The following is a 40,657-nucleotide window of genomic DNA, read 5'->3' on the forward strand; positions in this document are numbered from 1 at the left end:
GCACGGCCCGGTCAAGCTGAAGGTCACCTCGAACCCCACCACCGACTACCTCTACGACGTGGTGCACCACTGGACCGGCGCCGTCCCGGCGGACCCGACCTGGCGCGTCACGCAGCGCGAGCTGGGCAAGGTGGACGTCTCGTTCCGCAACCACCGACAGGGCAAGGCGATGGAGTTCCGCCCCGACGTCTGGCGCGGCTGGGTGGTCGGCAACCAGCTCACCGCTCCCGCCCAGGGCGACCGGACCGACTGGGTCACCGCCGACGCCAGTTGGCTGGACGACGCCTTCATCCTGAGCGAGACGGGGCAGCACGCGATGGACGTGCTGCGCTACCCGGCCGGGAAGACCGCCGAGGTCAGCTGGTTCGGGCCGATCCAGCGCCCCCGGATGGGCCCCATCGGCTACCAGCCGGTGCGCTACCTCGACGGGGTCTACATCCCGGCACCCGGCTGGGGCGACTCCGGCTCCGGCCACGTCGGAGAGGCCTACGGCAACTACGACGTCAAGGACTGGATGTCGCTCTACCAGGGCGACCGGCAGCTCAACTGGGGCAACGCCGAGTACCTGCCGATCACCGGACTCGCCCCAGAGCGGCTGCCCTACCGGCTGGTCGTCGACAACGACCGGGCGGCCTGGACCCACCCGTACTCGACGCACACCCTGACGGAGTGGAACTTCACCTCCGCGGCCACCGGGCCCGAGTCGGCGGTGTCCCTGCCGCTGATCCAGCTCGACTACGGCGTGGACACCGACAGGGCCGGCCGGGCGGACCGGCACGCCAAGCTGACGGTGACCGCCTCGCACCTGCCCGGTACGACCGCCGCCATCGGGAAGCCCTCGCTGGAGGTCTCCTACGACGACGGGAAGACCTGGCAGCGGGCCGACCTGGACCGCAGCGGCAGCGGCTGGCGGGCGGGCCTGCGCGCCCCGAAGTCCGCGGGCTTCGCCACGCTCCGGGTCACCGCCCGGGACGACGCGGGCAACACCGTCTCGCAGACGATCACCCGGGCCTTCGGCCTGCGCTGACGCCCGGCAATACACCCGGCGGGCGGGACCGCGGCCAGCGGCCCCGCCCGCCGGCGTTCCCGGGCGCTCCGCTCCGCTCACGTCGAGCGTCGACCCCGCTCGTCCCCGCTCGTCCCCGGTCAGCCGCCGGCCGGTGCCGCGGGGGCCAGTCGCGCCGCCGGCGGGAGCGGTGCGTGCCGGGGGCAGGCTTCGAACGCCTGGATCACCAGCCCCGCGAAGCGTCGGGAGGCCGTGACCTGGGTGGCGGTCGATGCGGTGTGGATCCCCTTGTTGGCCATCAGGACGAGGATGAGGTCGTCCAGGACGAAGTCGGCCCGCAGGCGCCCCGCGTCCTTGGCCCGCCGGGCCAGTCCGGCGACCGCCTTCACCGTGTACTCACGTCCCCCGGCATCCGGCGTCCCCGGGAAGGCCGACAGGAACGCTTCGGTGAAGCCCCGATCGCGTGCGTGCAGCTCGCAGATCTTCTCGATCACCAGGCACAGGCCACGCCACGGATCGGGGTCCGCGCACCCCTCGTCGACGATGGCCCGGCATGCGTGCAACTGGTCCGCGAAGGCCTCGGCGACCAGCATCTGCTTGGTCGGGAAGCGCCGGTACAAGGTGGCAGGTCCCACCCCGGCGCGCCGCGCGATCTCCCGCATCGGCACCTCCAGGCCGCCGGCCGAGAACAGCGCCCGGGCCGCGTCGAGGATGCGGTCGCGGTTGTCCATCGCGTCGGACCGCAGCTTCTGAGGCACTTGGTCGGTCACGCGTCTCACTTTACCCAAACGGACGGGGGCGTCCGGTTACCGTCCACGGCGTGGAGCCCGCCGGAAGGCGGTCCGAGAACAGGGAGACGACAGTGAAGGCGATCGTGATCCGGACGTTCGGAGGTCCTGAGGGTCTGGCGGTGGTCGACCTGCCGGTACCCGCGCCTGCTGCAGGGCAGGTGCTGATCGCCACCGAGGCGGTGGGTGTCGGTGGTGTCGACACCGTGATCCGGAGCGGGGCTCTGGCCGCCTACGGATTCACGGAGGGCTTCATCCCGGGCAGCGAGGTGGCGGGCACCGTGACGGCGGTCGGCGACGGCGTCGACGCCTCGTGGATCGGCCGGCGGGTGTGGGGCTCCACCGGCACCGGCGGCGGCTACGTCGAACAGGCCGTCGTACCGGTCGAGCAGATCCTTCCGCTGCCCGGTGGCCTGTCCGTCGTCGACGCGGTGACGCTCGGCAGTGCCGGCGCGGTGGCGCACTTCGGGCTTCGCCACGCCCATCTCGCCCCCGGGGAGACCGTCTTGGTGCGGGGCGCGGCCGGCAGCATCGGGATCATGGCCGTGCAGCTCGCGGCCCGCGGTGGTGCCTCCGCGGTGGCGGTCACGACTTCGTCGGCCGGGCGTGGCGAGCGGCTGCGCCGTCTCGGCGCGACCCACGTGCTGGACCGCTCCGGCGACGGAGGGGAAGAGGCTCCTGCGGGCTATGACGTCATCATCGACGTCGTGGCCGGCGAGGACATGCCGTCGTTCCTCGACAGGCTCACCCCGAACGGCCGCATGGTGGCCGTCGGTGCCGTCGCGGGTCAGCCGCCCGCGGACTTCGGCACCAAGCTCATGGCGGCGTTCCAGAAGTCGTTGTCCTTCGCCACTTTCAGCGCGGCCACCGTCGCCCCGGCGGACCTGCGTGCGGTGCGCGGCGAGCAGTTCGCCGCGGCCGGTCGCGGCGAGATCGCAGCGGTGGTGCACGAGGTGCTGCCATTGGACGAAGCCGTGCCGGCGCACCGGAAGATGGACGCGGGCGAGGTCTTCGGCAGGATCGTGCTGACGCCGTAGTCGAAGGTCCCGACGCCGGGACGGCCATGCGTCCCGGCGAGGGCACGAGGTCAACGTCCCTCGGGCGGCGGGCCGGCGCCGAACGCGGCGACGGCGTCGAAGAAGTGGAGCGCCTGGTCGACGAAGTCCTCGCGGGAGAAGGCGAGGCCGCCGTCCACCCAGTTGAGCAGGATCTGGTTGACCCCGCCGACCACGGCCATGGCCATGGCGGTCACGTCGGTGCCGGGGGCGGCCCAGTCCTCGCGGAGCAAGGACTCCACCAGCGAGGCGAGCCGGCGCAGGCCGCGGCGTCGTTCGGCCGCGGCGAGCGGTCCGCCCGCGAGTGACTCGACCAGTTTGATGCGTCCCTTGCGCGGGTCGTCGACCACGCCGCCGGCCAGCACGTCGAGCATGCCGCGTGCCCGGTCGTGGCGCGTTCCGCCCGTGGCGAGGGCCGCCCGGCACCTCGCGGCCTCGTCCTGCTGGATCTCCTCGAGGATCGCGGCGAACAGTTCGTCGAGGGAGGCGAAGCTCTCCGTGAAGTAGCGGTCGGGCAGCCGGCAGTGGCGGAGCACCGCGCGCATCGAGGTCCCGCCGTAGCCCTGGGCGGAGAACAGCTCGATCGCCGCGTCCATGATGCGGCGCCGCCGCGCCGCGACGCGCTCCTCGGCGGTCATTCCGCCGTACTTCCTCATACGGTCACCCCGATTCCACATCTGAGGGCAGATGCCATCAGATAGGAGTATTCTCGGCCATCAGTAGCGAAAAGAACGCTTCCCACGCGGCGGAAGCCGCCACCGGCCGCCCGACGGCCGGCTGGACGGACGCACGCCGGCTTCCCGCCGCGCCGAATCATCCGAAGCCGGGTGAAGACGGCCCGGCCGCAGCCGGAAGAAGTACCCATCATGGATGTGAAACGCCTGTTCATCGGGGGGCAGTGGACGACACCAGCCGGTAGCCGGACGATCACCGCCGCGTCCGCCAGCACCGGCGTGTACCTGGGCTCGGTGCCCGAGGCCGTGGACGCGGACGTGGACGACGCCGTGCGGGCGGCCCGTGCCGCCTTCGACGCCCCCGGCGGGTGGCCGCGGTGGGAGCCCGAGCGCCGCGCTTCGGTCATGCTGCGGCTCGCCGACGCGCTCGAGGCCCGGAGCCGCCTGACGGCGAGCACGGTCAGCGCGCAGAACGGCATGCCGATCTCCACGGCCGAGCCCTTCGAGGGGACGGTCCCGGCCGCCCTGCTGCGCTACTACGCGGGCCTCGTCACCGGGGCGCCCCTCGAGGAACGCCGCGCCGGGCTGCCCGGCGGCAGCACCCTGGTCCGCAGGGAACCCGTGGGGGTGGTCGCCGCGATCATGACCTGGAACTTCCCGCAGACCATCGCCTTCTTCAAGATCGCGCCCGCGCTGGCCGCCGGCTGCACCCTGGTGCTCAAGCCGGCGCCGGAGACCGTGCTCGACTCGATGGTCCTGGCGGACGCGATCGAGGAGGCGGGCCTCCCCGACGGGGTCGTCAACATCGTGCCCGGCGGTCCCGGCGTGGGCGCGCACCTGGTCTCCCACCCCGGGGTCGACAAGGTGTCGTTCACGGGGTCGACCGCGGCGGGACGGCAGGTCGCGGTCGCGTGCGCGTCGCTGATGCGCCCGGTGACGCTGGAACTGGGCGGCAAGTCCGCCGCGGTCGTCCTCGACGACGCCGACCTGGGCTCGCTGACCGAGCCGTTCTTCATGGCCGGCCTGCTGAACAACGGCCAGACCTGCTTCGCCAGTACGAGGATCCTGGCCCCCGCCGACCGTTACGGCGAGGTGGTCGAGTTCTGCACGGCGATGGCGGGCGGCGCGGTCGTGGGCGACGCCCTGGACCGCACCACGCAGATCGGACCGCTCGTCAGCGCCCGGCAGCGCGACCGCGTGGAGGGCTACATCGCCAGGGGACTGCGCGAGGGCGCCCGGCTGACGACGGGCGGCGGGCGGCCGGCCGATCTCGACCGGGGATGGTTCGTCCAGCCGACCGTCTTCGCCGACGTCGACAACGCCTCGGTCATCGCCCAGGAGGAGATCTTCGGGCCGGTCCTGTCGATCACGCCGTACGACGGCGAGGACGAGGCCGTCGGGCTCGCCAACGACTCCGCGTACGGCCTCGCGGGCACGGTCTGGACCGCCGATCCCGAGCACGGCACGCGCGTCGCCCGGCGGATCCGCAGCGGCACGGTGGGGATCAACGGTTACGTGCCCGACCTCGCCTCCCCGTACGGGGGCGTGAAGGCCAGCGGCCTCGGCCGGGAGCTGGGCCCGGAGGGGCTCCAGGCGTACCAGGAGTTGCACTCCGTCTACCAGCCGTAATGCCCGCGCCATGGCGCGGTGGACCTTACAGGCCCGGCAATCGTCACCTCCTTGACAGGTGACGATTGCCTGTGCGACCGTCGGCAGCAGCCGCGGTGGTGCCCGACTCCGCCGATCCCCCACCGGAGGGTTCCGTGAAAGTGCTCAGCGTCATGAAAGTGGCCACGGTGGCCGTGGCCGTCGTCACCATCGCCTGCGGGTGTTTCCTCCAGGTCTTCTGAGGACGACACCGCGAGAGAGAGGACCGGCATGCCGAACACGCAGAAGGCCGTCAAGGTCGTCAAGGTCGTGAAGGTGGCCAAGGCCGCGGACACCGGCGCGGTGACGCGCCAGGCCCGCTTCGGCGCCCTGCCCGAACGCGTCCGGCCCGAGGACACCACCGAGGTGGTGCCCATCGTGGAGCGGTACCCGTCGCAGGACCACTACGACCACGAGAAGTGGCTCACCTGCAGGTGGGTCTAGCAGACACGCGCCGCGACCCCGGACGGACTCCGGTCCGTCCGGGGTCGCGGCGATGAGGCCTACGGGGTGCGCCCCTTCATGACGTGCAGGGACACCGGGACCGGCGGCAGCCAGTACGGTGTGTCGCTGCGCATCACCAGGGACGCCGTCCGGTCTTCCGGCCCGCGGATCCCACGGGCGTCCGCCGTGACGGTGAACGTCGCCCGCTCGCCGGGCCGCAGGGTCAGACGGACCGGGCTCTCCGACAGCCAGCCCACGTCCGTCTCGGTCCCGTCCCAGCCCGGCAGTTCCTCCACGGTGGCCACCGGCACGGGGAAGCGGCTCTGGTCGCTGCCGCCCACCCGGTACATGCCGGGCGCGCCGCCGCCGCGGTACACGGCGGTCGTGGTGCGGGGCAGCGCGGACCAGGTGTCGCTGCCGGGGTCGTAGGCGTAGCCCTCCGGGGTCAGGACCCTGTTGACGCCGACCCGCTTGAAGCCGCCGGACACCAGGAGCCGCCCGTCGGCGGCTGCGTAGGCGGCGGTGGCCAGGCCCACGGGCATGTCCGCGAGGGGCTGCCAGGCGTCGGAGGCAGGGTCGTAGACGTACGCCGCGGCCGTCTCCACGTATTCGTGGGTGCCGCCCGCGCAGTAGAGCTTGCCGCTGATGGCACCGCACGAGGCCCAGCTGACCGACTGCGGGTAGTCCGCGGCCCTGGCCCACCTGCCGGAGGCCGGGTCGAAGACGTACACGGTGCTCGCGCACTCGGTGTTGGTGCAGCCGCCGACGACGTACAGCCGCCCGTCGAGGACGGCGCCCGCCGCGCCGTAGTGGCCCTGGGGAACGCCAGGGCCCAGCGCCCAGGTGTTCCGCGCCGTGTCGTAGACCTGCAGGGTGCTGCTGACCGTCTCCTGCGGGCCCCAGCCGCCGACCGCGTAGAGGCGGCCGTCGATGATCCCGTGGGCGGTGGCCTGCCGGGGCTCGGGCGCGGTGGCGCCGCGGGTCCAGGTGCCCGCCGACGGGTCGAAGACGTACAGGTCGGCGGTGGGCGTGGAGCCGTCGGAGCCGAGGGCGGAGTAGAGCCTGCCGCCGTAGGTCTCCACCGCGTTGTCCATCACCGGGGCGGGGAGGTCCGGCAGGGTGCGCCAGCCCGTGGCCGGGGGCCCGGAGTCCGGGCCGGAGCCGGTGCGTTCGCCGATGCGGAGCGTGGCGGTGGCGGTTCCGGTGTTGCGCACGGTCACCTTCCGGGCCGCCTTGCCACCGGGTGCGGTGGTGGTGTCGATCCGGGTGGTGCCGACCGACAGCCGCCCCGCCGTGAGGGAGAAGGAGGCCTTGACGGCCCGGTCCGGCCGGACGGTCACGGTACGGGACGCCGTCCGGTACGCGGGCTTGGCGACGGTGACGGCGCGGCTGCCGCCACCGGGGACGAACAGCCGGTAGAGGCCGTCACCGGTGCGCGGGTCGCCGGTGGTGGCGGTGGTCGGCGCCGAAGGGCCGTGGGCCCCGCCGTGCACCACCGCGCCGACGAGTCCCCGTCCGGTGTTGGCGTCGGTGACCGTGCCGGTGACCACTCCCCCGCGGACGGGGGTGAGGACCCGCCGGCTGACCGCCACGTCGTCGACGGCCCACAGCATGCCGGGCCCGGTGAAGTGGAAGCGCAGCCGCACCGCGCGCTCGCCGGCGTAGGCGGTCAGCGGGACGTCGACGCGGCCGCTGCTCCACAGCTGGTCCTGGTGCCACACCGTCGTCCAGGTCCTGCCGCCGTCGTCGCTGACGTCGACGTCGCCGCTCTGTTCCGCGGAACCCTGGTAGTCGGTGGCGAAGGCCAGCGCGGGATCGCCCGTACCGCTGAAGTCGTAGGCGGGGCTGATCAGCTGGGTGTCCAGTGCGGTGTCCCAGCCGGCGTGGTCGTTGTCCGCGACGGCGAAGGCTCCGGAGCCGCCCGTGGTGTTGCCGCGGCCGCCCGGATCGTCGAACGCCCAGCCGTGGGCGGTGCCGGGGGCGTCGACCACGCTCCAGCCCCCGGGTGCCCCGGCCGTGGAGTCGAAAGGCTGCGTGTCGAGGGTGCGCACCGTCAGACGGTAGGCGGGGTTGCCGGTCGCCCAGGTGTCCGCGGGCAGCGCCAGGCGCAGGCCGCGGTCGGCAGAGCCCACCGTCACCTGCCGTACCAGGGACCGGTAGTGGGAGTCGTCGCTGACGACCCGGAGGGTGTAGGTGTGGTTCCCCGGGAGGTCGAGGCGGTACGCGCCGGTGGAGGCGTCGGACCAGACCGGGGCGCCCGGGACGCCGTCCACGGTGATCTTCGCGTGGAGCGGCCAGCCGTGCCCGGACCCGTCGATGACGGTGCCTGAGACCCGATAGGTAGGCAGTTTACGCAGGCCGACGTCCCGGGGCAGCGCGGCGCCGTCGGTGACGTCGACGGCCGCGGCCTGCCCGGGCGCGTAGCCGTACGCCTCGACCCGGACGTCGTGCCGGCCCGCGGGCAGCGGCAGGCGGTAGCGGCCGCGGGCGTCGGTGGTGGCGCGGAAGATGCCCGCGGTCACCACCGCCGCGGGCACGGGCGCGCCGCTGCGCCGGTCGGTGACGGTGCCGGTCACGGTGCCGTGCGGCCCCATCCGGAAGGCCCCCGTGCCGCCGGGGGTGCCCAGGCCGGTGGGCCCGTCGTAGCCGGGGCCCGCGGTGCACAGGTACGCCGGGGAACACCGGCCGTTGGCGCCGGAGGTGACGTCGTGCAGTCCGGCGCCGCCGGAGGCGTACGGGTAGGTGTTGGGGTAGGTTCCGGCGACCGGGGCGTCGGCGGTGGCGTAGACGCCGGCGATGATGGGCGCGGAGGCGCTGGTGCCGCCCGCCACGCCCCAGCCGCCGCCGCTGTAGCTGTCGTAGACGGCGACACCGGTGGCCGGGTCGGCCACGGCCGAGACGTCGGCGACCGTGCGCCCCGGGCAGCCGGTGTCCTTCTGGAAGGCGGGCTTGGCCTCGTAGCGGGAGCAACCGGAGCCGGTTCCGGCCCCGTCGTGGCTCCACACCGACTCCGCCCAGCCGCGGGCGGTGCCGGCGTCCCGGGTGAGGGTGGTGCCGCCGACCGCGGTCACGTGGGGGGACGCGGCCGGGTAGGCGACGCCGTAGCGGGAGTCCCCGGACGATGCGACGACGGCGACACCGGGGTGGTCGTAGTGGACGTCGGCCGCGGACTCAGCCGGGTCCTCGGGGAAGAACGCGTAGTTGGAGCCGTAGGAGTTGGAGACGTATCCCGCGCCGAGCGCCACGGCCTGGTCGACGGCGGCACCGAGGTCGTCGATGCCGGCGGAGTCGGCCTCGACGAGCAGGATCCGGGCGTTCGGGGCGACGGCGGAGACCATGTCCAGGTCGAGGGAGATCTCCCCGGCCCAGCCGGGGTCGGGGTCCGGGTAGTCGGTGCCGCCGCGCTGGTCGACCTTGGTGAAGCAACCGTCGGCGGTGGTGCAGGCGGGCAGCCCGTACTGCGCCCGGTAGAGGGCGAGGTCGGCCTCGGCGTTCGGGTTGTCGAAGGCGTCGACGACGGCGATGGTCCGGCCCGCCCCGCCGTCGGCGGGCAGGCCGTAGGCGCTGCGCAGGTCGGCGGGCCCGAAGCCCTCCGGGTCCTGCCCGGCCGCCCGCGCGCCCTTGCGCGCGGGAACGTCGGTGCGGCGCAGTCCGAAGCAGGTGAACTCGTGCGGCTTGGGCTTACCGCAGAGCGGCTCGACGTGGCCCCCCGGCGTCTGCGCGGACGTGGGCGGCGCCGTGGTCCGTCCGCCCTCTGCGGCCAGGGCCTGGGCGGGGACGCCGAGCGCGGCGAGGACGGCGGCGCTCAGCAGCCCGGCGCCGAGGGACAGCCGTCTGCGCCGCTGGGGCGGACGGCTCGGGAACATGGACAAATCGCAACTCCTGTCGGCATCCTCGGGCGGCGGCACACACCGCCCCCGGATGGGTGAGTTGCACGAAGTCCGGCGGAAGTTCCGGGTCCGGCGGGGGAATTTCCCGCGAACCGCGGTCGCCGGCGTGTCAGGCCGTGTCCACCAGCCACTGCCGGACCTGTCTGCGCGCCTTGTGCAGCCGCGACTTGACCGTCCCGAGCGGGATGCCGAGGCGCTCCTCGATCTCGCGGTACTCCATCTGGCAGATGTCGCGGTACACCAGCGGCGCGACCAGTTCGGGGCCGGTGGCCTCCAGCCGCTCGAGGGCCTCCAGCAGGTCGAGCCGGGTCCCGGCGACCACGCTGGTCCTGCGCGGGTCGGGCGTGTCGGCCTCGGCCGCGGAGAGGGGCTGCTCGGCGCGTCGCCGTTTGAGTTCGCGGTACTTCTGGCGCGAGCAGTTGGCGACGACCGTGTACAGCCACGTGTGGAAGAGGCTCCGTCCCTCGAAGGAGCCGATGCTGCGGGCGACTTGGAACAGCACGTCCTGGGCGGCCTCCTCGGCGTCCTCGCGGTGGGGCAGGAAGCGCCCGCAGCGGCGCAGGACCTCGGGCCGGATCCGCGCGAGGAGCAGTTCCAGGGCCGCGGCGTCCCCGGCCGCCGCCCGCGCGGCGAGCTCCTCCGTCTCCTGGGCGGGCGTCACAGGGGTCCTCCTCGGTCCTTCTCGGGGTCGGTGCATGATAGGCACATGCCCCCACCTCAGCAGATCGGCCGCTACCGGCTGGTGCGACCCGTCGGTTCGGGGGCGTTCGCGATGGTGTGGCTGGCCCATGACGACTCGCTCGACGCGCCCGTCGCCGTCAAGGTGATGGCCGAGAACTGGGCGTACCGACTGGACCTGCGCGAGCGCTTCCTCTCCGAGGCCCGCCTGCTGCGCAAGGCCGCGTCCAGCCGGCTCGTGCAGGTCTTCGACATCGGGGAACTGCCCGACGAGCGGCCGTACTTCGTGATGGAGTACGCCGACGGGGGCACCCTGGACGACCTCCTCGGCCAGGGACGGCCGGTCCTGGCCGAGGCGCTGCGGCTGACGGCGGAGGCCGCCCGCGGTGTCGCGGCGCTGCACGAGGCGGGTGTCGTGCACCGCGACATCAAGCCGTCCAACGTACTGATCACCGGGGCGCGGGAGGGTCAGGAGCGGGTGCTCGTGGCCGACCTCGGCCTGGCGAAGGCGCTTGCCCAGGCCTCCGGTCTGACGATGGCCGCCGGTTCGGCCGGCTACATGGCGCCCGAACAGGCCCGCCCGGACGGGGGCATCGACGTGCGCGCCGATGTGTACGGCCTGGGGGCCCTGCTGTACCACCTGGTCACCGGCTCGGTGCCCGGCCCCGCGGGCAAGGTCGTACGGCCCGGCCGCTTGCGCCCGGACCTCCCGGCGGCCGTGGAGCGGGCGGTGCTGCGCGCCCTGGAGCCGGACCGGCGCAAGCGCTGGCCCAGCGCGTCGCGCTTCGCCGACGAACTGGACGCGCTGGCCGCCCGGTCCGCGGGCCACGAGGAAGGACGGCCGCGCCGGCGGCGTGGGCGGACCCTGGTGATCGCCCTGTGCGCCGCGGCGCTCGCGGCCGCCGGCGCGGGTCTCGCCGCCTCGCGTTCCGGGGCCCCGCAGAAAGTGCCGCCGGTGTCGGTCAGCGACGCCACCGGCCGGATCCGGGTGCAGGTCCCCGCGGGCTGGGGCCGCGAACTCGTCCGCGGCGGCTGGAGCCCCGGGGTGCTGGGCCTTCCCGACGCCCATGAACCGGCCCTCCTGGTCGCCGGCGACGTGAGGAGCTGGCAGGACCTGGGCTCCGGCGTCGACGGCGTGTTCGTCGGGCTGAGCGAGCGGGGCGACCTCACCACCCGGGTGGACGCCGTCCGGCACGGCGGCTGCCGCTACCGGGGCAGCCGCGGCTACGGGACCGAAGGGTCGCCGGGATGGAGCGGGCGGGTCCGCCACTGGACCGGCTGCGGCGCGGAGGGCGGCTCGATCGACGAGATCAGCCTCACCCGGGCGGGTGCCGCGCAGCCCCAGGTGTACGTGCAGATCCGGCAGGACGGCGGCCCCGGCCTGACCGACGATGTCCTCGGCGGCCTGCGGATCACCGGTTGAGCGGTGCCACGGATCGCCGAGAACTTCCGCCGCCCGCGGTGCATCTCACCAGGAGTACAGGATGCGGACCCGGCACAGGGCACCCGGCGGCGCCCTGCCGAGGAGGAAAGAGACATGCGCGTGGCCCAGCACGAGGCAAGGCCCATCGAGCGGCTCGACCGGAGCGCGACGCCGTCCGGCCGGCTCACCGGCCGCGGCGGAGTCGTCCCGCTGCTCGCGGGCGGGCTCGTCCTGGCCGCGGCCCTGACCGGCTGTGGGGCCGGCGGGAATGGCACCGCGAGCGCCCCGCACACCCTCCCCGGCTCGGCCGGTCCGGCGAGCGGGGATCCGGCGAGCAGTGAGCCGCCGACCTCCACCACGCCCTCCGAGGACACCGCCGGCTCCGCCCCCGCGGCGCACCCGCCGTCCCCCACCGCCTCCACGCCGCCGCAGGCCGGCGGGCGCTGCCGCACCTCGGACCTCAGCGCGTCGATCGGCCGCAACGACCCCGGCGCGGGCCAGGAGAACTTCCCGGTCGTCCTCACCAACCGCTCCGCTCGCACTTGCACGGTCCACGGCTTCCCGGGCGTCGCCTTCGTCAACGCCGCCGGGGAACAGGTGACCGTGGACCCGGAGCGCGCCACGGGTCAGCCGGCACGGCGGGTCTCGCTCGCGCCGGGAGCCAGTGCCTGGTCGGCGATGTCCTTCTCCAACCCGGCCGTCACGGGCGTGACCACGGTGACCCCGGCGGCGGTGCTGGTCACCCCGCCGGACGAGACGACGTCCCTGAAGGTGCCGTGGACCGGCGGCAAGGTCTCCAACACCGGCAAGGCGTCCGTGCCCCGCCTGGGGCCCTTCCAGCCGGGCAGCGGACCCGCGTGACGGGTGCGGCGCGGCTCATCGCCGCCGGGCGGCCCCGAGGAGCCGGCCCAGGGGGCCTTCGTGGAGGCCCTCGCTGGTGAGGGCGTGGTAGAGGATCACCACGGCGATGCACACCAGCCCCACGACGGGGGCGATGAACCAGCCTCCGATGCCGCAGACCACGTACAGGACGAGACCGGTCAGCGGGCGGGTCCGCTGCGAGCGGAGGTAGCCGGGCGACACACCGGGCTCGAGCAGTTCCGGGTGGTCGCACAGATAACCGAACACCCCCCACCACGGCGCCGACATGACGGCCGCGACCAGCGCGTACAGGACGACCGCGACGCGCTGGTCGTGAGGGGTCCCCGCATCGCCGAACGCATCACCGAGGACCGCGGTGGGGAACGGCACGATGACGGCGCTGAACAGGATGGCGAGATTGATCCACAGCAGGCCGACGTCCATCCGGCGGATCAGGCGGAAGAGCCCGTGGTGGTTGAGCCAGATGACGCCGACGTAGACGAACGAGACGAGGAACGCCACGTACGCCGGCCACTTGCCGGCGAGCCCCGGCACGAGTTCGCCGGGCCCGTGGTCCGGATCGTAGAGGTCGAGGACGAGCAGCGTGATCACGATGGCGAAGACGGCGTCGCTGAAGCCCTCGACCCGGCTGGTGTCCGCCAGGCGCATGCCGTCGTCGGCGGCCGGGCCTGACGGAACATCACGATCCGGTCGGTTTGCCATGGTGTGATCCTAGGCGCCGGGGTACGGGGGCGACGGAGGCCGAAGAGCATGTCGGTCGCGGGGGCGCCGGCGCGGGATTCTCGCTTTCTTCGCTGGCCATTCGAGCTGCGCATGCCCGATCGGTGGCGATGTGCCGCAGCGTTGATCAAAGATGGACTGATGGATTACAGCTTCGAGGTCGTCATCCTTCCGGTGAGCGACGTCGACCGGTCATTGGTCTTCTACACGGAGCGCGCCGGCTTCACCCTCGACGTCGACTACGCGCCCGGCGACGACTTCCGCGTCGTGCAGCTGACGCCGCCGGGATCGGCGTGCTCGGTGCAGATCGGGATCGGTCTCACCGATGCCGTCCCGGGTTCGCTGCGCAACCTCCACCTGGTCGTCGCTGACGTCGAGCGGGCCCGCCGGGATCTCGCCGGGCGCGGCGTGGCGGTCGGCGAGGTCCGGCACAAGTGGCCCCTCGACGGGTGGAGGGGCGGTTTCCGGCCCGGGCCTGACCCCGAGCGCCGTGACTACGCCAGTTTCGTCGACTTCGCCGACCCGGACGGCAACACCTGGGTGGTGCAGGAGCGCGGTTTCCACCGGGCGGAGTGAAGCCGGCGCGCACCGCCGCAGAGAGAGCCGGGCGATTTTCGGCTTATGGACGTTTCGAACAGTTCGGATAGATTTTAGACATGGCGACACTGCGGGCGCTGGAGTGCCTGGTGGCCCTGGTCGACGAGGGTTCGGTCACACGGGCCGCGGCCTCCCTGCACATGTCCCAGCCGGCGCTCTCCCACCAGATCGCGGCGCTGGAACGGGAACTGGGCACCTCCGTGGTCGAGCGGCTGGCCCGCGGTGTGCGGGTGACGGCGGCCGGCCGTGCCGCGGCCGAGGAGGCCCGGATCGCACTGGCGGCCGCGACCCGGGCCGTCCGGATCGGACGGCAGGTCGGCGCGGGCAGCGGCGGGCGGCTGCGGATCGCCTGCGCGGAGACCATGACCGCGTGGCTCCTCGTACCGGTACTGCGCCGCTGGCGCTCGCGCCGGCCCGAGGTCCGACTGGAACTGGCGGAGTTCAGCAGCGCCGACCGCATGGTGGAGCACCTGATGAACGGCGCCACCGACCTGGTGGTGGGACCGGAACCCACCGCGACCACGGCCCACGCGGAGGTGCTGGGGCGGGAGGAGATGGTGGTGGTCACCTTCCCCGGCCATCCCTTCGCCTCGCGGGCGTCGGTCGCGGTCAAGGAGCTCGCCGACGAGCCCTTCGTCCACTACGACCCGGACAACGGGATGGCGGTCTGGGTGGACCGGTTCGTCACCTCGCACCAGGTGACCCTGAGTCCCGTGCTGCGCACGCGCAGTCCGCGCACCGCCGCTCAGCTCGCGGGAGCGGGCATGGGGGTGAGCCTGGTCCCGGTGTCGGCCCTGGCCGGCCGTCCCGCGGCGGTGGTCCGGCGGCTGGAGCCCCGCGTCCACCGCGACATCGTGGCCCTGACGATGACGCCCTCGGACGCCCTGGTCCGGCGGTTCATCGCCGACCTGCGCAGCCGGGGGCTCCCGAACGTGGACACGGCCGCGGCGCTCCCGACCGCCTAGCCGCGCCCGGCCCCGCCGTCGTCGGTGCCCGCCCCCACAACAGCAACCGATCACAGCGCCCAGGAGGTCAGAGATGACCCGCACCGTCCACTACCGCACCACCGAGGTCAACGGCCTGGAGGTCTTCCACCGGGAGGCCGGTGACCCCGGGGCACCCGTCCTGGTGCTGCTCCACGGGTTCCCGACGAGCTCGCACATGTTCCGGAACCTGATCCCCGCCCTCGCCGACCGCCACCGCGTGATCGCCCCCGACCACATCGGCTTCGGCCAGTCGGCCATGCCGGCGGTGACGGACTTCCCGTACACCTTCGACGCCCTCACCGAGGTCACCTCCGGGCTGCTCGAACAGCTCGGCGTGGACCGCTTCGCCGTGTACGTCCAGGACTACGGCGCCCCCCTCGGATGGCGGCTGGCGCTGGCGGACCCGCGGCGGATCACCGCGATCGTCAGCCAGAGCGGCAACGCGTACACGGAGGGGTTCGTCATGCCCTTCTGGGACGGGCTGTTCGCCTACTCCAAGGACCCGAACCCCGAGACGGAGGCGCCGGTGCGCGGCGTGCTGACCCTGGAGGCCACCCGCTGGCAGTACCTGAACGGGGTGGCCGACCCCAGCCTGGTCAGTCCCGACAACTGGGTCCACGACCAGGCGCTCCTGGACCGGCCGGGCAACGCCGAGATCCAGCTGAGCCTGTTCCGCGACTACCCGCGCAACGTCGACATGTACCCGGCGGTCCACCAGTACTTCAGGGACTCCCAGGTCCCGCTGCTGGCCGTGTGGGGCGGGGGCGACGAGATCTTCGGGCCCGACGGTGCCCGCGCCTTCCGGCACGACCTGCCGGACGCCGAGGTACACCTGGTGGAGTCCGGGCACTTCGCGCTGGAGAGCCATCTGGAGCCCATCGCGGAGTACATCCGTGGCTTCCTGGGCCGGGTCCCGGTCTGAGCGGCGGGTCGCCGCCCCGGGCCGGGCAGCTCATCCGGCCGGGGTGCGGCCGGAACGGTTGCGTTCGTAGTGGCGTGCGACGCGGGTCCGGTTGCCGCAGATGTTGCTCGCGCACCATTTGCGGCGCCTGTTCCCCGCCAGGAACAGCATCGAGCACTCCGGGTTGGCGCAGCGCCGCAAGAGCCGCAGCCGGTCGGGGTTGCCCAGCAGCGCCACGGCCTCGGCCGCGATCACCGCGAGCGCGGCGTTCCCGCCGTATTCGGTGTGCCGCCTGGCGGTCTCCCGGAGTCCTTCCCCGGTGACGACGAGCCGGGGGCTGACGGGCGCGGAGGCGGCCGCGGCGTTGATGTCCTCCACCGCGGCCGGATCCACGGACCGGCCTTCCAGATGCGCGTCGAACGCCTCCCGGACGGCCGCGCGGAGCCTGCGGGTCGCCACCGGATCGGGGGCGGGGCCCGGCGGGAGCCGCCTCGCCTGGATCCCCCACCAGGCGGCGGCCGCGGCAGGGGTGCCGATCAGGTCGGCGGCCGGCTCGCGGGCGGTCTTCACCGTGTCCGCGAGGTCCAGGACGACCAGGGGTTCCCCGCCCATGGGGAAACCCGCGGCCTGCAGCTCCTCGAGCCCTACACGAACGCTCACAGATGAAAGATATGCATTAGAAGACCGGGAATCCAGCGGATCCCCGACCGTCGAATTACGACGTGATCGCCTCCAAAAGACGAATCCTTGATCGCTTGTTCCACGCCACTAACGGTTCTAGCGTCGAAGTATCCATTACGACGGCCGACGAGGAAGGAAGAGCCATGGGACTGTCCTGGCAGCAAGGTCCGCTCTCCGCCACCCGGATCGGGCACTTCCTGGTGCCCGATCCGCTCCCCGAGCGCATGCTCTTCGCCGAGCGCCTGCGACGCCGCATGCGGGTCCGGTTCGCGGACGAGTGGATCGCCGACAGTGAGGACGTGGTGCTGCTCCACGAGCCGGGCCGCTATCCGGTCGCGTACTTCCCGCGCTCCGACGTCCTGCCCGAGGCGCTGGTCGCCGGGGACCACGTCACGCGGCACAGACGAAGCTCAGGCCCACCATGACCAGCAGGCAGAACGCGCCCAGCAGCACGGTCGGCAGCACCGGCCACATCGCGGCGGCCAGGGCGGGCGCGACGGGCAGCAGGCGGCTGATCGCGATCTCGCGCGGGGTGGCGAACGCCAGGGCGGCGATGAGCACGGTCAGGATCACCGGGGACAGCCAGGGAGCCTCCCAGCGGCCGTCGAGGCGGGCGCGTCGGCGCCGCGGCCATCCGGACATGATCACGAGGCGCATCATACCGGGGCAAAAGGGAAGGAAGGTCGACCTTCCGGCCGGACGGACCAGCCGACCACCCCGGAGCGAGGCCCGGGGTGGCCGGAGGTCGTCAGGGGCGGCCTGGCGGTGCCGGCCCGTGTCAGTCCTGGCCGCGGCGACCCGGCAGGACCTGGATCGTGTCGCCGACGGCGCGCTCGCCGGTCGCGTCGGAGGGGACGTTGACCAGGGCGCCCTCGACCACCATCGCCGAGGAGCCGCCGCCGTCCAGGTTGAGGGCCTGCACCGCGCCCAGCGACCGCATGAACCGCGCCGCCTCGCCGAGGGTGAAGCCCTCGCTCACCCCGGGCTGCCGCCCGTCCACGGTGACCAGCAGCAGACGGCCCTGCCGGTCGATGCCGGCCATCGTCCGCGGCTGGCGCACGTTGGACCACGCGAAACCGAACGACAGGTCCAGCGGGTCCAGGGTGCCCTCGGTGGCCGCGTCGATGTGGACGCGGCTGTCCTCCACCAGGGTGGGCGCCGCGCTCACGATGCTGTCGCCGGGGCCCAGCTTGACCTGGCGCCCCTCGGCGTCCCGGACGATCTCCCGCACGACCAGCCGCTTGCCCGTCCGCGCGTGCTCGGTCAGCCACGCCGCCGCCGCGCCGGTGCCCTGCAGCACCGTGCCGTGCTCGGGGACGGAGCCGCCGCGGGCGCCGGTGGAGAGCACGGCCCCGTGCGCGTCGAGCACCACCTGCACACCGCTGCCCGTGGGCAGTGCCGTGCGGAAGGCGGGGGTGAACTCCACCAGGTCGTCGGCCAGGGTGCAGGTCGTGTCGTGGCGGGGCTGCTCGGTCGGGACGCCGCCGGGGCGGCCGCAGTTGCGGACCTTGCCCGGCACGCGGTTGATGCCCTGCACCGCGTACCGGGCGGACCCGGCCCGCACGGTGACCGTGGTGGACAGGTCCGCGATCCGCGGCCGCCGCCCGCCGTCGCCGAGGACGAGCGCCGCACGCGAGCCGACCGCCATCGACTCCAGCCGGCCGTCCACCGCGGACAGACCCGCGACGGTGCCCTGGACGCCGTCGGCGTCCGAGGTGATGAAGAAGCCGCCGTTCACGCCGAGCAGCGACCCCAGCCGGCCGGCGACCGCCGAGGTCTTCTCCCGGTCGGCGACGTTGCCGCCGTCGCTCACCTCGACCGACCCGCGCAGCCGCGCCGGGTCCACCACGGCCACGTGGATGCGCTCGCCGTCGGCGGCCTGCCGTCCGTCGTAACCGGTCCACTCCGTCGACGTACGGAAACCGGCGGCCACGACCGCCGCGTTCGCCGGGCCCGCCTCGGCCTGCGTGGCGTACCGGCCGACCCGGACCTGCCAGCCCATCACACCGCGCGGGGTGTCGGCGTAGGTGTCCCACTCCACCGCCTCAAGCCGCGGCTCGAACCCGGCCTCCCGCAGCCGCGTGGCGGTCGCGTCGGCCCAGGCGCGGTCGCCCAGCGGAGCCCACGTGGCGGCGCCCGTCAGCCGGTTGACGGCGGGGGCCTGCACGGTCACCGTCCACACCCCGGCGGCCGAGGGGTCCCGCAGCTCGCCGCTGCGGACCTGCAGGCCGGGCGCCACCTGCTGCGTCGTCCACACGATCCCGTGCGTGCCGGAGGCGGTGGGCGACTGCGCCCCCGCGACGGCCGGCGGGACGACGGCGACCATGGTGAGGGCGGCGGCGAACACCGCCCCCCTCCGCGCGGCCTGCCCCACCCGGCGCGCCCTGTCGCGCGGTTCGGCGGCTGTGACGGACATTCGCTCTCCTGACGTTCGGTTCCACCGGGCGCCGCCTGGCGCCGCCCGGTCCTTGATCGCCATCCCAGACGCGCACGGGGACGGGCAGCCCACGCGGTGACGGCCCCCGGGGGAACCCTCGGTGACAACCGGGCGCGACCAGGGCGAAGTCGCGCGCGGCCGGGCCGCCGGACCCACCCCGGTAGCGACGGCGGGGTGGCGGCCAGGTAAGAACATGGCGTGACTTTCGTACCCTCCGTCCCCCGGCGGCCCTGATGCCCTCGCTCGAACCGGCGCAGTGGGCCGTGGCGCTGCTCGCCCTCTTCCTCGTCGGCTACTCCAAGACCGGGGTGTCCGGGGCCGGGACGGTGGGGGTGGCGCTGTTCGCGCTGGTGCTGCCGGCCAAGCTGTCCACCGGCGTGCTGCTGCCGCTGCTCCTGGTCGGCGACGTGGTGGCCGTGGCCGCCTACCGCCGGCACGCCGACTGGGGGCGGCTGGTGCGGCTCTTCCCGTGGGTGGTGGTCGGGGTGCTGCTCGGCGCGGTGGTCGTCGACCGGATCGACGACACGCGGATGCGGGAACTCATCGGCGCGCTGCTGCTGCTGATGCTCGCCGTCCACTGGTGGAGCCGGCGCCGGGGCCCGGACGACTCGGCAGCGCAGCACAGGGCCGTCGCCGCGGGTGCCGGGATCCTCGCGGGCTTCGCCACGATGACGGCCAACGCGGCGGGCCCCATCATGGCGCTGTACTTCCTGGCCGTGGGGTTGCCGATGCTGGGCTTCCTCGGCACCAGCGCCTGGTTCTTCCTGCTGCTCAACGCCTTCAAGGTGCCCTTCAGCGTGGCCTTGGGGCTGATCACGCCCGACACGCTGGCCTTCGGCGCGATGGCCGCCCCGGCGGTGCTGGCGGGGGCCGCCGCCGGCCGCGCGACCATCAGCCGCATCAGCCCGAAGGTCTTCGAGCGCGTCACCGTCGCCCTGACCCTCCTCGCGGCGGTACGGCTCGTCACCCTCTGAGCGGTCCGCGTGGCGAAGGCGGGGCGTGGCGGCTCAGGTGACGATCGCGGTGATCAGCCGCCGGCAGCGCTCCGCCATCGCCTGCGCGGACTCGTCGGGATGGTGGATCCACCAGGTGACCAGGGTGCTGACGGTGCCGGTCCACAGGTGCTTGAGCGCGTCGGAGTCCAGCGGGTCCCCGATCCCGCGGGTGGCGAGGAACTCCGCGCTGCCCGCGGCCGCCAGCCCGTCGATGGCGGTGCGGTGGCGTTCGGCCGCCGCGCGCAGCGGACCCGTGGCGGGCAACGTCCGGTCGTAGAGCACGAACCAGGCGTTGCGCTGCCCCTCCAGCGTGGTGAAGATCGCACGCAGCACGGACAACGGCGTCCCCAGCGACGTGACGCCCGGGACCAGCGCGTCGGTCAGCGCGCGCGTCAGCGAACCGGCGACCCGCTCCAAGGCCGCGGCGTAGAGCGCGTCCTTGGACCCGAAGTACTGGTACAGCAGCGGCTTGGTGACCCCGACCCGCTCGGCGATGGCCGCCATCGATGCACCGCCGTAGCCACGGCGGCCGAACTCCTCGACGGCCGCGGCCAGCAGTTGCTCCTCGCGCTCGGCGCGGGGCACGCCCTTGGTCCCGGCGGTACGGGTTCTCGCGCTCGTCACGCCCGTGATTGTAGGCAAGGAACTGACCGCGAGGTCAGTTCAGTCCTCCCCAAGGATGTGACCCAGTGGTAATTTACCCACCGGTCATATCGAGCTGAGGCGAAGGGCGGGACACGCATGACGCGTACGGGCACACGGTCGTGGTGGGGATGGGGCACCGTCGAGGACGCGGTGCGGGGCGCCGAACGTACCGCGCTGACCGGCCGGGTGGCCGGACTGCTCCCGGACGCCGACCTCACCGTCCACCTCCCTCCGGACGTCGCCTCCCTCGCCCTGCCGCCGCTACGGGTCAAGGCGCCGCCGTCGCTGGCCCACCTGTGCTCCGACACCCCGCACGACCGCGCCGCGCACACCCACGGCAAGGCCTTCCGGGACGTCGTCCGCAACCTCCACGGCGACCTGCGCCACGCCCCCGACCTCGTCGCCCGCCCCCGCACCGAGCAGGACGTCGTCGACCTCCTCGACTGGTGCTCCCGCGAGGGGATCGCCGTCATCCCCTTCGGCGGCGGCAGCTCCGTCGTCGGCGGCGTGGAACCCCGCCTCCCCGACGGACGCCCGGCGGTGACGCTCGACATGGAGCGCCTCGACCGCGTCCTGGAGACCGACCCCGTGAGCCGGTCGGCCCGCATCCAGGCCGGCGTGCTCGGCCCGCACCTGGAGGACCAGTTGCGGCCCTCCGGCCTGACGCTACGCCACTTCCCGCAGTCGTTCGAGTACTCCACCCTCGGGGGCTGGCTGGCCACCCGGGCGGGCGGCCACTACGCCACCCTCTACACCCACATCGACGACCTGACGCAGGCGCTGCGCGTCGTGACCCCGTCCGGCACCGGCGAGTCGCGGCGCCTGCCCGCCTCGGGCGCGGGGCCCTCGCCCGACCGGATGTTCCTCGGTTCGGAGGGAACCCTCGGGATCATCACCGAGGCCTGGATGCGCCTTCAGCGGCGCCCCCGGTGGAGGGCGAACGCCTCCGTCCACTTCGCCGACTTCACGGCCGCCGTCACCGCCACCCGCGCCCTGGCCCAGTCCGGGCTCCACCCGTCGAACTGCCGCCTGCTGGACCCCGCCGAGGCATTCGTCAACGCGGGCGTCACCACGGGCGGCAGCGTCCTGATCCTGGCCTTCGAGTCCGCCGACCACCCGCTGGGACCCTGGATGGACCGGGCCCTGGAACTGTGCCGCGACCACGGAGGCCAGGTGCCCGAGCCGGCCCGCCACACCGACACCGGCGCGGGCGGCGACGCCGACGCGGGCGGCGGCGGGGGCGCCGGGACAGACCGGTCCTGGCGCTCGTCCTTCCTCCGCATGCCCTACCAGCGCGACGCCCTGGCCCAGCAGTCCCTGGTCGTGGAGACCTTCGAGACCGCCTGCACCTGGGACCGGTTCGAGGAACTCCACGCGGCGGTCACCCACGCCGCGAACGAGGCGATCCGCACCACCTGCGGCACCGGAGTGGTCACCTGCCGGTTCAGCCACGTCCACCCCGACGGGCCCGCCCCCTACTTCGGCATCTACGCCGCGGGCCGCTGGGGCAGCACGGTCGCCCAGTGGGACGACATCAAGTCCGCCGTCTCCCAGGCCATCGCCGACCACGGCGGCACGATCACCCACCACCACGCCGTCGGCCGCGACCACCGCCTCTGGTACGACACCCAGCGCCCCGAGCCCTTCGCCGCCGCGCTCGGCGCCGCCAAGTCCGCCCTGGACCCGGCGGGCATCCTCAACCCGGGCGTCCTGCTGCCCGCACGCTGACAGCGGCGGGCCCGGCGGTGCTCGGCGCCGTGTCCGGTCGGCTGGTCGGGAGCGGGTTCACCCGCCCCTGTGGCTCACCGCGTGGGCGCCGTCCCGTGCCCGGGCGGCGCCGCCGGGGCCGGATCGGCGGGCGTGGCGGCCGGGCGGCCGTGGGGGAGGCGGCGTACGGCCGCGGAGGCCATCGGGGCCAGGGCCGCGGCGGCGTACACGACTCCGGCGGCCGCGGCGACCCGGAACCCCCCGATGCGGTCGGCGAGCGGCCCCACGCTGAGCTGGCCGATGGGAATGGCGACGTAGGACAGCAGGTCGTCGAAGGACGACACACGGGACAAGGTCTCGGACGGAACGTGCTCCTGGAGGGAGGTGTCCCAGCCGACGCCCGCGACCGACGAGCCCAGCCCGGCGGTGAAGGCGGCGGCGATCAGCCACGGGGCACCCAGGTGCGCACCGAGCGCGAGCAGGGGCAGCGCGCCGAGCACACCCGCCAGCACACCCAGCCGCAGCAGGTGACGGGCCGCCAGCCGGTACATCAGCGTGCTCATCACCAGCAGTCCGGCGCCGCGCGCGCTGAGCACGAAGCCCCAGGCGGCCTCGTCGGCGAGCTGCCGGGTGAGCACCGGGCCCAGGATCTGCCAGGTGCCGACCTGCACCAGGTTGACCACGCAGAAGCACAGCGACACCGTCCACACCCAGCGGATCCGGCGGTACGCGGCCCAGCCCTCGCGGATGTCGGCCAGCAGACCCGGGGGACGGCGTGCGGCGGTGGGGGCGGCGAGGGACGACAGGCGGGTGAGGCACCCGGCGGCGAGGAGGTAGGTCAGCGCGTCGAAGGCGATGGCCGGTCCGCCGCCGACGGACGCCGCCAGGACGCCGGACAGGCTCGGCCCGATGATCTTCGTGGCGTTGCGCACCGAGCCCAGCAGCGCGTTCGCCTGCCTGATCCGGTCCCCGGGGACGAGTTCGGGCACGATGCCGCGCAGCGCGGGCGTGGTGAAGGCGGCGAGGACGCCGTTGACGAACCCCAGCGCGGCCACCGGCCACAGGGCGTACCGCCCGGTCAGCAGCAGCGCGGCGACGGCGCCCTGGGTGACGGCCGAACCGAGGTTCGCCGCCACCAGCACCGTGCGGCGCGGCAGACGGTCGGCCGTGGCGCCCCCGACGAGCAGGAACACCAGCAGCGGCACCATGTAGGCGGTGAGGACGACACCGAGGTCGCCGAGGCCGGCCGAGGCGTCGAGGACCGCGAACGCCAGGGCGACCGGGGCCATCGCGGTGCCGAGCAGGGACACCGTCTGGGCGGTGAGGAACCAGCGGAAGTCCCGGTGCGGCGGAAGGGATGCGAACACGGGCGGAGTCTGCTGGAGGCGCCTGGCGGGGCACTATCGTTTCGGCGGGAGGCGAAAGATGACCTTGTTGCGGCTGAGTCCGCTGGCCCTGTCGCGGTCCCGGTTCGCCCTGTCGCCGCTGGCCGAGACCCTGGCGTCGCTGCTCGTGCTGGGCTCCGGGTACTGCGACCCGTGGCTGGCCTCCTGGTACGACCGCCACCATGGCGCGTTCCGCGCCGCGCTCGATGCCGACCCCTTCGCGGAGGGCCTGGTGCGGCTGCTGGGGTCCACGAAGTGGATGCCGGCGCACATCGTCCTGCCGCCGGCGGGAGGCATGCGGACCGCGATCGACGGCGAACTGGCCCAGGTGGCCCGGATGCCCGACGCGCAGGTGCGCGCCGAGCTGGAGAAGTCGGTGGCGCACAGCTGGAAGGAGCACGACCTCGGCTGGCTGACCGGACGCGGCTGGGCCGCCAGGACCGCCGAGCTCTTCCGGCGCACCTGGACCGAGCACGTCGCTCCCGACTGGCCGCGCCGCCGTGCCCTGCTGGAGCGGGACGTCACCTACCGGGCAGGGCTGCTCGCCGCCTACGGCTGGCCCCGCGCCCTGGAACACATGAGCCGGCACAGCGCCTGGGTCGGCGCGGACGCGATCCGCTTCAGCCATTGGGGCTCCCCGGACCGGGTCGTCGGCGACGAGGGGATGCTGTTCGTACCGGTCGCCGCCGTGTCCCGGGGCACGTGGCTGTGCGAGGCGCCGCCGGCGTCGTACGCGCTGGTCTACCCGGCCCGCGGAGCCGCCGCGGCCGCGGGACGCGCGGAACCGGGGCCCGCTCTGGGACGGCTGATCGGCACCGGCCGCGCGGCGATCCTCCACGAACTGGAGCGCCCCGCCACCACCAGCGAACTCGCCGCCCACCTCGGCCTGTCCCTCGGCACCGTCGGCGGCCACCTGTCGGTGCTGCGGGATGCCGGACTGGTCACCGGCACCCGTGTCGACCGGCGCGTGGTCTACCGGCGCACCGCCTCCGGGGACCTCCTCGCCGGAGGTGCGGACGGCTGAACGAGGCACTCCCCAGGCCACGGGGGGAGACCTGGGGAGTGTGCGGAGATCATCGTTCCTCGAACGGCCGTACGTCAAGTCGGGGACGCGGACGGGTGGTTGGTCCCGGTCCGGTACGTCGTCCGAGGCGGGCGGTGATCACCGGACCGGGCAGGGTTGATACGGTCCAGGCTGCCGGGGGACGGCAACGACGGGTGCCTGGAGGGGAGACGCGGCCATGCGGGGCGTAGGCGTACCGGAGGAGGAACTCGAGGCGTACGCACGCGTGCTGGGGGAGGTCTCGGGGACGGGACGGCGGCTGCGACGGGACGAACTGGACGCGCTTCGCACCTGCGGCGAGCGCGCGGGCGGTCGGGGGTACGGGCTGCGCGACCTCGTCGGCGCCTACCTGACGGCGACCCGCGACGCGTGGGGCTCGCTGCGGAGCGTGGCTGCCGCCGACACCGCCACCGAGGTGCAGCGGGCCGGCGAGGCGGTGCTGACCGCCCTCGACGCCGCGGTGGTCGCGCTCGGCGAAGGCCACGAACGCGCCCAGCGGCTCCTGGTCCGCCAGGAGGAGGCGGCCCGAAGGGAGTTCGTCGACGACCTGCTGTACGGGCGCAGCGACCCGGGACGGCTCGCCGAGCGCGCCGAACGGTTCGGGCTGCGGCTGGGCCGCGGGCACGCGGTGGCGGTGGCGCGCGGCGTGGACGCGTACGAGGACGGCCAGCCCGCGGTGCGGCGCATCGAACGGGAACTGGCGGGCCGCTTCGGCGACCGCGACGTCCTGGTGGCCGGGAAGGACGGCCGGCTGGTGTGCATCGCCCCCGGCAGCGAGCGTGCCGTCTTCGAGGCGTTCGCCGACACGGCGCTGCGCCCCGGGCCCGGGTACGGGGCGGCCCGCCGGGTGGCGTTCGGCCGCACCCACTCCGGCACGAGCGGCATCGTGCGCAGCTACGAGGAGGCCCTCGGGGCGCTGGACGTCGCCGACCGGCTGCGCCTGCATCCGCCCGTGCTGCGCGCCGAGGAACTGCTGGTCTTCCCCGTGCTGATGCGGGACCGGGCCGCCATGGCCGACCTCGTCCGCACCGTGCTGGGGCCGCTGGAGCAGGCCCGGGGCGGGGCCGGACCGCTGCTGGAGACCATCTCCGCGCACGCGGAGGCCGGGCACGTCAACGCCGAAGCGGCGCGTCGACTGGGCCTCGGGGTGCGGACGTTCACGTACCGCCTGGAGCGGATCAAGGTCCTGACCGGCTACGACCCGGGCGATCCGCTGCACCGCTACACCCTGGAGACCGCGGCGATGGGCGCCCGGCTGCTCGGATGGCCCGACCAACCGCTCTAGCGCGGGAGGTTGCACCGTCAACAGGCCGTCAACAAGGCGTCAAGACTGCCGGGAACCGGCAATGTGTACCGGCCACCTGCCCTGCCAGCATCGTCACGGCGCCGGGAACGGAGCCAGTGCACGAAGCGGGAGAGGGCGGGGACGCCCCGTCCTGTCCGGCTTCGCGCTCGTGGGCCATCAGGGACCGGGGGAGCGTCCCGATCGATGGCTTGGACGTCGACGCCCTCGACGGGGGACACGGGGGTTCGGGGGAGAGGGTGTCGACGCCCACCACGGCGACCACGAGGACACGGGCCTTCGGTGACCCGTCGCCGTCGCGCGCCGTTCAGCCCCGCATGCGGGCGGAGGCGCCGGGCCGGGTGTAGGCCTGCCGGGGGGCGAGCGCGTCGTGGCCGCCGGCGCAGACGACGACCGCCTCGACGGGCTCGTCGCAGTCGCGGTGGCGGACCTCCAGCGGCGGGCCCTCCGGGTCGGCGGTGTAGCGGTCGCCCCACTGCTTGAGGGCGATCATCGCGGGCCACAGGTCCCAGCCCTTGGACGTGAGCCGGTACTCGTTGCGGGTACGGCTGCCGGGCTCGCGGTACGGGACGGTGTCCAGGATCCCCGCGGCGACCAGCTTGCGCAGCCGGTCCGCCAGCACCGCCTCGGACAGCCCCATGTGACGGCGGAAGTCGTCGAAGCGGCGCACGCCGTTCATGGCGTCGCGCAGCACCAGCAGCGACCATTTCTCGCCGACGAGGTCGAGGGTGCGCTGCACCGTGCAGTTCTCGGTACCGGTCTCCAGCCAGGTCATGCGGTCATCGTAGGCTGGCTTCGGCATTGACATCCAGAGGTGCGACTGGCTAACTTCGGATGTCGAAGTCAGTAGGTCAGGGAGGGCACGTCCAATGGCGAGGTCGCGTACGTTCGAATGGGGGGACCCCAAGGTCTCCGCGGCCGCGGTCGGCCGCACGAGCGGTCTGGAGTTCCTCCGCGACGTGCTGGCCGGGCGCCTTCCCGCACCGCCCATCGCCTCGACCCTCGGATTCACCCTGGAGGAGGTCGAGGAAGGCCGCGCGGTCTTCGCCATGGAACCGGGGGAGGAGCACTACAACCCCATCGGCAGCGTCCACGGCGGCGTCTACGCCACCCTGCTCGACTCGGCCGCCGGCTGCGCCGTGCAGTCCGTGCTCCCGGAGGGCATGGGCTACACCTCGCTCGACCTGAACCTGAAGTTCCTGCGCCCGGTCACCGTCGACACCGGCAAGGTCCGCGCCGTCGGCACCGTCCTCAACCAGGGCCGCCGCACCGCCCTCGCCCAGGCCGAGTTGTTCGACGCGACGGACCGTCTGCTCGCCCACGCCACGAGCAGCTGCATGCTCTTCCCCGTCCCCGCGCGCTGAGCGGCACGCGGGCCGGGAACGGCGGGCGTCGCCCTGCCGGCTACCCGACCCGGCAGTAGACGCCCTCGCCACGGCGTCCGGCCTCGCCGACGAGGGCGGCCACATCGTCCACGATCGCCCGGGCGACGTCCGGGTCGATGACCTCGCCGTCCGCCGCGCGCCGCTCGGCCCATGCCACGGCGACCTCCCACAGCCGGGACGGCTCGGCCCCGGCGAGCGCCGCCGACAGCCGCGGCGAGAGCGCGAAGACGACGTGCTCACCGTGATCCGCGCCGGCGACGACGCGGGGCTCACCCGCCTCGGCCAGTTCTTCGAAACTGCCGCCGGTGAGAAGGCTCTCCCACTCGACCACGGCCTCTTCGGGGTCGAAGTTCCCGAGCGGGAGCGACGCGAACCCGCGCACCGACCCGGTCTCCAGCACGGAAGCCGCCGCCGAGTCGTCCGGGGCCGCGAAGAAGTCCACCACGATGCTCACCAGGGCATGATGCCCGACCCGGGGCGGCGGGGCGATCCCGCGGTCACGGCGCCAACGAGGCCTGCAACGAGCCGAACAGAGCACGGAGCTCGCCGGCGTCGACGGGATCGATGTCCATCCGCAGGAGGCACACGTTGTCGTCCCCGTGCGGAGTCAGCGTCGCGTAGAAGGCGTAGCCGTGCTCGACGGGATCGGCCGTCAGCCGCAGCGGATTGTTGCGGCCCGGAGTCACTTGCTCCGAGAACCCGTGGCCCGAAGGGGCGGACAGCCGGGAGAGCATGCGGGCGGCGAAGTCCGCGATTTCCTGGAAGGTGAGAAAAGCCGTGAAGTCGGCGGTCAGCACCGAGGACCAATCGGCTCTGACCCGCCAGTCGTCCCCGCCGGTGTGAACCGGTCAGGCCTCCGGGTCGGTGCCGCGGGCGGCGCCGGCCGATGCGGCCACCACGCACAGCACCGCGATCCATTGGACCCAGTGCAGGGACTCGTGGAGGACGACGAAGCCGATGAGGGCCGCCATCGCCGGTTCGAGGCTCATCAGGATGCCGAACACGCGCGGTGGGATCCTGCGCAGGGCCTCCAGGTCGAGCGAGTACGGGACCACCGACGACAGCAGTGCCACGCCGAGCCCCGCGGCCAGGACCCACGGCTGGATCAGCGCCGTTCCGCTGTCGGCCACGCCGAACGGCACGGCCACCAGGGCCGCGACGGCCATTCCCAGGGCCAGGCCGTTGCCTTCCGTGGTGTGGCGGCCCAGCGCCGCGCCGACCAGGATGTACAGGCCCCAGCACGTCCCCGCGGCGAGGGCGAACAGGAAGCCGGCGGGGTCGAGTTCGCCGCGTCCTTCCATCAGCAGGACCACACCGCCGGCCGCGAGCAGGGCCCAGAACGCGTCGAGCCATCGCCTCGATCCGGCCAGGGCCACCGCCAGCGGCCCGAGGAACTCGACGGTCACCGCGATCCCCAGCGGGATCCGGGCCAGCGCCAGGTAGAAGCACAGGTTCATCAGGCCGAGCGTCACGCCGTAGCCGAGCACCACCGTCCATGTGCGACGGCTCATGCGCAGCGACGGCCGCCACAACAGCATCAGCACCGCCGCCGCGAAGAACAGCCGCAACGCGACCGTCCCGAAGCTGCCCACCGCGCTGAACAGGTGCTTGGCCAAGGCCGAGCCCACCTGGACGCTGACGATGCCGAGCAGGACCAGTGCCGTGGGCGGGATCGCGCCGTAGGCACGTCCGGCCGGCGTGGTCAGCGAGGCCCGGGGGGACGGGCCGCGTTCCGTCCTGCCGGCGGTCATCAGGGGCACGGGTGGATTGTCGAGGACCGGCCGCCGCGCGCCACGTGGTTCTCCCGCGCCGCCGGGTCGCGGAGGCCGACCGCGTCGTGCTGCCAGAACGCCTCGGCGTAGACCAGGGTGCCCGTCATCCAGGGTTCGTACGCGGGGAGCGCGATCGCCTGGAAGGCCCCGTCCGGGATGCGCAGGGACGGCTTGCGGAAGCCCTGGTCGCCGCCGGGCAGGAACCCGAGGCGCGCGTAGTAGGCGGGGTCGCCCTCGACGAAGACGACGGGGACCGCCCGCTCGACCAGCGTCCGCAGTCCGCGCCGGACCAGGGCCGTGCCGATCCCGGTCCCTTGGTGCTCGGGCAGGACGGCCAGCGGGCTGAGGACCTGCACCTCGACCAGGCGCCGGGGGGCGTCCAGCAGGCTGCGGGTGAACATCACGTGCCCGACGGCCCGGCCGTCGTGTTCGGCGACCAGCGAGAGACCGTCCGTGGGCGTGACGCTCCCGCGCAGGGTGCCGACCAGATCGGCCACGACCGGGCCGTGGCCGTGGCCGAAGGCCCGCAGGTGGACCTGACGTACGGACTCGGCGTCGTCCGGGAGCTCTTCGCGAAGACCCATGCCCGGAGGGTAGGTTCCCGTCCCGGCCGGCGCACACGGTTTTGAGCGGGGAGGAGGCGTCGTGGGGTGGAGTCCGCTGATCTTCACGTTCGTCGACGGCGCGGAGGTGCCCGTGCCCGTCGACGGCGCGTTGGTGCGGGCCGTCCTGGAGCCGCACGCCGTCGGGGAGCCGCCGCTCACCGCGGCCTCGGACGAGGGGCTGTACTTCCTGGTGCGGGCCGCGGACGGCGGCGAGGCCGAGGTCTACGTCGGCGAGCGGGACATCATGGTCTCGCGCCCGCACGCCGGCGGGGTGTTCGGGATCGTCGCGGAACTCGTCTCCCGGCTCGGCGCGGTCGTCCTCGACCCGAGCGACGGCGCCGTCGTGTGCCGGGCCGAGGAGTACGCGCACCTTCCGGCGGGCATGCGGGACGCCGCCGTCGTCGTCGAGATGACGGGCGAGGCCCTGGAGACCGCGCTCATCGGGCCTCGCCGGCCCTGACGACCAGGCCCGCCAGGCTCAGTGCCGTCAGTTCCCCTGCCTGCGCGCCCGCTTCACCTCCCGGTGCACCGCCCAGGCGTCGGCGACCGGGCCGAGGTGGCCGAGCTTGTCGGGGTTGAGCACCGAACGGATGGCCTGGATCCGTCCGTCGAGCACGTCGAGGGCCATGGTGTGCAGGACCTTGCCGTCCCGGTCGCGGAAGACCGCTCCGGGCTGGCCGTTGACCTCGCGCGGCTCGAACGTCACGTCGATCCGGACCAGCCAGGGGAAGACCGTGCCCAGCACCCGGGCCACGTTCTCCGCGCCGACGACGGCCCGCGCCAGCTGCGGGGCCCTGCCGCCGCCGTCCCCGACGAGCTGCACGTCGGCGGCGAGCAGGTCCCGCAGCGCGTCGACGTCGCCGTCCTTCAACGCGTCGAAGAACCGCCGCGCCAGTTCCTGCCGCGCCTGGCGGTCCGCCGCGAACCGCGGCCGTCCCGCCTCCATGTGCCGCCGCGCCCGCACCGCCAGCTGACGGCACGCCGCCTCCGAACGCCCCACCGCCTGGGCGACCTCCTCGAAGCCGAAGCCGAACACTTCCCGCAGCACGAACACCGACCGCTCCAGCGGGCTGAGCCGCTCCAGCAGCAGGAGCGCGGCCATCGAGACCGAGTCGGCGAGCTCCGCCGACCGCGCCGGATCCTGGTACGGATCGCTCAGCAGCGGCTCGGGGAACCACGGCCCGACGTACGCCTCCCGCCGCACCCGCGCGGAGCGCAGCACGTCGATCGAGATCCGGGTCACCGTGGCCGACAGGAACGCCTTGGCCGACACGGGCCGGGCCGGCGAGCCGTCGAAGCGCAGCCACGCCTCCTGCACCGCGTCCTCGGCCTCGGCCACGCTGCCCAGGATCCGGTAGGCGATCGAGAACAGCAGCGGCCGCAGCTCCTCGAACTCCTCCACCTTGCCCACGCCGGATCCCCTTCCCCCGGTCCTGTTCAGTGGAACCGCCTGGGCTCGTAGTCGCCGGCCGGCTGCCGGGCGATGACGTTCAGCCGGTTCACCGCGTTCATGAAGGAGACCAGGATCACCAGGGCGGTGAGCTGCTCCTTGTCGTAGTGCCGGGCGGCGCGCGCCCACGCCTCGTCGCCGACCCCGCCACCGCCGTCCGCGACCCGCGTGCCCTCCTCCGCCAGTTCCAGCGCGGCGCGTTCGGCCTCGGTGAAGACCGTGGCCTCCCGCCACGCCGCGACCAGGTGGAGCCGCACCGGGGTCTCGCCCGCGGCGCCGGCCTCCTTGGTGTGCATGTCGATGCAGGCGCCGCAGCCGTTGATCTGGCTCACCCGCAGCGCCACCAGCTCCTGCGTCGCGGCCGGCAACGACGACTCCTTGAACGACCTGCCCACGGCCATGAAGTGCTTGAGGGCCTTGCCCGCGGTCGGGTCGGCAAGGTAGTCCAGTCGCGCGTCCATGGTGTGCTCCTCCGGTGTCCGCCGTCCGTGTCGTCCACGGCTTCACCCCTTGGGACGAGACAGCCCGGACGCCAGTGACACGGTCAGGTGTGAGCCGCGTCTCACGATTGAGTAGCCGTACTCATGCGCCCCTGCACCGCACCCCGCGACCCTGGTGGACATGACAGACCTCACCGTCCCCGTCCGGCGCGTCGGGCTGCCCGTGCTGGCCGGCGGTTTCGCGCTCGCCGTCCTCGTGGTGTCCGGAATCCATCCCCGCGAGCGCGGCACATGGGTGCTGGAGACCTTCTGGATCATGATCGGGCTGCCGCTCGCGGTCGCCCTGCGGCGCCGGTTCCCGCTGACCCGGCTGCTGTGCGTGCTGCTGGCCCTGCACGCCCTGGTCCTGTCGGTGGGCGGTCACTACACCTACGCCCAGGTCCCGTTCGGCGAGTGGCTGCGCGACGCCCTGGACCTGTCGCGCAACCCGTACGACCGGATCGGCCACCTCATGCAGGGCTTCGTCCCCGCCGTGCTCGTCCGCGAGATCCTCGCCCGCACCTCCCCGCTGCGCGGCAGCCGGTGGCTCGCGCCGCTCACCGTCTGCGCCTGCATGGCGTTCAGCGCGTTCTTCGAACTGCTGGAGTGGTGGGCCGCGTTGATCGGCGGGGACGCCGCGGACGCGTTCCTCGCCACGCAGGGGGACGTCTGGGACACCCAGTGGGACATGTTCTGCGCCCTGGTCGGTGCCGTGCTGTCGCTGCTGCTGCTCAGCAGGCTCCACGACCGGCAGCTGGACGTCCTCGCGCCGCGCGGTGCCGGGCGGCTCAGTTGAGGGCCACGGGCAGCCGGGCGTGCCCGTTGGAGATGAAGGACGTCACCGGCTCCAGCGCGCCGGGTTCCTCGGCGAGCGTCATCGCGGGGTGGCGCGCGAAGAGCGCGGGCAGGGCGACGGCGGCCTCCAGCCGGGCCAGTGGGGCGCCGAGGCAGTGGTGGACGCCGTGCCCGAAGGCGAGGTGGTCCTTGTCGGCCCGGGTGACGTCGAAGTCGTCGGCGGTCGGTCCGTGCCGGCCGGGGTCACGGCCGGCGGCGGCGTACGAGGCGAGGATCGCGTCCCCCTTGGCGATGGTGGTCCCCGCCACGTGGATGTCCTCCACCGCGTAGCGCAGGGGCAGGTGCGCGACGGGTGCGTCCCGGCGCAGGCTCTCCTCGATCACGTCGTCCCAGGTGGCCCGCCCGGCACGGACGGCGTCGAGCTGGGCCGGGGAGGTCAGGAGGGCGAAGCAGGCGTTGTCGAGGAGGTTCACCGTCGTCTCGTGCCCGGCGGCGATGATCAGCAGCAGCGTGTCGGTCACCTCGGCCCGGGTGAGGTGTTCGTCGTCCTCCTCCGCGGCGACCAGGGCGCTGGTCAGGTCGTCGCCGGGCCGCCTGCGGCGCAGGGCGACGAGTTCGTCCAGCAGCGCGTACGTGTTCCGGTGGTTGGCGGCAGCCTCCGCCGCCCCGAGGGAGGTGGTGAAGAGGTTGTCGATGCACACCCGCAGTCCGGTGGCCATCCCGCCCTCGGGCACGCCCATCAGTTCGGTGACGACCCGTACGGGGATCGGGTACGCGAAGTGCCTGCGCAGGTCGGCCACCCCGTCGCGCGCCCCGGCGGGCAGCCCGTCCAGCGTGGCGTCGACGATCCGCTGGATCCGCGGGCGCATCGCCGCGGTCCGGCGCGGGGTGAACGCCGGTGCCACCAGCCTCCGCAGCCGCCGGTGGTCGTCGCCGTAGGCGGTGAACATGTTGCGCACCGCCACCCACGCGTACAGCGGCCACTGCGGGGTGATCCCGCCCGACGCGAAGCGCGGCCAGTGCCGTTGGGAGTCCTTGGACACCCGCGGGTCGGTGAGCAGGTGCTCCAGAGCGGCGTGGCTGTTCACCGACCACGCCTCGACGCCGCCGGGCAGCAGCACCTTCGTCACCGCGCCGCGGGCACGCAGCGCGGCACTCTCGGTGTGCAGGGCCCGGCCGCCGGGGTCGAGGAGGAAGGGGGAGTGGCGCCGGTCGGTCATCGTCGCACCAGCGGCTGGCCGCCGTCGACCGCGAGGGAGACCCCGGTCATGAAGGTGTTGGTCATCGCGAACACCACGGCCTGGGCGACGTCCTGCGGCGTGCCGATCCGCCGGGCGGGGTTGCTGCCGGACAGGCGGGCGAAGAGCCCGGACTTCCCCTCGTCGCCGAGTCCGTCCCACGCGCCGGTGTCGATGGTGCCGGGGGACACGGCGTTGACGCGGATCGGGGCGAGTTCCACGGCCAGCGACCGGGTGACGGTGTTGACCGAGCCGTTGGTGGCGGCGACCCCGAGGAAGCCCGGGTCGGGTTCGAGGGCCGCGACGCCCGAGAACAGGACGAAGGACCCGTCCTCGGGCATGCGCGGGGCGAAGTGCTTGGCCAGCATGATCGGCCCGACCACCTTGGTGTGGAAGGACAGGATGATCGCCTCGGGGGTCAGTTCGCTCACCTTCCCCCGGGCCCGGGCGGACGCCGTGGAGACCACGTGGTCGACGCTGCCGAGGTCCTCGGCGAGTGCGGCGATCGTGCCCTCGTCGGTGAGGTCGACCCTCCGTACGGTGACGTCCGTGCCCTTGTAGGCGTCCTCGAGGTCGCCCGGCGTCCGCCCGGCGGCGACGACGTGCGCGCCCTCGGCGAGCGCGGCGTCGGCGACGGCCCGGGCGATGCCGCTGCCGCGGCCCACCACCAGGACGGTCCGGTCCTGCAGGGAAGCTGACATGGGACTCTCTCCTTGATCTCGTCGCGTGCGAGGGTGCGCCGGCGGTGTGCCTAGCGGCCGCGGACCTCGTCGGTGTCCAGGCCGCGGTCCACGCCGTGGGGGATCACGTGCTGGCCGGGCTCCGGCTCCAGCCGCTTGCCGTCGAGGGTGACCTCGACCTTGTCCGGCTCGAAGGAGACCAGGTCGTCGATGCGGCCGACCTCGGGGTAGGCGTCGCGGTACGACCACGCCGCCTTCCGGACACCGCCGATGTCGTAGTAGGCGGCGATCCCCTTGTACGGGCAGAAGGTCCGGTCCTCTGCGGGCGTCAGCGCGCTCTCGTCGACGTCCGCGCGCGGCACGTACCACCGGGGCGCGAAACCCGACTCGTACAGCACCACGGGATGCTCGGACCGGGCCACCACACGGCCTTCTGAGCGGACCTCCAGCGTGCGGGACGTGGTGCGGATGTCGATGCGGTGGTACGCGTCCGCGGCGTGGCCGAGGATGCGGTCGTCCTCCTCGTAGAAGGCGTCCATCGCCCGCCAGGCGAAGGCGATCCGCCCCTTGAGGTCGCCCGCGTGCTCCGGGAGCCCGACCAGTTCCCAGGCGGCGCGCTCGGCCGTCCGCCCGCCGGCGCGTACCGCGAACCAGGCGGTGTCCCACACCGACCTGGGCACCCCGTACACCGGGGCCGCGATCGTCGCGGTCACCCTGGCGGCGGCGTACGCCAGCCACGTGCGGATCCAGCGCGAGGAGGCGCTCTTCCACGCCCGGATGGTCGCCGACGCGGCGCAGACGGTACTGCTGCGGCCGCTGCCGCGGCGCATCCAGGGTCTGGAGATCGAGTCGCTGTACCTGGCGGCACAGGAGCAGGCGCGTATCGGCGGCGACTTCTACGAGGTGGCCGCCACGTCCCACGGGGTGCGGCTGCTCATCGGCGACGTGCGCGGCAAGGGGCTGTCCGCCGTGGGCGCGGCCTCCGCGCTCAGCAGCTGCTTCCGCGAGGCGGCGCACGACGAGCCTGACCTGCGGGGCATCGTCCGCCGTCTGGAGACCAGCATCATCCGCCACAGCTCCGGCTATCCCGGCCCGGACCTGCCGGAGCGCTTCGCCACCGCCGTGCTCGCCGAGATCCCGCACGGCGGCGGCCATCTGCGACTGCTCAACTGCGGGCATCCGCCGCCGATCCTCATGCACGCCGGCGGCATCCGGGTGCTGGAGCCGACCGCCGCCTCCGCACCGCTGAACCTCGCCGAGCTCATCGGGGACACGTACGTCGTGGACACCCACGCCTTCACCGCCGGCGACCAGCTGCTGCTCTACACCGACGGCGTCACCGAGACCCGCGACCGCGCCGGGGCGTTCTTCGCGCTGCCGGACTGGCTGCGGCGGCAGAGCCCGGCAGCGCCCCGCGAACTGCTGGACCGGCTGCACCGGGAACTGGTGCACTACAGCGGCGGGCGGCTGGAGGACGACATCGCCGCCCTGGCCCTGCGCTCGCCGCACGTCGTAACCCGCGACGCCCCGTAAATCGCTGTCGCGCGGACGCGGCCCGGCCCTACGCTCACCGCCATGCCCCGACCTCACGGATTCTCCTACCGCCGGCGCGGCGACGGCACCGTGGTCGTCACCCACGGCGCGCACACCGCCGCCGTGCTGCGCGGGGAGCGGGCGGAGCGCTTCCTGGAGGAAGTGGAGCGCGGTGACGCCCAGCTGGTGATGGCCCGCTGGACCGGCAACTACAAACGGGGCAACGAGCGCACCGCCCGCGGCCATCCCCGCAACCACGGCTGACCGGCCGCGGCGGGCCCACCGCCGCCGTACACAAAATGTACAGATTGATATCGTTTTGTAGACTTTCCTCATGGAACGTCGTCGGCCGACGGATGCCGGATCCGCGACCACGGTGGGCGCACCGCGGGTGAGCCTGCGCGCGCAGCAGCGGCACCTGACCCACAACCGGGTCCTGGACGGGGCGGTCCAGGTCTTCGCCGCCAAGTCGTTCGTCGCCGCCACCATGGAGGACATCGCCCGCGCGGCCGGGGTCACCCGGGCCACGGTGTACGCGCACTTCCGCGGCAAGGCGGAGGTCATCGCCGCCCTGACGGACCGGGTGTACCAGGCCACCGACGGCCTGTACGCCGAGCTGGCCGCCGTCCCCAAGTGGACCCGCTCCGGCGTCCGCGACTGGCTGGAGCACGCGGCGGCGAGCTGGCGGGCGCTCGCGCCGACCATCCGCGTCCTGCTGGCCGCCACCCCGTCCGCGGCCGGTGACGACGGCAGCGCCCGCGATCGCTACCTGGCGGCGCACGAACGCTACGTGACCCTGCTGACGGCCCCGCCCCGGCGCTGGCAGGGCGTCACCCCCGCGCAGGCACGGCAGCGGGCCCTGATGGCGGTGCTCCAGACCGGGTCGTTCCTCACCGCCTGGATCGCCGGCGGCCTGCCGGTCGACACCGACGACCCGCTGGAACTCCTCGCCGACGACCTGTGCCACCTGCTGCGCCCCGCCCTCGCCGACCGGCCCGCCGCGCCCTGGCGTCCCCGCGGGCCGACGTGAGGAACGGACCCGACTCCCCGAGCTCACTGGAGGCATGCGCCATGGCCGCGACCGAGCCCCGGAACTACCCCTTCACCGAAGCCGACCGGCTGACCGTCGACCCGGCCTTCGCCGAACTGCGCAAGGACGAGCCGCTGTGCCGGGTCCGGTTCCCCTACGGGGAGGCCGCCTGGCTGGTCACCCGGTACGAGGACGTCAGGACCGTCCTGGGCGACCCCCGGTTCAGCCGGGCCGAGGCCGTCCACCGCGACGAGCCGCGCCTGCGGCCGCACCGGGGCCTGGAGGGCAGCATCCTGGACCTCGACCCGCCGGACCACACCCGGCTGCGGCGGATCGTGGCCAAGGCCTTCACCGCCCGGCACATCGAAGCCCTGCGGCCCCGCACCGAGCAGATCGCGGCCGAACTGGCCGACGGCATGGTCGCACGCGGCGCGCCGGCCGACCTCGTGGCGGATTTCGCCCTGCCGCTGCCGGTCACCGTCATCTGCGAACTGCTCGGCGTCCCCCTGGCCGACCGGGCCGACTTCCGCACCTGGTCCGACGCGTTGCTGTCCACCACGAAGTACACCCCGCGGGAGGTCCAGGACTGCACCGACGCCCTGATGGCCTACATGGCCGGCCTGATCGCCGAACGCCGCGCCGCGCCGCACGACGACCTCCTCGGCACCCTCGTCGACGCCCGCGACAACGACGAGCGGCTGTCGGAACGGGAACTGCAGGTCCTGGCGATCTCCCTGCTCGTCGCGGGTCACGAGACCACCGCCTCGCAGATCCCCAACTTCGTCTACACGCTGCTCACCCACCCCGGGCAGCTCGCGGCACTGCGCGCCGACCCCGGTCTGGTCCCCGGCGCCGTCGAGGAGCTCATGCGCTACGTCCCCCTGGGCAACGGCGCGGGCATGCCCCGCTACGCGCTGGACGACGTCGAACTCAGCGGCGGCACCGTACGCGCCGGGGAGGCGGTGGTCGTCTGCCCCGTCTCTGCCAACCGCGACGAAACGGTGTACACCGACCCCGACCGGCTCGACGTGCTGCGCCAGGAGGCCTCCCACGTCGGGTTCGGGCACGGACCGCACCACTGCCTGGGCGCCCAACTGGCCCGCATGGAACTGCAGGTGGCCCTGCGCACCCTGCTCGACCGGCTGCCCGGACTGCGCCTCGCCGGACCCGACGAGAGCGTCGTGTGGAAGTCCGGAGTCGCCCTGCGCGGGCCCGAACGGATGCCGGTCATCTGGGACCGGACCTGACGACACGGGAGGACACGCATCATGACCTGGCAGATCGAGGTGGACCGCAAGACCTGCATCGGCACCGGCTCCTGCGCCGGGATCGCCCCCGAGCACTTCGAGCTCCACGACCGCAAGTCCTGCCCCAGGCACCCGACGGCCGAACCGGACGAGCTCCTGGTCGACGCCGCGGAGTCCTGCCCGGTGGAGGCCATCACCATCCGGGACGCGACCAGCGGGGAACTGATCGCGCCCCAGCCGTAGGCCCGGACGGCCCTCAGACCAGCGTGCGCGGGCGGAGCTCCGGCTCGGTGGAGGCGTCGGTCATCACGGCGTAGACGCTGCCCTCCTGCCCGGCCGCGCCACCGTGCCGCCCGTCCGGGGTGAGCGCCAGTGCCCGCAGCTCGGACCGGTACTCGTCGGGCAGGCCGGCCGCCTCCTCCAGCGCGACCCGGCACGCGTCGGCGGGCTCCTTGCCCAGCGCCAGCAGGTCGACCACCGTACGCGCCGTCCCGCCGCGCAGGCTCAGCTCGCCGCGGCCGGTGCAGGCCGCCCCGCCACCGCGCAGGTCGCACCAGTTGCCCGCCCCCGGGACGGCGGAGTCCCCCACCCGTCCCGGGTACTTGAAGGGGTAGCCGGAGGTCGAGATGCCCACGCACATCTCGCCGTGCGCGTCCAGCGCGATGATGTTGATCGTCCCCCACGGCCCCTCGTGCGGCGCCATCCGCCGCACCAGCTCCAGCGCCGCCCGCCGGTAGCGGTGGTCACCGTCCACGGCCGGGGTGTTCTCCCCCTCCACCGCCTCGGCAGCGGTCAGCAGCTGCTCGCGCCACATGGCCCGGGACTCCTCGGTCAGCAGCTCGGCGCCCTCGAACCCGTTCTCCCGCGCGAACAGCGCCGCGCCCTCCCCCACCAGCAGGCAGTGCTGCGGCAGCCGCTCCATCACCGCGCGCGCCACCGAGATCGGGTTCGGGAACCCGCGCAGCGCACCGACCGCGCCGAACCTGCGGTCCGAGCCCGTCATCACCGACGCGTCCAGCTCGACCACGCCCTGCGCGTTGGGCAGCCCACCGGTGCCGACGTAGTGGTCGGTGAGGTTGTCCTCGCAGCGGCGCATCGCCGCCTCCACGGCGTCCACCGCCGTCCCCCCGCGCCGCAGGACGTCCATCCCGGCCGGCAGGCCGGCCTCGCTGCGCTCGCTTCCGATGATGACGGGCTGCGTCATGGGATTCCCTTCGCTGGTCGGTCGGGCCGTCCGGGCGCCCGGCACCCGGCACCCGGCACCCGGCACGAGCTGGTACGACGTCGTCGCGAGCCTAGTCCCGGGCTCGCGCGGGCCGGTCAGGGGCCGGGTGCTGCCACAAGGGCGCGCAGTTCGTCGCGGATCCGGCCGTCGGTCATCGCGACGGCGGAACGGTCCCGACCGCAGGCGGATCCGCGCAGCGCCTGGTACACCGTCCGGCCCATCCCGACGGGGAAGAACCGCGCCCCTTCGCCCCCACCCGGCGTCTCCATGCGCATCCCGTACCCCGGCCCCGGGGGCCCGTATTCACCCGTCCGGCCCTTTCGCCGGGCGCGGAGGGAAATCCACGCTGTCTGCGGAAGCGGTGACAACGCGGATGATCACAGTTGCCACTGCGCCGCCCGTAGTTGCGCCATCCACGCCGTTCGCCCGGGTCCCACGATCGGCGCAGGTGACACCGCCCGCACCGCCCCTGCGCGGTGTTCCCGGGCTGCCCCGGCCCGGCCCGCCGCCCAAGCTGGAGTTGACGGATGCGGTCAGGACTTGTCGACGAAGACCTCGAGGTGAGCAGATGGCACAGACGCCGATTACCGCCGAGAACGTGCGCAGGATGCAGTTCACCACCGTCCGCCTCCGCGAGGCCTACGACGAGCGCGAGGTCGACGACTTCCTGGACGAGGTGCAGTCCGAGCTGACCCGGCTGCTGCGGCTCAACCAGGACCTGCGCGCCGCGCTCTCCGCCGTCGAGTCCGCCGACCGGCAGCACGAGGAGCCCGACCTCGAGGTGGCGTCGGCACCGGACCCGGCCCCCGAACCGGAGCCGGAGCCCGAACCCCAGGCGGAGCCCGAACCCGTCCCCGTCCCCGCCGCCGAGGTCGCGGAGCCCGCGGAGGCCGAGGAGGCCGAGGAGGCCGAGGAGGCCGAGGAGGCCACGGAAGTGCAGCCCGGGTTCGCCGCCGACAGCACGGCCCGCCTGCTCGCCCTGGCCGAACGCACCGCCGAGCAGGCCGTCGCCGAGGCCCGCGCCGAGGCCCACAAGATCGTCGGCGAGGCCCTCGGACAGGCCGAGAGCCTGCGCCGGGACGCCCGCGACCGGGCCCTGGCCCTGGAGCACGAGGCCCGCGAGAAGCACCGTCAGGCGATGGCCACCCTGGCCTCCGCCCGCACCGCGCTGCAACGCAAGGTCGAGGACCTCCGCACCTTCGAGAACGCCTACCGCACCCGCCTGACCGCCCACATGCAGTCCCAGCTGCGCCGCCTCGACCGCGACCTCGCCCGTTCCCTCGCGCCGCCCCCCGCTCCCCCGACGGTCTC

At 73.7% G+C, this 40,657-nt stretch carries 44 protein-coding genes and 1 pseudogene; 23 read left to right on the forward strand and 22 right to left on the reverse strand.

Annotated features, from left to right (window positions below; all coding sequences use genetic code 11):
- A partial coding sequence (locus tag PV350_RS17450; protein ID WP_500334696.1) for an Ig-like domain-containing protein occupies positions 1-1,027 on the forward strand: 1,027 nt, incomplete at its 5' end.
- 119 nt (positions 1,028-1,146) lie between these two features.
- On the opposite strand, the gene PV350_RS17455 is transcribed toward PV350_RS17450, so the two are convergent.
- Positions 1,147-1,776 carry a TetR/AcrR family transcriptional regulator gene (locus tag PV350_RS17455; RefSeq protein ID WP_500334698.1) on the reverse strand — a complete coding sequence of 210 codons (630 nt, stop codon included), beginning with the start codon at positions 1,774-1,776 and terminating at the stop codon, positions 1,147-1,149.
- 92 nt (positions 1,777-1,868) lie between these two features.
- Here PV350_RS17455 and PV350_RS17460 point away from each other — a divergent pair, with 92 nt between their 5' ends.
- A complete protein-coding gene (locus PV350_RS17460; protein ID WP_500334700.1) occupies positions 1,869-2,831 on the forward strand; it encodes a zinc-dependent alcohol dehydrogenase family protein in 963 nt (320 codons plus the stop codon).
- 50 nt (positions 2,832-2,881) lie between these two features.
- On the opposite strand, the gene PV350_RS17465 is transcribed toward PV350_RS17460, so the two are convergent.
- Complete coding sequence (locus PV350_RS17465; protein ID WP_500334702.1) at positions 2,882-3,505, reverse strand: TetR/AcrR family transcriptional regulator; 624 nt, start codon at positions 3,503-3,505, stop codon at positions 2,882-2,884.
- A 210-nt stretch (positions 3,506-3,715) separates the two neighbouring features.
- On the opposite strand from PV350_RS17465, the gene PV350_RS17470 reads away from it, so the two are divergent.
- Both PV350_RS17470 and PV350_RS17475 read left to right on the forward strand, forming a co-directional pair.
- Positions 3,716-5,152 (forward strand): aldehyde dehydrogenase, encoded by a 1,437-nt coding sequence (locus tag PV350_RS17470; RefSeq protein ID WP_499509080.1) that lies wholly within the window; start codon positions 3,716-3,718, stop codon positions 5,150-5,152.
- A 249-nt stretch (positions 5,153-5,401) separates the two neighbouring features.
- On the forward strand, positions 5,402-5,614 hold the full coding sequence (locus tag PV350_RS17475) for a hypothetical protein (protein ID WP_500327631.1): 213 nt from the start codon (positions 5,402-5,404) through the stop codon (positions 5,612-5,614).
- A 59-nt stretch (positions 5,615-5,673) separates the two neighbouring features.
- Here the strand turns inward: PV350_RS17475 and PV350_RS17480 are convergent, their stop codons facing one another.
- Positions 5,674-9,480: a carboxypeptidase regulatory-like domain-containing protein gene (locus PV350_RS17480; protein WP_500334704.1), complete on the reverse strand. Its 3,807-nt coding sequence runs from the start codon at positions 9,478-9,480 to the stop codon at positions 5,674-5,676.
- 133 nt (positions 9,481-9,613) lie between these two features.
- Positions 9,614-10,201, reverse strand: coding sequence for an RNA polymerase sigma factor (locus PV350_RS17485; protein ID WP_500334705.1), 588 nt, complete (start codon positions 10,199-10,201; stop codon positions 9,614-9,616).
- A gap of 9 nt (positions 10,202-10,210) precedes the next feature.
- Between PV350_RS17485 and PV350_RS17490 the strand changes: the two genes are divergently transcribed.
- Positions 10,211-11,605, forward strand: coding sequence for a serine/threonine-protein kinase (locus tag PV350_RS17490; protein WP_500334707.1), 1,395 nt, complete (start codon positions 10,211-10,213; stop codon positions 11,603-11,605).
- Positions 11,606-11,719: 114 nt separating this feature from the next.
- Positions 11,720-12,466 carry a DUF4232 domain-containing protein gene (locus PV350_RS17495; RefSeq protein WP_499509085.1) on the forward strand — a complete coding sequence of 249 codons (747 nt, stop codon included), beginning with the start codon at positions 11,720-11,722 and terminating at the stop codon, positions 12,464-12,466.
- Between the two features lie 15 nt (positions 12,467-12,481).
- Here PV350_RS17495 and PV350_RS17500 read toward each other — a convergent pair whose 3' ends face one another.
- On the reverse strand, positions 12,482-13,189 hold the full coding sequence (locus PV350_RS17500) for a TMEM175 family protein (protein ID WP_499509086.1): 708 nt from the start codon (positions 13,187-13,189) through the stop codon (positions 12,482-12,484).
- A gap of 159 nt (positions 13,190-13,348) precedes the next feature.
- Here PV350_RS17500 and PV350_RS17505 point away from each other — a divergent pair, with 159 nt between their 5' ends.
- The 3 genes from PV350_RS17505 (at position 13,349) to PV350_RS17515 (ending at position 15,712) form a co-directional block, all read left to right on the forward strand.
- Positions 13,349-13,783: a VOC family protein gene (locus PV350_RS17505; protein ID WP_499509087.1), complete on the forward strand. Its 435-nt coding sequence runs from the start codon at positions 13,349-13,351 to the stop codon at positions 13,781-13,783.
- An 80-nt stretch (positions 13,784-13,863) separates the two neighbouring features.
- A complete protein-coding gene (locus tag PV350_RS17510) occupies positions 13,864-14,769 on the forward strand; it encodes a LysR family transcriptional regulator (RefSeq protein WP_499509088.1) in 906 nt (301 codons plus the stop codon).
- Between the two features lie 73 nt (positions 14,770-14,842).
- Complete coding sequence (locus PV350_RS17515; RefSeq protein WP_500334710.1) at positions 14,843-15,712, forward strand: alpha/beta fold hydrolase; 870 nt, start codon at positions 14,843-14,845, stop codon at positions 15,710-15,712.
- A gap of 30 nt (positions 15,713-15,742) precedes the next feature.
- On the opposite strand, the gene PV350_RS17520 is transcribed toward PV350_RS17515, so the two are convergent.
- Positions 15,743-16,351, reverse strand: a complete 609-nt coding sequence (locus PV350_RS17520) for a CGNR zinc finger domain-containing protein (RefSeq protein WP_500334712.1) — start codon at positions 16,349-16,351, stop codon at positions 15,743-15,745.
- A 275-nt stretch (positions 16,352-16,626) separates the two neighbouring features.
- On the opposite strand from PV350_RS17520, the gene PV350_RS17525 reads away from it, so the two are divergent.
- Positions 16,627-16,797, forward strand: coding sequence for a DUF427 domain-containing protein (locus tag PV350_RS17525; protein ID WP_500334742.1), 171 nt, complete (start codon positions 16,627-16,629; stop codon positions 16,795-16,797).
- On the opposite strand, the pseudogene PV350_RS17530 reads toward PV350_RS17525, so the two are convergent.
- Together PV350_RS17530 and PV350_RS17535 are read right to left on the reverse strand one after the other, a co-directional pair.
- Positions 16,775-17,014, reverse strand: a pseudogene (locus PV350_RS17530) (serine/threonine-protein phosphatase); the annotation flags it as partial. The gene PV350_RS17525 and the pseudogene PV350_RS17530 overlap by 23 nt on opposite strands.
- 136 nt (positions 17,015-17,150) lie before the next feature.
- Positions 17,151-18,788, reverse strand: coding sequence for a phosphodiester glycosidase family protein (locus PV350_RS17535; RefSeq protein WP_500334714.1), 1,638 nt, complete (start codon positions 18,786-18,788; stop codon positions 17,151-17,153).
- Positions 18,789-19,042: 254 nt separating this feature from the next.
- Between PV350_RS17535 and PV350_RS17540 the strand changes: the two genes are divergently transcribed.
- Positions 19,043-19,783, forward strand: coding sequence for a TSUP family transporter (locus tag PV350_RS17540; RefSeq protein WP_499509108.1), 741 nt, complete (start codon positions 19,043-19,045; stop codon positions 19,781-19,783).
- 33 nt (positions 19,784-19,816) lie between these two features.
- Here PV350_RS17540 and PV350_RS17545 read toward each other — a convergent pair whose 3' ends face one another.
- Positions 19,817-20,428, reverse strand: a complete 612-nt coding sequence (locus PV350_RS17545) for a TetR/AcrR family transcriptional regulator (protein WP_500334716.1) — start codon at positions 20,426-20,428, stop codon at positions 19,817-19,819.
- Between the two features lie 117 nt (positions 20,429-20,545).
- Between PV350_RS17545 and PV350_RS17550 the strand changes: the two genes are divergently transcribed.
- Positions 20,546-22,177, forward strand: a complete 1,632-nt coding sequence (locus PV350_RS17550; protein WP_500334718.1) for an FAD-binding oxidoreductase — start codon at positions 20,546-20,548, stop codon at positions 22,175-22,177.
- 74 nt (positions 22,178-22,251) lie between these two features.
- On the opposite strand, the gene PV350_RS17555 is transcribed toward PV350_RS17550, so the two are convergent.
- Positions 22,252-23,523 (reverse strand): MFS transporter, encoded by a 1,272-nt coding sequence (locus tag PV350_RS17555; protein WP_499509105.1) that lies wholly within the window; start codon positions 23,521-23,523, stop codon positions 22,252-22,254.
- 58 nt (positions 23,524-23,581) lie between these two features.
- Here PV350_RS17555 and PV350_RS17560 point away from each other — a divergent pair, with 58 nt between their 5' ends.
- On the forward strand, positions 23,582-24,565 hold the full coding sequence (locus PV350_RS17560; RefSeq protein ID WP_500334720.1) for a helix-turn-helix domain-containing protein: 984 nt from the start codon (positions 23,582-23,584) through the stop codon (positions 24,563-24,565).
- Positions 24,566-24,782: 217 nt separating this feature from the next.
- Positions 24,783-25,889 (forward strand): PucR family transcriptional regulator, encoded by a 1,107-nt coding sequence (locus PV350_RS17565; RefSeq protein ID WP_500334722.1) that lies wholly within the window; start codon positions 24,783-24,785, stop codon positions 25,887-25,889.
- 325 nt (positions 25,890-26,214) lie between these two features.
- Here PV350_RS17565 and PV350_RS17570 read toward each other — a convergent pair whose 3' ends face one another.
- Positions 26,215-26,682: a winged helix-turn-helix transcriptional regulator gene (locus PV350_RS17570; RefSeq protein ID WP_499509102.1), complete on the reverse strand. Its 468-nt coding sequence runs from the start codon at positions 26,680-26,682 to the stop codon at positions 26,215-26,217.
- A gap of 94 nt (positions 26,683-26,776) precedes the next feature.
- Here PV350_RS17570 and PV350_RS17575 point away from each other — a divergent pair, with 94 nt between their 5' ends.
- Complete coding sequence (locus PV350_RS17575) at positions 26,777-27,271, forward strand: PaaI family thioesterase (RefSeq protein WP_499509101.1); 495 nt, start codon at positions 26,777-26,779, stop codon at positions 27,269-27,271.
- 40 nt (positions 27,272-27,311) lie between these two features.
- On the opposite strand, the gene PV350_RS17580 is transcribed toward PV350_RS17575, so the two are convergent.
- From PV350_RS17580 to PV350_RS17595, 4 genes are read right to left on the reverse strand one after another with little or no spacing between them, the layout of a single operon-like run.
- Positions 27,312-27,746 carry a hypothetical protein gene (locus PV350_RS17580; RefSeq protein WP_499509100.1) on the reverse strand — a complete coding sequence of 145 codons (435 nt, stop codon included), beginning with the start codon at positions 27,744-27,746 and terminating at the stop codon, positions 27,312-27,314.
- A gap of 43 nt (positions 27,747-27,789) precedes the next feature.
- Positions 27,790-28,089: a hypothetical protein gene (locus PV350_RS17585; protein ID WP_499509099.1), complete on the reverse strand. Its 300-nt coding sequence runs from the start codon at positions 28,087-28,089 to the stop codon at positions 27,790-27,792.
- A 51-nt stretch (positions 28,090-28,140) separates the two neighbouring features.
- Positions 28,141-29,043, reverse strand: a complete 903-nt coding sequence (locus tag PV350_RS17590; RefSeq protein ID WP_499516694.1) for an EamA family transporter — start codon at positions 29,041-29,043, stop codon at positions 28,141-28,143.
- Positions 29,043-29,648 carry a GNAT family N-acetyltransferase gene (locus PV350_RS17595; protein WP_499509098.1) on the reverse strand — a complete coding sequence of 202 codons (606 nt, stop codon included), beginning with the start codon at positions 29,646-29,648 and terminating at the stop codon, positions 29,043-29,045. The genes PV350_RS17590 and PV350_RS17595 overlap by 1 nt, the downstream gene beginning before the upstream one ends.
- Positions 29,649-29,709: 61 nt before the next feature.
- Between PV350_RS17595 and PV350_RS17600 the strand changes: the two genes are divergently transcribed.
- Positions 29,710-30,129: a hypothetical protein gene (locus tag PV350_RS17600; RefSeq protein ID WP_499509097.1), complete on the forward strand. Its 420-nt coding sequence runs from the start codon at positions 29,710-29,712 to the stop codon at positions 30,127-30,129.
- Positions 30,130-30,156: 27 nt separating this feature from the next.
- Here PV350_RS17600 and PV350_RS17605 read toward each other — a convergent pair whose 3' ends face one another.
- Together PV350_RS17605 and PV350_RS17610 are read right to left on the reverse strand one after the other, a co-directional pair.
- Positions 30,157-31,080, reverse strand: coding sequence for an RNA polymerase sigma-70 factor (locus tag PV350_RS17605; RefSeq protein WP_499509096.1), 924 nt, complete (start codon positions 31,078-31,080; stop codon positions 30,157-30,159).
- A gap of 26 nt (positions 31,081-31,106) precedes the next feature.
- On the reverse strand, positions 31,107-31,580 hold the full coding sequence (locus tag PV350_RS17610; protein WP_500334723.1) for a carboxymuconolactone decarboxylase family protein: 474 nt from the start codon (positions 31,578-31,580) through the stop codon (positions 31,107-31,109).
- A gap of 160 nt (positions 31,581-31,740) precedes the next feature.
- Between PV350_RS17610 and PV350_RS17615 the strand changes: the two genes are divergently transcribed.
- Positions 31,741-32,394, forward strand: a complete 654-nt coding sequence (locus PV350_RS17615) for a DUF2238 domain-containing protein (RefSeq protein ID WP_500334724.1) — start codon at positions 31,741-31,743, stop codon at positions 32,392-32,394.
- On the opposite strand, the gene PV350_RS17620 is transcribed toward PV350_RS17615, so the two are convergent.
- From PV350_RS17620 to PV350_RS17630, 3 genes are read right to left on the reverse strand one after another with little or no spacing between them, the layout of a single operon-like run.
- Positions 32,387-33,613: a cytochrome P450 family protein gene (locus PV350_RS17620; protein ID WP_500334725.1), complete on the reverse strand. Its 1,227-nt coding sequence runs from the start codon at positions 33,611-33,613 to the stop codon at positions 32,387-32,389. The two genes, PV350_RS17615 and PV350_RS17620, sit on opposite strands and share 8 nt — an antisense overlap.
- Positions 33,610-34,332, reverse strand: a complete 723-nt coding sequence (locus PV350_RS17625) for an SDR family oxidoreductase (RefSeq protein WP_499509092.1) — start codon at positions 34,330-34,332, stop codon at positions 33,610-33,612. The genes PV350_RS17620 and PV350_RS17625 overlap by 4 nt, the downstream gene beginning before the upstream one ends.
- A 50-nt stretch (positions 34,333-34,382) precedes the next feature.
- Positions 34,383-34,991, reverse strand: a complete 609-nt coding sequence (locus PV350_RS17630) for a DUF427 domain-containing protein (protein ID WP_500334727.1) — start codon at positions 34,989-34,991, stop codon at positions 34,383-34,385.
- Here PV350_RS17630 and PV350_RS17635 point away from each other — a divergent pair.
- The 5 genes from PV350_RS17635 (at position 34,969) to PV350_RS17655 (ending at position 38,364) form a co-directional block, all read left to right on the forward strand.
- Positions 34,969-35,844 (forward strand): PP2C family protein-serine/threonine phosphatase, encoded by an 876-nt coding sequence (locus PV350_RS17635; protein ID WP_500334729.1) that lies wholly within the window; start codon positions 34,969-34,971, stop codon positions 35,842-35,844. The two genes, PV350_RS17630 and PV350_RS17635, sit on opposite strands and share 23 nt — an antisense overlap.
- A gap of 42 nt (positions 35,845-35,886) precedes the next feature.
- Positions 35,887-36,108, forward strand: coding sequence for a hypothetical protein (locus PV350_RS17640; RefSeq protein ID WP_499516695.1), 222 nt, complete (start codon positions 35,887-35,889; stop codon positions 36,106-36,108).
- A gap of 70 nt (positions 36,109-36,178) precedes the next feature.
- On the forward strand, positions 36,179-36,874 hold the full coding sequence (locus PV350_RS17645; RefSeq protein WP_500334731.1) for a TetR/AcrR family transcriptional regulator: 696 nt from the start codon (positions 36,179-36,181) through the stop codon (positions 36,872-36,874).
- A gap of 41 nt (positions 36,875-36,915) precedes the next feature.
- Positions 36,916-38,121: a cytochrome P450 gene (locus PV350_RS17650; protein ID WP_500334733.1), complete on the forward strand. Its 1,206-nt coding sequence runs from the start codon at positions 36,916-36,918 to the stop codon at positions 38,119-38,121.
- A 21-nt stretch (positions 38,122-38,142) separates the two neighbouring features.
- Positions 38,143-38,364, forward strand: coding sequence for a ferredoxin (locus PV350_RS17655; protein WP_500334735.1), 222 nt, complete (start codon positions 38,143-38,145; stop codon positions 38,362-38,364).
- A 13-nt stretch (positions 38,365-38,377) separates the two neighbouring features.
- Here PV350_RS17655 and PV350_RS17660 read toward each other — a convergent pair whose 3' ends face one another.
- Both PV350_RS17660 and PV350_RS17665 read right to left on the reverse strand, forming a co-directional pair.
- On the reverse strand, positions 38,378-39,325 hold the full coding sequence (locus PV350_RS17660; RefSeq protein ID WP_500334737.1) for a glycosylasparaginase: 948 nt from the start codon (positions 39,323-39,325) through the stop codon (positions 38,378-38,380).
- 116 nt (positions 39,326-39,441) lie between these two features.
- Positions 39,442-39,615, reverse strand: a complete 174-nt coding sequence (locus PV350_RS17665; RefSeq protein WP_500334739.1) for a hypothetical protein — start codon at positions 39,613-39,615, stop codon at positions 39,442-39,444.
- Positions 39,616-39,914: 299 nt separating this feature from the next.
- On the opposite strand from PV350_RS17665, the gene PV350_RS17670 reads away from it, so the two are divergent.
- Positions 39,915-40,657: DivIVA domain-containing protein (locus tag PV350_RS17670; RefSeq protein ID WP_500334740.1), on the forward strand; the 743-nt coding region annotated here is incomplete at its 3' end.

Source organism: Streptomyces sp. PA03-6a, from assembly GCF_033792765.1.
Classification (GTDB): Bacteria; Actinomycetota; Actinomycetes; order Streptomycetales; family Streptomycetaceae; genus Actinacidiphila.

Coding starts and splice junctions, on each gene's coding strand:
- PV350_RS17465 (WP_500334702.1), bottom strand. CDS start 3,505: ATGAGGAAGTACGGCGGAATGACCGCCGAGGAGCGCGTCGCGGCGCGG.
- PV350_RS17470 (WP_499509080.1), top strand. CDS start 3,716: ATGGATGTGAAACGCCTGTTCATCGGGGGGCAGTGGACGACACCAGCC.
- PV350_RS17475 (WP_500327631.1), top strand. CDS start 5,402: ATGCCGAACACGCAGAAGGCCGTCAAGGTCGTCAAGGTCGTGAAGGTG.
- PV350_RS17480 (WP_500334704.1), bottom strand. CDS start 9,480: ATGTTCCCGAGCCGTCCGCCCCAGCGGCGCAGACGGCTGTCCCTCGGC.
- PV350_RS17485 (WP_500334705.1), bottom strand. CDS start 10,201: ATGCACCGACCCCGAGAAGGACCGAGGAGGACCCCTGTGACGCCCGCC.
- PV350_RS17490 (WP_500334707.1), top strand. CDS start 10,211: ATGCCCCCACCTCAGCAGATCGGCCGCTACCGGCTGGTGCGACCCGTC.
- PV350_RS17495 (WP_499509085.1), top strand. CDS start 11,720: ATGCGCGTGGCCCAGCACGAGGCAAGGCCCATCGAGCGGCTCGACCGG.
- PV350_RS17500 (WP_499509086.1), bottom strand. CDS start 13,189: ATGGCAAACCGACCGGATCGTGATGTTCCGTCAGGCCCGGCCGCCGAC.
- PV350_RS17505 (WP_499509087.1), top strand. CDS start 13,349: ATGGATTACAGCTTCGAGGTCGTCATCCTTCCGGTGAGCGACGTCGAC.
- PV350_RS17510 (WP_499509088.1), top strand. CDS start 13,864: ATGGCGACACTGCGGGCGCTGGAGTGCCTGGTGGCCCTGGTCGACGAG.
- PV350_RS17515 (WP_500334710.1), top strand. CDS start 14,843: ATGACCCGCACCGTCCACTACCGCACCACCGAGGTCAACGGCCTGGAG.
- PV350_RS17525 (WP_500334742.1), top strand. CDS start 16,627: ATGCGGGTCCGGTTCGCGGACGAGTGGATCGCCGACAGTGAGGACGTG.
- PV350_RS17535 (WP_500334714.1), bottom strand. CDS start 18,788: ATGTCCGTCACAGCCGCCGAACCGCGCGACAGGGCGCGCCGGGTGGGG.
- PV350_RS17540 (WP_499509108.1), top strand. CDS start 19,043: ATGCCCTCGCTCGAACCGGCGCAGTGGGCCGTGGCGCTGCTCGCCCTC.
- PV350_RS17550 (WP_500334718.1), top strand. CDS start 20,546: ATGACGCGTACGGGCACACGGTCGTGGTGGGGATGGGGCACCGTCGAG.
- PV350_RS17560 (WP_500334720.1), top strand. CDS start 23,582: ATGACCTTGTTGCGGCTGAGTCCGCTGGCCCTGTCGCGGTCCCGGTTC.
- PV350_RS17565 (WP_500334722.1), top strand. CDS start 24,783: ATGCGGGGCGTAGGCGTACCGGAGGAGGAACTCGAGGCGTACGCACGC.
- PV350_RS17570 (WP_499509102.1), bottom strand. CDS start 26,682: ATGACCTGGCTGGAGACCGGTACCGAGAACTGCACGGTGCAGCGCACC.
- PV350_RS17575 (WP_499509101.1), top strand. CDS start 26,777: ATGGCGAGGTCGCGTACGTTCGAATGGGGGGACCCCAAGGTCTCCGCG.
- PV350_RS17590 (WP_499516694.1), bottom strand. CDS start 29,043: ATGACCGCCGGCAGGACGGAACGCGGCCCGTCCCCCCGGGCCTCGCTG.
- PV350_RS17595 (WP_499509098.1), bottom strand. CDS start 29,648: ATGGGTCTTCGCGAAGAGCTCCCGGACGACGCCGAGTCCGTACGTCAG.
- PV350_RS17610 (WP_500334723.1), bottom strand. CDS start 31,580: ATGGACGCGCGACTGGACTACCTTGCCGACCCGACCGCGGGCAAGGCC.
- PV350_RS17615 (WP_500334724.1), top strand. CDS start 31,741: ATGACAGACCTCACCGTCCCCGTCCGGCGCGTCGGGCTGCCCGTGCTG.
- PV350_RS17620 (WP_500334725.1), bottom strand. CDS start 33,613: ATGACCGACCGGCGCCACTCCCCCTTCCTCCTCGACCCCGGCGGCCGG.
- PV350_RS17625 (WP_499509092.1), bottom strand. CDS start 34,332: ATGTCAGCTTCCCTGCAGGACCGGACCGTCCTGGTGGTGGGCCGCGGC.
- PV350_RS17640 (WP_499516695.1), top strand. CDS start 35,887: ATGCCCCGACCTCACGGATTCTCCTACCGCCGGCGCGGCGACGGCACC.
- PV350_RS17645 (WP_500334731.1), top strand. CDS start 36,179: ATGGAACGTCGTCGGCCGACGGATGCCGGATCCGCGACCACGGTGGGC.
- PV350_RS17650 (WP_500334733.1), top strand. CDS start 36,916: ATGGCCGCGACCGAGCCCCGGAACTACCCCTTCACCGAAGCCGACCGG.
- PV350_RS17655 (WP_500334735.1), top strand. CDS start 38,143: ATGACCTGGCAGATCGAGGTGGACCGCAAGACCTGCATCGGCACCGGC.
- PV350_RS17660 (WP_500334737.1), bottom strand. CDS start 39,325: ATGACGCAGCCCGTCATCATCGGAAGCGAGCGCAGCGAGGCCGGCCTG.
- PV350_RS17665 (WP_500334739.1), bottom strand. CDS start 39,615: ATGGAGACGCCGGGTGGGGGCGAAGGGGCGCGGTTCTTCCCCGTCGGG.